At 68.1% G+C, this 54,895-nt stretch carries 57 protein-coding genes and 1 pseudogene (1 of these 58 running past the window's edge); 34 read left to right on the top strand and 24 right to left on the bottom strand.

Annotated features, from left to right (window positions below):
• Positions 1-136: 136 nt before the first annotated feature.
• Positions 137-1,342 carry an MFS transporter gene (locus ACFWO8_RS23385; RefSeq protein ID WP_378957477.1) on the top strand — a complete coding sequence of 402 codons (1,206 nt, stop codon included), beginning with the start codon at positions 137-139 and terminating at the stop codon, positions 1,340-1,342.
• Between the two features lie 6 nt (positions 1,343-1,348).
• Here ACFWO8_RS23385 and ACFWO8_RS23380 read toward each other — a convergent pair whose 3' ends face one another.
• Complete coding sequence (locus tag ACFWO8_RS23380) at positions 1,349-1,927, bottom strand: TIGR03086 family metal-binding protein (protein ID WP_378957476.1); 579 nt, start codon at positions 1,925-1,927, stop codon at positions 1,349-1,351.
• 61 nt (positions 1,928-1,988) lie between these two features.
• On the opposite strand from ACFWO8_RS23380, the gene ACFWO8_RS23375 reads away from it, so the two are divergent.
• Together ACFWO8_RS23375 and ACFWO8_RS23370 are read left to right on the top strand one after the other, a co-directional pair.
• Positions 1,989-2,747, top strand: a complete 759-nt coding sequence (locus ACFWO8_RS23375; protein ID WP_378957475.1) for a DUF6597 domain-containing transcriptional factor — start codon at positions 1,989-1,991, stop codon at positions 2,745-2,747.
• A gap of 75 nt (positions 2,748-2,822) precedes the next feature.
• Positions 2,823-3,968: an alpha/beta fold hydrolase gene (locus ACFWO8_RS23370; RefSeq protein WP_378957474.1), complete on the top strand. Its 1,146-nt coding sequence runs from the start codon at positions 2,823-2,825 to the stop codon at positions 3,966-3,968.
• Here ACFWO8_RS23370 and ACFWO8_RS23365 read toward each other — a convergent pair whose 3' ends face one another.
• Positions 3,969-4,553, bottom strand: coding sequence for a TetR/AcrR family transcriptional regulator C-terminal domain-containing protein (locus ACFWO8_RS23365; protein ID WP_378957473.1), 585 nt, complete (start codon positions 4,551-4,553; stop codon positions 3,969-3,971). It abuts the gene before it with no gap.
• A gap of 150 nt (positions 4,554-4,703) precedes the next feature.
• Here ACFWO8_RS23365 and bioB point away from each other — a divergent pair, with 150 nt between their 5' ends.
• The 6 genes from bioB to ACFWO8_RS23335 all read left to right on the top strand — a co-directional run bounded on the left by bioB (position 4,704) and on the right by ACFWO8_RS23335 (position 8,760).
• Positions 4,704-5,717 (top strand): biotin synthase BioB, encoded by a 1,014-nt coding sequence (gene bioB, locus ACFWO8_RS23360; RefSeq protein ID WP_378957472.1) that lies wholly within the window; start codon positions 4,704-4,706, stop codon positions 5,715-5,717.
• A gap of 108 nt (positions 5,718-5,825) precedes the next feature.
• On the top strand, positions 5,826-6,050 hold the full coding sequence (locus ACFWO8_RS23355) for a hypothetical protein (protein WP_378957535.1): 225 nt from the start codon (positions 5,826-5,828) through the stop codon (positions 6,048-6,050).
• Between the two features lie 26 nt (positions 6,051-6,076).
• Positions 6,077-6,700, top strand: coding sequence for a DUF2567 domain-containing protein (locus tag ACFWO8_RS23350; RefSeq protein WP_378957471.1), 624 nt, complete (start codon positions 6,077-6,079; stop codon positions 6,698-6,700).
• A 60-nt stretch (positions 6,701-6,760) separates the two neighbouring features.
• A complete protein-coding gene (locus ACFWO8_RS23345; RefSeq protein ID WP_378957470.1) occupies positions 6,761-7,294 on the top strand; it encodes a DUF1353 domain-containing protein in 534 nt (177 codons plus the stop codon).
• A gap of 61 nt (positions 7,295-7,355) precedes the next feature.
• Complete coding sequence (locus ACFWO8_RS23340) at positions 7,356-8,495, top strand: AI-2E family transporter (protein ID WP_378957469.1); 1,140 nt, start codon at positions 7,356-7,358, stop codon at positions 8,493-8,495.
• Between the two features lie 97 nt (positions 8,496-8,592).
• On the top strand, positions 8,593-8,760 hold the full coding sequence (locus ACFWO8_RS23335) for a hypothetical protein (RefSeq protein ID WP_378957468.1): 168 nt from the start codon (positions 8,593-8,595) through the stop codon (positions 8,758-8,760).
• 11 nt (positions 8,761-8,771) lie between these two features.
• Here the strand turns inward: ACFWO8_RS23335 and ACFWO8_RS23330 are convergent, their stop codons facing one another.
• From ACFWO8_RS23330 to nadA, 4 genes are all read right to left on the bottom strand, one after another.
• Positions 8,772-9,266: a nitroreductase/quinone reductase family protein gene (locus ACFWO8_RS23330; RefSeq protein ID WP_378957467.1), complete on the bottom strand. Its 495-nt coding sequence runs from the start codon at positions 9,264-9,266 to the stop codon at positions 8,772-8,774.
• A 54-nt stretch (positions 9,267-9,320) separates the two neighbouring features.
• Positions 9,321-10,181: a carboxylating nicotinate-nucleotide diphosphorylase gene (gene nadC, locus ACFWO8_RS23325; RefSeq protein ID WP_378957466.1), complete on the bottom strand. Its 861-nt coding sequence runs from the start codon at positions 10,179-10,181 to the stop codon at positions 9,321-9,323.
• Positions 10,182-10,296: 115 nt separating this feature from the next.
• Complete coding sequence (locus ACFWO8_RS23320; protein WP_378957465.1) at positions 10,297-11,910, bottom strand: L-aspartate oxidase; 1,614 nt, start codon at positions 11,908-11,910, stop codon at positions 10,297-10,299.
• Between the two features lie 31 nt (positions 11,911-11,941).
• On the bottom strand, positions 11,942-12,979 hold the full coding sequence (gene nadA / locus ACFWO8_RS23315) for a quinolinate synthase NadA (RefSeq protein ID WP_378957464.1): 1,038 nt from the start codon (positions 12,977-12,979) through the stop codon (positions 11,942-11,944).
• Positions 12,980-13,057: 78 nt separating this feature from the next.
• Here nadA and ACFWO8_RS23310 point away from each other — a divergent pair, with 78 nt between their 5' ends.
• The gene (locus ACFWO8_RS23310; protein ID WP_378957463.1) at positions 13,058-13,774 is read left to right on the top strand and encodes an NUDIX domain-containing protein; all 717 of its coding nucleotides are present in this window, start codon (positions 13,058-13,060) and stop codon (positions 13,772-13,774) included.
• Between the two features lie 71 nt (positions 13,775-13,845).
• Here the strand turns inward: ACFWO8_RS23310 and ACFWO8_RS23305 are convergent, their stop codons facing one another.
• The 4 genes from ACFWO8_RS23305 to ACFWO8_RS23290 form a co-directional block, all read right to left on the bottom strand.
• Entirely contained in the window at positions 13,846-14,256 is a 411-nt protein-coding gene (locus ACFWO8_RS23305) for an arsenate reductase ArsC (RefSeq protein WP_378957462.1), read from the bottom strand.
• Positions 14,257-14,271: 15 nt separating this feature from the next.
• The gene (gene arsB, locus ACFWO8_RS23300; protein ID WP_378957461.1) at positions 14,272-15,351 is read right to left on the bottom strand and encodes an ACR3 family arsenite efflux transporter; all 1,080 of its coding nucleotides are present in this window, start codon (positions 15,349-15,351) and stop codon (positions 14,272-14,274) included.
• Positions 15,348-15,719: an ArsR/SmtB family transcription factor gene (locus tag ACFWO8_RS23295; RefSeq protein WP_378957460.1), complete on the bottom strand. Its 372-nt coding sequence runs from the start codon at positions 15,717-15,719 to the stop codon at positions 15,348-15,350. Before ACFWO8_RS23295 ends, arsB begins: the two co-directional genes overlap by 4 nt.
• A 70-nt stretch (positions 15,720-15,789) precedes the next feature.
• Positions 15,790-16,308, bottom strand: coding sequence for an ArsI/CadI family heavy metal resistance metalloenzyme (locus tag ACFWO8_RS23290; RefSeq protein ID WP_378957459.1), 519 nt, complete (start codon positions 16,306-16,308; stop codon positions 15,790-15,792).
• A 99-nt stretch (positions 16,309-16,407) separates the two neighbouring features.
• Between ACFWO8_RS23290 and ACFWO8_RS23285 the strand changes: the two genes are divergently transcribed.
• Positions 16,408-16,767 (top strand): Rv2640c family ArsR-like transcriptional regulator, encoded by a 360-nt coding sequence (locus ACFWO8_RS23285; RefSeq protein WP_378957533.1) that lies wholly within the window; start codon positions 16,408-16,410, stop codon positions 16,765-16,767.
• 33 nt (positions 16,768-16,800) lie between these two features.
• Here ACFWO8_RS23285 and ACFWO8_RS23280 read toward each other — a convergent pair whose 3' ends face one another.
• Positions 16,801-17,979: a winged helix DNA-binding domain-containing protein gene (locus ACFWO8_RS23280; RefSeq protein ID WP_378957458.1), complete on the bottom strand. Its 1,179-nt coding sequence runs from the start codon at positions 17,977-17,979 to the stop codon at positions 16,801-16,803.
• Between the two features lie 233 nt (positions 17,980-18,212).
• Here ACFWO8_RS23280 and ACFWO8_RS23275 point away from each other — a divergent pair, with 233 nt between their 5' ends.
• The 7 genes from ACFWO8_RS23275 to ACFWO8_RS23245 all read left to right on the top strand — a co-directional run bounded on the left by ACFWO8_RS23275 (position 18,213) and on the right by ACFWO8_RS23245 (position 29,157).
• Complete coding sequence (locus ACFWO8_RS23275) at positions 18,213-20,405, top strand: TRAP transporter permease (protein WP_378957457.1); 2,193 nt, start codon at positions 18,213-18,215, stop codon at positions 20,403-20,405.
• Positions 20,406-20,452: 47 nt separating this feature from the next.
• Complete coding sequence (locus tag ACFWO8_RS23270; protein WP_378957456.1) at positions 20,453-21,433, top strand: TAXI family TRAP transporter solute-binding subunit; 981 nt, start codon at positions 20,453-20,455, stop codon at positions 21,431-21,433.
• A 140-nt stretch (positions 21,434-21,573) separates the two neighbouring features.
• A complete protein-coding gene (locus ACFWO8_RS23265) occupies positions 21,574-22,566 on the top strand; it encodes an alpha/beta hydrolase family protein (RefSeq protein WP_378957455.1) in 993 nt (330 codons plus the stop codon).
• A 65-nt stretch (positions 22,567-22,631) separates the two neighbouring features.
• Complete coding sequence (locus ACFWO8_RS23260; protein ID WP_378957454.1) at positions 22,632-23,492, top strand: arylamine N-acetyltransferase; 861 nt, start codon at positions 22,632-22,634, stop codon at positions 23,490-23,492.
• A 35-nt stretch (positions 23,493-23,527) separates the two neighbouring features.
• A complete protein-coding gene (locus ACFWO8_RS23255; RefSeq protein WP_378957453.1) occupies positions 23,528-25,660 on the top strand; it encodes an acyltransferase family protein in 2,133 nt (710 codons plus the stop codon).
• A 67-nt stretch (positions 25,661-25,727) separates the two neighbouring features.
• On the top strand, positions 25,728-27,470 hold the full coding sequence (locus tag ACFWO8_RS23250) for a penicillin-binding transpeptidase domain-containing protein (RefSeq protein WP_378957452.1): 1,743 nt from the start codon (positions 25,728-25,730) through the stop codon (positions 27,468-27,470).
• 112 nt (positions 27,471-27,582) lie between these two features.
• A complete protein-coding gene (locus ACFWO8_RS23245; RefSeq protein WP_378957531.1) occupies positions 27,583-29,157 on the top strand; it encodes a protein kinase in 1,575 nt (524 codons plus the stop codon).
• Positions 29,158-29,177: 20 nt separating this feature from the next.
• On the opposite strand, the gene ACFWO8_RS23240 is transcribed toward ACFWO8_RS23245, so the two are convergent.
• Positions 29,178-30,029, bottom strand: a complete 852-nt coding sequence (locus tag ACFWO8_RS23240) for a helix-turn-helix transcriptional regulator (RefSeq protein WP_378957451.1) — start codon at positions 30,027-30,029, stop codon at positions 29,178-29,180.
• 101 nt (positions 30,030-30,130) lie between these two features.
• Here ACFWO8_RS23240 and ACFWO8_RS23235 point away from each other — a divergent pair, with 101 nt between their 5' ends.
• From ACFWO8_RS23235 to hisH, 8 genes and pseudogenes are all read left to right on the top strand, one after another.
• Positions 30,131-31,183 (top strand): aldo/keto reductase, encoded by a 1,053-nt coding sequence (locus ACFWO8_RS23235; protein WP_378957450.1) that lies wholly within the window; start codon positions 30,131-30,133, stop codon positions 31,181-31,183.
• A complete protein-coding gene (locus ACFWO8_RS23230; RefSeq protein ID WP_378957448.1) occupies positions 31,180-31,467 on the top strand; it encodes a putative quinol monooxygenase in 288 nt (95 codons plus the stop codon). The genes ACFWO8_RS23235 and ACFWO8_RS23230 overlap by 4 nt, the downstream gene beginning before the upstream one ends.
• A gap of 184 nt (positions 31,468-31,651) precedes the next feature.
• Positions 31,652-32,989 carry a histidinol dehydrogenase gene (gene hisD / locus ACFWO8_RS23225; protein WP_378957444.1) on the top strand — a complete coding sequence of 446 codons (1,338 nt, stop codon included), beginning with the start codon at positions 31,652-31,654 and terminating at the stop codon, positions 32,987-32,989.
• The gene (locus ACFWO8_RS23220) at positions 32,986-34,113 is read left to right on the top strand and encodes a histidinol-phosphate transaminase (RefSeq protein WP_378957439.1); all 1,128 of its coding nucleotides are present in this window, start codon (positions 32,986-32,988) and stop codon (positions 34,111-34,113) included. The genes hisD and ACFWO8_RS23220 overlap by 4 nt, the downstream gene beginning before the upstream one ends.
• 34 nt (positions 34,114-34,147) lie before the next feature.
• Positions 34,148-34,330 (top strand): annotated as a pseudogene (locus tag ACFWO8_RS23215) (hypothetical protein); the annotation flags it as partial.
• 155 nt (positions 34,331-34,485) lie between these two features.
• A complete protein-coding gene (locus tag ACFWO8_RS23210; protein WP_378957434.1) occupies positions 34,486-35,739 on the top strand; it encodes a zinc ribbon domain-containing protein in 1,254 nt (417 codons plus the stop codon).
• A 20-nt stretch (positions 35,740-35,759) separates the two neighbouring features.
• Complete coding sequence (gene hisB, locus ACFWO8_RS23205) at positions 35,760-36,374, top strand: imidazoleglycerol-phosphate dehydratase HisB (RefSeq protein ID WP_378957430.1); 615 nt, start codon at positions 35,760-35,762, stop codon at positions 36,372-36,374.
• Positions 36,371-37,000 carry an imidazole glycerol phosphate synthase subunit HisH gene (gene hisH / locus ACFWO8_RS23200; RefSeq protein WP_378957425.1) on the top strand — a complete coding sequence of 210 codons (630 nt, stop codon included), beginning with the start codon at positions 36,371-36,373 and terminating at the stop codon, positions 36,998-37,000. The genes hisB and hisH overlap by 4 nt, the downstream gene beginning before the upstream one ends.
• Before the next feature lie 39 nt (positions 37,001-37,039).
• Here the strand turns inward: hisH and ACFWO8_RS23195 are convergent, their stop codons facing one another.
• The 3 genes from ACFWO8_RS23195 to ACFWO8_RS23185 are packed head-to-tail and all read right to left on the bottom strand — an operon-like array spanning position 37,040 to position 40,140.
• On the bottom strand, positions 37,040-38,014 hold the full coding sequence (locus tag ACFWO8_RS23195) for an alpha/beta fold hydrolase (RefSeq protein WP_378957419.1): 975 nt from the start codon (positions 38,012-38,014) through the stop codon (positions 37,040-37,042).
• 52 nt (positions 38,015-38,066) lie between these two features.
• Positions 38,067-38,849 carry a helix-turn-helix domain-containing protein gene (locus ACFWO8_RS23190; RefSeq protein WP_378957414.1) on the bottom strand — a complete coding sequence of 261 codons (783 nt, stop codon included), beginning with the start codon at positions 38,847-38,849 and terminating at the stop codon, positions 38,067-38,069.
• Between the two features lie 49 nt (positions 38,850-38,898).
• Complete coding sequence (locus ACFWO8_RS23185) at positions 38,899-40,140, bottom strand: DUF2786 domain-containing protein (RefSeq protein WP_378957410.1); 1,242 nt, start codon at positions 40,138-40,140, stop codon at positions 38,899-38,901.
• Positions 40,141-40,371: 231 nt separating this feature from the next.
• On the opposite strand from ACFWO8_RS23185, the gene ACFWO8_RS23180 reads away from it, so the two are divergent.
• Positions 40,372-40,974, top strand: coding sequence for a maleylpyruvate isomerase family mycothiol-dependent enzyme (locus ACFWO8_RS23180; RefSeq protein ID WP_378957408.1), 603 nt, complete (start codon positions 40,372-40,374; stop codon positions 40,972-40,974).
• Positions 40,975-40,999: 25 nt separating this feature from the next.
• On the opposite strand, the gene ACFWO8_RS23175 is transcribed toward ACFWO8_RS23180, so the two are convergent.
• Entirely contained in the window at positions 41,000-41,905 is a 906-nt protein-coding gene (locus ACFWO8_RS23175) for an RNA polymerase sigma-70 factor (protein WP_378957407.1), read from the bottom strand.
• A 169-nt stretch (positions 41,906-42,074) separates the two neighbouring features.
• On the opposite strand from ACFWO8_RS23175, the gene ACFWO8_RS23170 reads away from it, so the two are divergent.
• From ACFWO8_RS23170 to ACFWO8_RS23150, 5 genes are all read left to right on the top strand, one after another.
• Positions 42,075-42,560: a carboxymuconolactone decarboxylase family protein gene (locus tag ACFWO8_RS23170; protein ID WP_378957405.1), complete on the top strand. Its 486-nt coding sequence runs from the start codon at positions 42,075-42,077 to the stop codon at positions 42,558-42,560.
• A gap of 83 nt (positions 42,561-42,643) precedes the next feature.
• Entirely contained in the window at positions 42,644-43,375 is a 732-nt protein-coding gene (gene priA / locus ACFWO8_RS23165) for a bifunctional 1-(5-phosphoribosyl)-5-((5-phosphoribosylamino)methylideneamino)imidazole-4-carboxamide isomerase/phosphoribosylanthranilate isomerase PriA (RefSeq protein WP_378957403.1), read from the top strand.
• Between the two features lie 8 nt (positions 43,376-43,383).
• Complete coding sequence (locus ACFWO8_RS23160; protein WP_378957395.1) at positions 43,384-44,205, top strand: inositol monophosphatase family protein; 822 nt, start codon at positions 43,384-43,386, stop codon at positions 44,203-44,205.
• A gap of 5 nt (positions 44,206-44,210) precedes the next feature.
• On the top strand, positions 44,211-45,026 hold the full coding sequence (gene hisF, locus ACFWO8_RS23155; protein ID WP_378957392.1) for an imidazole glycerol phosphate synthase subunit HisF: 816 nt from the start codon (positions 44,211-44,213) through the stop codon (positions 45,024-45,026).
• Positions 45,027-45,171: 145 nt separating this feature from the next.
• Positions 45,172-46,110 (top strand): TIGR03564 family F420-dependent LLM class oxidoreductase, encoded by a 939-nt coding sequence (locus ACFWO8_RS23150; RefSeq protein WP_378957378.1) that lies wholly within the window; start codon positions 45,172-45,174, stop codon positions 46,108-46,110.
• A 7-nt stretch (positions 46,111-46,117) separates the two neighbouring features.
• Here the strand turns inward: ACFWO8_RS23150 and ACFWO8_RS23145 are convergent, their stop codons facing one another.
• The 7 genes from ACFWO8_RS23145 to ACFWO8_RS23115 form a co-directional block, all read right to left on the bottom strand.
• Entirely contained in the window at positions 46,118-47,275 is a 1,158-nt protein-coding gene (locus ACFWO8_RS23145; RefSeq protein ID WP_378957370.1) for an acyl-CoA dehydrogenase family protein, read from the bottom strand.
• Positions 47,276-47,359: 84 nt separating this feature from the next.
• Positions 47,360-48,106, bottom strand: coding sequence for a hypothetical protein (locus ACFWO8_RS23140; RefSeq protein ID WP_378957367.1), 747 nt, complete (start codon positions 48,104-48,106; stop codon positions 47,360-47,362).
• A 76-nt stretch (positions 48,107-48,182) separates the two neighbouring features.
• On the bottom strand, positions 48,183-49,439 hold the full coding sequence (locus tag ACFWO8_RS23135; protein ID WP_378957366.1) for an ABC transporter substrate-binding protein: 1,257 nt from the start codon (positions 49,437-49,439) through the stop codon (positions 48,183-48,185).
• The gene (locus ACFWO8_RS23130; protein ID WP_378957362.1) at positions 49,429-50,469 is read right to left on the bottom strand and encodes a branched-chain amino acid ABC transporter permease; all 1,041 of its coding nucleotides are present in this window, start codon (positions 50,467-50,469) and stop codon (positions 49,429-49,431) included. Before ACFWO8_RS23130 ends, ACFWO8_RS23135 begins: the two co-directional genes overlap by 11 nt.
• Complete coding sequence (locus tag ACFWO8_RS23125; RefSeq protein ID WP_378957356.1) at positions 50,466-51,344, bottom strand: branched-chain amino acid ABC transporter permease; 879 nt, start codon at positions 51,342-51,344, stop codon at positions 50,466-50,468. The genes ACFWO8_RS23130 and ACFWO8_RS23125 overlap by 4 nt, the downstream gene beginning before the upstream one ends.
• Positions 51,341-52,093, bottom strand: coding sequence for an ABC transporter ATP-binding protein (locus ACFWO8_RS23120; protein WP_378957352.1), 753 nt, complete (start codon positions 52,091-52,093; stop codon positions 51,341-51,343). The genes ACFWO8_RS23125 and ACFWO8_RS23120 overlap by 4 nt, the downstream gene beginning before the upstream one ends.
• Positions 52,090-52,848, bottom strand: coding sequence for an ABC transporter ATP-binding protein (locus ACFWO8_RS23115; protein WP_378957347.1), 759 nt, complete (start codon positions 52,846-52,848; stop codon positions 52,090-52,092). Before ACFWO8_RS23115 ends, ACFWO8_RS23120 begins: the two co-directional genes overlap by 4 nt.
• A gap of 132 nt (positions 52,849-52,980) precedes the next feature.
• On the opposite strand from ACFWO8_RS23115, the gene ACFWO8_RS23110 reads away from it, so the two are divergent.
• Positions 52,981-54,279, top strand: coding sequence for a PucR family transcriptional regulator (locus ACFWO8_RS23110; RefSeq protein WP_378957340.1), 1,299 nt, complete (start codon positions 52,981-52,983; stop codon positions 54,277-54,279).
• The gene (hisI, locus tag ACFWO8_RS23105) at positions 54,276-54,620 is read left to right on the top strand and encodes a phosphoribosyl-AMP cyclohydrolase (protein WP_378957334.1); all 345 of its coding nucleotides are present in this window, start codon (positions 54,276-54,278) and stop codon (positions 54,618-54,620) included. The genes ACFWO8_RS23110 and hisI overlap by 4 nt, the downstream gene beginning before the upstream one ends.
• Here the strand turns inward: hisI and ACFWO8_RS23100 are convergent.
• Positions 54,617-54,895: the 3' portion of a MarR family winged helix-turn-helix transcriptional regulator gene (locus tag ACFWO8_RS23100; RefSeq protein ID WP_378957331.1), read on the bottom strand. The gene runs 189 nt beyond the window's last position; the window shows 279 of its 468 coding nt (coding positions 190-468); the start codon falls outside the window, past its right edge — the gene reads right to left on this strand; its stop codon occupies positions 54,617-54,619. The genes hisI and ACFWO8_RS23100 overlap by 4 nt on opposite strands.

The following is a 54,895-nucleotide window of genomic DNA, read 5'->3' as shown; positions in this document are numbered from 1 at the left end:
CGATGACGGCATCGGCGCGATCACGACGTGGCCGGGGACCTGCGGTGGCCCGCCGGTCGGCGGCGACCCGGTGAACGTGACCGCGCGGTCCGATCTGACGAACGATGTGGGCGGACCGCCGACCCGGTTACGGTCCATGGCACTGGCGGTGTTCGTGCCGTCGGCGGTGTACGGAATCGGTTCGGGCGCGGCGGCTCCCATGCTGCCGCTGCACGCGCTCGAACTCGGCGCATCGGTCGGAACCGCGGGTGTGGTGGTCGCGATGATGGGCTTCGGGCTCATTCTCGGTGATCTGCCCGCGGGGTGGCTGGTGGCGCGCACCGGTGAGCGCAAGGCGATCGCACTCGGCTCGTTGACCTGCGCACTGGGCCTGCTCGTGGCCATTCTCGCGCCGAATATCGCCGTGTTCGCGGTCGGGCTGCTGATCAACGGTGCTTCGGGTGCGGTGTGGGGCCTGGCCAGACAGACCTACATCGTGGCCGTGGTGCCGAGCGTCGATCGGGGACGGGCCTTTTCGGCGCTGGCCGGGTGGATGCGGTTCGGGTTCTTCGCCGGACCCTTCCTCGGCGCCGGTGCGGTGCACTGGCTCGGCCCGGTCGGCGGGCTGTGGATCCAGCTCGTCGCCATGCTCGTCGCGGGCACGCTGGTGTTCGCCATGCCGGAGACCGATGGGTCGCCGACGGTGGTCAGCGACAACACCATTCGCGCCGTGGTGGTCGAGCATCGCAAGCTGCTCAGCACGCTCGGACTCGGCGCCCTGCTCATGGGAGCGGCACGGGCGGCACGGCAATCGCTGCTGCCGTTGTGGGCGGTGCACATCGGTGCCGACGCGGCGACCACCAGCATCGTGTTCGGTATCGCGGGCGCTGTCGACGTGCTGATGTCGTATCCGGCCGGAATCTGGCTGGATCGCTACGGCCGCAGGGCGATCGGCGTTCCCGCGATGATCGCTTTCGCCGCGGGGTACGCCGCGTTGCCGTTCGCGGGGTCGGTGGTCGGGCTGACCACGGTCGCCGTGCTGCTCGGCTTCGCCAACGGGTTGAGCAACGGCGTGATCATGACCGTCGGCGCCGATGTGGCGCCACCCGGTCAGCGCGCGGAATTCCTCGGCGCCTGGCGGCTCACCCACGACATCGGGATGTTCGCGGGCCCGATCGCGGTCGGCGCGATCAGCGCGGTGACGGTGCTCGGCGCGGCGGCGGGCGCGCTCGCGGTGGCGGGTCTTGGCGGCGCGGCCGCGATGTATCGCTGGTTCCCCGGGCTCCCGGTGGCCCCGGTCACGGTGCCCGAACCGAAGGCCGCGGATCTTCGCGAGCCCCGGGAGTCGGTGGACAGCAACTGACCGGGCCTACGACCAGGCGGGGTCGCGTCCGGTGAGGCCGAGGATGCGGTCAAGGAGAGGAGCGGTGGCCGCGACGGGCACTTCGGGGCCGTAGATGCCCATCTGGCGCCCCTGTTCGGCGGTGGCGGCCGTCTCGTTGTAGGTCTCGCGCAGCAGGTCGTCGTCCCAGTGCGGCGTGGTACCGAGGGCGCGAGCGAGGTCCCAGCCGTGGACGATCAGTTCGCCGACCACCATCCCGCCGACCAGCGGTGCGGGGAGTTCCATGGGTCCGCCCATGTGGGTCACTCCCTGCCACGCGGCGGGGTCACGCCAGGCGGTGGTGAGCGCGTCGAGGTGCGCGTCGAGGGCCGCGACCCAATCGCCCGCGCTGAGGTCGACATCGGATTCGGCGGTCGCCGGGGGTGCGACGGCTTCCTTGTGCGCGGCGCCGACCAGCGACGGGCCCCAGAAGAGCAGGTGGTTGATCAGGGCCCGGACATCGAACTCGGCGCAGGGAGTCGGGTCGGACAGCCGAGCGGGATCGACCGTGCGGATGAGCTTCGACAGTGGTGTCGCGGCGCGAGCCACGCGTTCGTTTTCGGACATGTACCGAGGTAACCACCGCGACGCGGCGGTGTCTTGAACAAACGCGACATAGACTCGCCGGGTGGAACGCGACCCGCGTGAACTGGGCGGTGCCTGGCAGATGTCGCAGCGCCACAGATTCATCGCACCGTCGGCTGACCTGGCGCGATACGTCGATCGGTATTGGGTCGTCACCTGGGATTACGAGCGGCCGTATCGGCAGTTGGTCGTGCCGCTGCCGAACGTGCACCTGACTTTCCGTGACGGTCGCGCCGAACTGCACGGCCCCTCGTCCTCGCATGTCTACCGCGAGCTCACCGGCTCGGGTTCGGTGTTCGGTGTTGCCTTCCGGCCCGGCGTGTTCCGTCCGTTCCTGGACGGTCCGGTGGCCGACCTGCGGGATCGAATGGTCGACGCGGCAACAGTTTTCGGCCCGGAGTTGCCCGATCCGGTGGATGTCGGGTCGGTCGAGGGCCATCTCCGCGCGCACCTGCCCGTCGCCGACCCGGAGGCCGAGCGTGCCGGGCGGATGGTGGCGATGATCGCCGACGACACGGGCATCACCACCGTCGAGGCACTCGCGACGCGCTGCGGGATGAGTGTCCGTCGAGTGCAGCGGTTGTTCGCCGAGTACGTCGGCATCGGGCCGAAGTGGGTGATCCGCCGCTACCGCCTGCACGAGATCACCGAGCGGCTCGCCGACGGCATCGACATCGACTGGGCGGCGCTCGCCGCCGACCTCGGGTACGCGGACCAGCCACACCTCAGCCGCGACTTCCGCAAGATCTTCGGCGAACCGCCGACCAGCTACGCGCAGCGGTACGGGTCGTTCGAGAAGTAGCCGACGACCCGTCCTGTCGCCGCTTCTCAGTTCGTGTAGATCGGGGCACGCCGAGGGCGCCCCTACATTGGAGGGATGTCGTCATTCGATCGGCATCCGTCTACCGTCGCGGACTTCGACGAAGCGCGGCGGCGGGAACGGCTGCGCGAAACCCGGCTCGGACACGGTTGGCGTCGCTGGCGCCGGGCCAGGCTGGTGGGGCTGCGAATCATCGGGGTGCTGGTGGTCGCGATGATCGTGTTCGGTCAGTATTGGGTCCACGATGTCGTCCCCGAGCGTGAGCGCCTGGCGCAGACCGCGCCGGAACTACTGCCCGTCCATCTGCCCGCTGACGCGCGGGATTGGGATACCGCGGTGGTCGATATGGTCGGGCTGGGGGGAGTCAACGCGGTACCGACCGCCATGGCACTTCCCGTGCTGAGTCGCCTCGGGGTGGTGTGGGCCGTGCGCTACGACAACGCGGGTATCGACACCAAGGTCATCGCCGAGATGATCGTGCGGGCCGCGCGGTACGGCAATGTGCGCAACATCGTGCTGGTCGGTCACAGCATGGGCGGGATCATCGCGCTGGAAGTGGCGCGGCATATCCACCTGGGCAGCGATCGGCGATTGGTGGCCGTTGTGCTGGACTGCACACCGATGGACCTGGACGCGGTTCGACCCGAGAATCGGAGTCGCGGTGCCGATCTGGTGCGGTGGGTGGGCTGGTTGCCCGGCGCGAGGGAGAGCAGGCTGCTGCGCTTCGCGGTTGAGATGTCGGCTCGGCGTGAACGTTTCGCGCAGCGTGACGGGCTGTTCTTCGACATCGACTTCACTGCCGCGCGCGAGGTGTCCGCAGAGGTGTTGCGCGACAAGATCTTCTCTCGCGATGCTGCCAGCAACGGGTTGATCGAAGCGCAGTTCCTGGCGATCGTCGCGGGCGGTGGCGCCGCGGATCTACGGGCGCTCGGCAAGCCGAATCCGGACAAGCGAAACCCGGCGATCGTGTTCATCCGGCCCCGCGACGGGTCGCGCGATGACGTGGTGGACGTGGAGTATTCGCACAAGGTGCTGATCGAGCATTCCGGCGGTGTCGACGGCACCCTATCGGTGGTGCGGCCGACTCGGATCGAGCATGCGAATCCGATTCAGCGGCCCCGCGAATACAACGAGGTCATCGAAGCGCAGGTACTGCCGTTCGTGCGCCGCTATCAGGAAGCCAATCGCCACGATCCGCCCTGATCAGCGCACCCGGGCCCCGAGAATGGTGCGCACGCCCGCGATGAACAGCTGCAAGCCGAAGTCGAATCGTGCGGTGGGGTCGGGAGTGTCGAGCAAAGGTGTGTTGTCCTCGGGCAGCGCGCCGACGGAGTCCATCTGCATGCGCGACTGCTCGTCGACGGTCTGGCCGAGCACGTAGTAGAGCAGGGTGTAGGCCGTGAGATCGGCTTCCTCCCTGGTCATTCCGGCCCGAATGACGATGCCCGCCAGGCGTTCACGCGCCTTGCTCGTGGTCAGGCGCGAGGCGTAGGTGGCCGAGACCAGCTCGGCGCCGTCGCGATAGGCGAGCAGGCAGTCGCGCAGGCGATGCGCTAGTTCGGTGAGCTGCGCGGGCCATTCGGTGGCCGTGATCGGCTCGTCCATCGGCGCGAGGATCCGGTCGGCCACCGCGCCGAGCAGGGTCTGCTTGTCCTTGACGTGCCAGTACAGCGCACCCGGCTGTACCTGTAGCGAGCCTGCGAGCCGGCGCATCGTCAGGTCGGCGAGCCCGTACTGATCGAGAATCGCGACGGCGGCATCGACCACATCCGTCTTCCGCAGTTGCACGCGCGTCCTTCCGTCCGAATGTCCGACCCGAGTGTCGTGACTCACTCGTAGCCGCTACCCTATCCTGAACACCGTTCAAGTTGCACGGCCACGCCGGGTGGATCACACCCACGGCTCGTGCGCACACCCCCGTCGAAGGGACATCACGTCGTGACGCAGGCACCCGTCCAGACCGATATTCTGGCTATCGCCCGTGAGCAGGTGCTCGAGCGCGGCGAGGGCCTCACCGAGCAGCAGGCCGTCGAGGTACTGCGCCTGGGTGATGACCGCCTGGAAGCACTGCTCGAGCTCGCCCACGATGTGCGGATGAAGTGGTGCGGTCCCGAGGTCGAGGTCGAGGGCATCATCAGCCTCAAGACCGGCGGTTGCCCCGAGGACTGCCACTTCTGCTCGCAGTCGGGCCTGTTCCAGTCGCCCGTGCGCGCGGCCTGGCTCGACATTCCCAGCCTGGTCGAGGCGGCCAAGCAGACCGCCAAGACCGGCGCCACCGAGTTCTGCATCGTCGCCGCGGTGCGCGGTCCCGACGAGCGCCTGATGGCCCAGGTCGCCGCCGGTGTCGAGGCCATCCGCAACGAGGTGGACATCCAGGTCGCCTGCTCGCTCGGCATGCTCAACCAGGAGCAGGTCGACCAGCTCGCCGCGATGGGCGTGCACCGCTACAACCACAATCTCGAGACCGCCAAGTCGCACTTCCCGAAGGTGGTCACCACCCACTCCTACGAGGAGCGCTTCGAGACCCTGCGGATGGTGCGCGAAGCGGGCATGGAGGTGTGCTGTGGCGGCATCCTCGGCATGGGCGAAACCATCGAGCAGCGCGCCGAGTTCGCCGCGCAGCTGGCGTCGCTGAACCCCGACGAGGTCCCGCTGAACTTCCTCAACCCGCGGCCCGGCACCCCGTTCGGTGACCTGGAGGTGCTGCCCGCGGCCGACGCGCTGCGCGCCATCGCCACGTTCCGGCTCGCGATGCCGCGCACCATCCTGCGTTTCGCCGGTGGTCGCGAGATCACCCTCGGCGACCTGGGTGCCAAGCAGGGCATGCTCGGCGGGATCAACGCCGTCATCGTCGGCAATTACCTCACCACCCTCGGCCGTCCCGCCGAGTCCGATCTCGATCTGCTCGGTGAGCTGAGCATGCCGATCAAGGCGTTCAACGAAACGCTCTGAAACGCTGTGTACGATCGAGTATCGACCCAGGTCGCGGCCGTCGAGTCGCACTTCGCAGAGGCGGTAACAGCATTGGACGAGCGCGACAACCCGGTGCAGCGTGAGCCGATCGCGCCCGGACTCGACAGCGAGCGCTACAACCCGTTCACGGGTAAGCGGATCGTGGCCGGGCTCGCCGACGCGATGCCCGCGTCGGCGGCGCTCGGTCTGGAACCGCCGCGATTCTGCGAGCAGTGTGGTCGCCGGATGATCGTGCAGATCAGCCCGGATGGCTGGTGGGCCAAGTGCTCGCGGCACGGTGTCATCGAATCGGCACAGCTGGAACGCCGCTAGTGCTCGGCCGCGGGGAGCGTCCGGAGGTGTTGCGTCGCGAGGTGATCGGCGTCGGCGTCGTCATCGCGGTGGTGCTGGTGGCGAGTGCGGTGGCCGGGGTGGTGTGGGGTCTGCTCGCACCGACCGAGCGGTTGCGGGTGACCCAGCCCGGTCGCGCCGCGGTACTCACCGGCGAGAGTCTGCACCTGTTCGACGCGGTCGGGATGTTCCTGTGCATCGGCGCGGTGGTCGCGGTAGTGAGCGCGGCCGGTGCCTGGCGGATTCGGATCACGCGCGGGCCCGCTCTCGTGCTCGGCATGCTGTTCGCCTCGGGGCTGGGCGCCGCGCTGATGATGTGGATCGGGGAATGGGTTGCGGGCGTGCGTCATCCGCGTCCCGACGATCCGGCGATCGGCCAGATCGTCGCGCTGCCAGCGGAAGTCGGGACCGATCTCGCCCTGCTGATCCAGCCGTTCCTTGCTGCCCTTGTGCTGTTGTTCCTCGCCGCATTACACCCGGCTGTCGATCTCAATTCCGGCGCTGCCGGACTGCTCGGAGACCTGCGCCCAGCCGATTTCGGTGACGAGTCCGACGACTACCGGCTGCCGTACGGTGCCGAACAGTATCGGCCCAGCAGCGATTTCGATCCGAGTTCGCAACCACGCGGCTGAGCCACCTCCGCGCGATACCATTTCTGCATAACAGCAGGTAGTGGTGCGAGAGGAACGGTCGTGGCATTCATCGGTGGTGGTCCGGTCGTCGAGGAACTGGACGCGAAATTCTGGCGGCTCACCGAACCGCTCACCTATCAGGGCGCGGTCGAAACCTTCACGGTGCCTGCAGGATTCCGCACCGACTTCGCCTCGGTGCCGCGCGCCTTGGTGTGGCTGATCCCGCGTTACGGCGCCTACACCAGGGGCGCGATCCTGCACGACTATCTCTGCCGCACAGCCGAAGTCGGGCCCGCCGATGCCGACGGGATATTCCGGCGCAGCCTGCACGAGGCCGGGGTATCAGTGCCCCGGCGCTGGATGATGTGGGCGGCGGTTCGCCTCGGCAGCCGGTTACGCGGGGCGCGTGCGGTCGATGTGCTCGGCTGGTTGCTGATCGCGGTGCCTTCCCTGGTGTTTCTCGCGGTCCCCGTGCTGGTGGTGACCGCGGCGCTGCTGGTGTTCTGGGTGGTCGAGCTGGGGTTCTGGGCCCTGGGCCGGGTCACGCGCCGCACCGCGGCGCCGCCGCCGAAGCCGCAGATGAAGACGGCCTGAGCTCGGATCTCACCCGGAATGGGGGAGGTGGCGCCACCTTCGCGTGGCTACCGTTCGGCGCATGTCCGAGCCGAGCACTGACACCGCAACCCCGGCCCCGCCCGCCGAATGGTCGATTCCGCGCGGCCTGATCGTGCTGCTCTCGCTCGGGGCGGCGGTGGTCACCATCGCGGGTCTGAAGGCCTTCTCCGGCATCGTCGGACCGGTATTCCTCGCCCTCATGCTGACCATCGCGGTGCAGCCGGTCCAGAGTTGGGCGCGGCGCAAAGGCTGGCCTGCCTGGCTCGGCATGGCCGCGGCGCTGACGGCGGTGGTCGCGATTCTGTTCGGCATCGGTGGCGCGCTGGCACTGTCGGCGATACAGCTGGCCTCGCTGCTGCCCGACTACGCCGACAAACTCAACGACCTGCTCGACCATGTGCGCGGCTGGCTGTCGGATCTCGGGGTGAGTTCCGATCAGATCCACAAGGCGCTCAGTGGGATCGATGTGGGCAAGGCCGCCGGTTGGATCGAGCAGGTGCTCGGCGGCGTGCTCGGGGTCTTCTCGAATCTGTTCTTCGTGCTGGCGCTGCTGCTGTTCATGGCCGTCGACGGGATGACGATGGACCGCCGGCTGGCGATGGTGGCCCGGGAGCGGCCCGCGATCGCGCAGGCGCTGGGCAGTTTCGTCGCCGGGACACGCAAATACCTCATCGTGTCCACGGTGTTCGGCGCCATCGTGGCCGTGATCGATGGCGGGGCGCTGTGGTTGATGGGGGTGCCGCTGCCGATCCTGTGGGCGTTGCTGTCGTTCATCACCAACTACATCCCGAATGTGGGGTTCGTCGTCGGTGTCATCCCACCTGCGCTGCTCGCCCTGCTCGACAGCGGGCCGGTGCTGATGATCTGGGTGATCGTGGTCTATTCGGCGATCAACTTCGTGATCCAGTCGATCATTCAGCCCAAGTTCGTCGGTGATGCCGTCGGTCTCGGGGTGACCATCACCTTCCTGTCGCTGGTGTTCTGGGCGTGGGTGCTCGGTGCGCTCGGTGCGCTGCTGGCGATTCCGCTGACGTTGCTGGTGAAGGCGCTGCTGCTCGATATCGACCCGACGACGCGGTGGGCGGATGTGTTGATCGGTGCACCGATGGACAAAAAGGCTGCGCCGCAGCGGGAACCGGTTAGGTCCGCCGGTGCCGACGCAGTGGGGGACAGGGAATAGCGACCGCCGTGCATCGGTTCACCGGAAAACCGGTGGAATGTGGTCGTACCCGCTCCCTATCCTGGCAGCATCGTTATTTTCGGGGGAGGACCTTGACATGAGAACCGCAGCCGAGCAGGCCACTGCGCAGCCCACCGAGCGACCCGATCTGGTCGCCTGGCGCCGCCGCCATGCCCTGCGCAGTTCGTCGGCCGCCACCGCGGTACCCAGCGGACGCACCTATCGGCGCTCGTCGAAGCATCGCGATCGCCGCCACGACTCCTGAACGGGGCCGGGCTATTCCGGTTCCGTCCGAGTCAGCACCACCAGCGGCAACGGCTTGTCGACCTTGGCCTGATACTCGGCCAGCAGGGAATTCTCCGCCAGCGCCCACGTCGCGAACTCGTCGTATCGCGCGCCGGTGAGAACGTCGGCCATCGCCGTGAACTTCTCCCCACCCAACTCGATCGTCACCCGCGGATCAGCCTTGGCGTTGTGATACCAGGCCGGATACCGATCCTCGATGAACGAGCTCACATACATCACGTCGCCGCGATACAGCGCCCCCAACGGAACCACATGCGGTTTACCGCTTTTGGCGCCCGTCGTCGTCAGCAACAACAGCGTGGCACCCGCGTAGTCGCCCCCGACCTGCCCGCTGTTCTCCCGGAATTCCCGAACCACGCCGTCGTTCCAACCGGCCATCTCGTCGGCCGAGTACTCCCGGTTCCACGGTGCGTCCGGGTCGTCGTACGAGGTGATCTCTTTCGCGTCCACTGGGTTGTTGTCCATGCAGGCAGTGTGACACCGGGCACCGACAACTTCGGCCGTCAGCGCGGTTCGCGCTCACATATCGAGCCCGAGATCGAGCACGCGCACGGAGTGCGTGAGGGCGCCGATGGCGAGGTAGTCGACACCCGTGCCCGCGTAGTCGGCGGCTTGTTCGAGCGAAAGCCCACCGGAGGACTCGAGTTTCGTGTCGGGCGCTGTGGTGTTGCGGCGCTGGACGGCGGCCTGCGTCTGCCAGAGCGGGAAGTTGTCCAGCAGCACCAGTTCGACGTTCTCGGCGAGCACCGCCTCGAGTTGTTCGAGGCTGTCGACCTCGACCTCGCAGGCGATATCGGGTGCCAATGCGCGGACTGCGCGCAGGGCGTTGACGACCGAACCCGCGGCCACCACGTGGTTGTCCTTGATCAGCGCGGCATCGCCGAGCCCCATCCGATGATTGACGCCACCGCCGACGCGGACCGCGTACTTCTGCAGGGCGCGCAGGCCGGGCAACGTTTTTCGGCTGTCGCGGATCTTGCACTCGGTGCCGTCGACGGCGTCGACCCAGGCGGCGGTCGCGGAGGCGATACCGGACAGGTGGCAGACCAGGTTGAGCATGGTCCGTTCGGCGGTGAGCAGGCCGCGGGTGGGCGCGACGATGCTCAGCACCGACGTGCCCGGCTCCACCCGGGTGCCGTCGGGGACACGCGCGGTGATCTCGTAGGCGCCCGCGCCGAGGACCTCGTCGAGCACGAGCAGCCCGACGTCGATGCCCGCGACGGTGCCGTGCTGGCGCGACACCACCGAGGCCTTGCTCACGGCGTCTTCGGCAACGGTGGCGACCGTGGTGACGTCGGGCCCGTAGCGCAGGTCCTCGTCGAGAGCGGTACGGATCAGCGTGAGCAGCTCGTCACGGTCCAGGGTGGCGTCCAGAGCCATCACTGCACTCCTGTTCTCGGGCGACTGTGCGCCGCGCCGATCGATCGGGCGGGCGACCTTCGCTCCGCCGGAATTGCTTGAACAACAGAACCGGGCCACCGGATGGCGGCGATTGTTACCGCATCCCTGCCGGCACGGGCTCGAAAGCGACTGCCGCAGTGGATAGCTCCAGTCCGCCGTGCTCGTCGAGGCGGACTTCGGTGCTGTGCCGCTGTTGGTCGACGGTCCCCGGATACTCCGAGCGTGTGTGGCAGCCGCGACTCTCCTGACGGGCTGCCGCCGCGAGCAGCAGCGCCCGCGCCGTCACGGTGAGCGCCGCGTCCTCGATACGTCGTAGGTGCGGCGCGGCGGTCACCGAATCCTCGACACTGTCGAGCATCGGCACCGTCGAAGTCGCCGCATCGATTCGACCCAGTGCCTCGGTGAGTCCGACGCCGTCACGCACGACGGAAGCATGCTCGGTCATCGCCTGTTGCACTACCGAACGATCGGCGAATTCCAGTGTCCACGACGAGATCTCATCGACCCGAGCGCGCACCCCGGCGCGCTCGACCGCCGCCGCGCCTGCCCGCTCGCCCACCACGAGCCCTTCGAGCAAACTGTTGGAGGCCAGTCGATTCGCGCCGTGCAGCCCGGTCCTGGCGACTTCGCCCGCGGCGTAGAGCCCCGCGACACCGGTCCGTCCGTGCGTATCGGTGAGAACGCCGCCGCACTGGTAGTGCGCGGCGGGCGCGACCGGAATCAGTTGCGCCGCAGGGTCGATTCCCGCCGCCAGGCACGAGGCGGTGATCGTCGGGAACCGCTGGGCGAACCCCTCGACGGCACGCGCATCGAGGAAGACATGGTCGGTGCCCAACGCCCGCATGCGCTCCGCGATCGCCCGCGACACCACGTCCCTCGGCGCCAGGTCGCCACGCGGATGCACGCCGGTGGTCACCGAATTGCCCTGGGAGTCGACGAGTATCGCGCCTTCTCCACGAACCGCCTCGCTGATCAACGGCCGCCTGCCCACCCCGCCCGGCGTGTAGAGCACGGTCGGATGGAACTGCACGAACTCGAGATCGGCCACCGCCGCCCCGGCCCACAATGCCAGCGCCACACCGTCGCCGGTCGCCCCCGGCGGATTGGTGCTCAGCGCGTAGAGGTGCCCGAGCCCGCCGGTGGCCAGCAGCACAGCGGGCGTGTGCACGACGCCGAATCCGTTGTCCGACACCGCGATAACGCCCCGCACGCCGTCGGGGCCGGTCACCACACGCAGCGCGGCGGCACCGAACAGCACCGGCAGCCCGGCCGCATTGAGCGCGCGCTGTACCTCGGCGCCGGTAGCGTCGCCACCGGCGTGGATGATCCGACGCGTGCTGTGCCCGCCCTCGCGGGTCCGCGAGATCTGTCCGTCACGACCGAGGTCGAATACCGCACCGAGGTCGGTCAGCGCGGCGACCGCGGCCTGCCCGCCCTCGACGATCGAACGCACCGCGTCGACCTCGCACAGCCCGGCACCGGCCTCGACCGTGTCACGCACGTGCGAGTCCACCGAATCACCGAGCGGTGCGACGACCGCGATGCCGCCTTGCGCGTACTGGGTCGACGTGTCGGTCGGACCGCCCTTGCTGAGGATGAGCACCCGCAGCCCACGCAACGACGCCGTGCGCGCCGCGGTGAGACCGGCGACGCCACCGCCGATGACGACCAGGTCGACCTCGGCTTCCCAGGAAACCGGAATCGTCATGGTCGTTACCGGCTCGACCCCGCGGTGGCGGTCATTCGCCACCGCCGGAGTTGCCGATGGCGATCATCCGCTGCACCGAGGCGCGACCGGCCTCGGCCATCGCCAGGTCCACCTGCACCTCGTCGGCACCCTCGACCAGGCAGCGCAGCAACGCGGCCGGGGTGATCATCTTCATGTACTTGCAGGACGCGCGATCGTTGACCGCCTGGAAGTCGATCCCGGGCGCCGCCTTGCGCAGCTGGTGCAGCATGCCGATCTCGGTCGCCACCAGCACCTGGTTGGAGCGCGACGCCTTCGCCGCGTCGATCATGCCGCCGGTCGACAGGATGTGCACCCGCTCGGCCGGGAACGCGCCCTCACCGGCCAGATACAGCGCCGAGGTGGCGCAACCGCACTCCGGGTGCACGAACAGCTCGGCATCGGGGTGGGTGCGGGCCTGCTCGGTGAGCTCGTCGCCGTTGATGCCCGCGTGCACGTGGCACTCGCCCGCCCAGATGTGCATGTTCTCGCGCCCGGTCTCGCGCTTGACGTGCGCGCCGAGGAACTGGTCGGGCAGGAACAGCACCTCACGGTCGGGGTCGATCGAGTCGACCACGTCGACGGCGTTGGAGGAGGTGCAGCAGATGTCGGTGAGCGCCTTCACCTCGGCGGTGGTGTTCACATACGACACCACCATCGCGTCGGGGTGCTCGGCTTTCCACGCGCGCAGTTCCTCGGCGGAGATCGAGTCGGCCAGCGAGCAGCCCGCGCGCTGGTCGGGGATGAGCACCGTCTTGGCCGGGCTGAGGATCTTGGCCGTCTCGGCCATGAAGTGCACGCCGCAGAACACGATGGTGCCCTCTTCGGCCTCGGCCGCGATGCGCGAGAGCGCCAGCGAGTCGCCGACGTGGTCGGCCACGTCCTGGATCTCGGGCAGCTGGTAGTTGTGCGCGAGGATGGTCGCATTGCGTTCGCGCGCCAGGCGGCGCACCTCCTGCGCCCATTCCGGCGTCGCCTCGACACCCGCGTAGCCCGTGGGTCCATCGAAGACCGAATCCATCAGCGTCCGCTGCGCAGTCGTCGTCGCCATGGTGGCTCCCTTCATCATGCGAGCGGCTCCATCGCCGCGATTCGCACCAAACCAGGTTTTCGACTTATAATCGAAAACGTGCCCCATAGTAACACCATCCACGAATCGCTCACCGCGGTGTTCCAGGTTCGCCGCTTTCCCCCGGGTATTTCCGCAGGTAGAGGTGCCAAGCATCCCGAGCTGGCGGTTCTGCTGTGGGAACGCGCGCTCGATCCGCAGAAGGGCACCTGGTCGCTGCCGGGCGGGCGGCTACGCGACGACGAGGACCTCGACACTTCCGCTCGGCGCCAGCTCGCCGAAAAGGTCGACGTGCGAGAACTGGCCCATCTCGAGCAGTTGTCGGTGTTCAGCAACCCCGACCGAGTCCCCGCTCCCCGCCGCATCGCGTCGGCCTACCTCGGCCTGGTTCCCCTCGCCACCGAACCCGAACTTCCGTCCGACACCACCTGGCACCCGGTCTCGAATCTGCCCGACATGTCCTTCGACCACGGCACCGTCGTCGACCACGCCCGCACCCGCCTGGCCGCCAAGCTCTCCTATACCAACATCGCCTACGCGCTGGCCCCGGACCTGTTCACCATGTCGACGCTGCGCGAGATCTATTGCGCCGCACTCGGCTACGACGTCGACACCACCAACCTCCAACGAGTACTGACCCGCCGCAAGGTGATCACCCCCACCGGTGTCACCGCGCCCTCCGGTCGAGCGGGAGGGCGCCCGGCGGCTCTCTACCGCTTCACCGACTCCGGCCTGCGCGTCACCGACGAATTCGCCGCGCTACGCCCACCGACCTGAGCGCGAGCCGCTCGCCATCGAGGCCTCGCATCCGGCAGGTCGGCTGCGAGGCTCCGGGGCGAATGGGAGTTTCAGGCTCGGGTCGGCAGCAATTCGGCGACAAGGGCTTCGACGCGGGACTTGATCTCGTCGCGGATCGGGCGCACCGACTCCACGCCTTTGCCCGCGGGATCTTCCAGGACCCAGTCGCGGTAGCTCACGCCGGGGAAGACGGGGCAGGTGTCGCCGCAGCCCATGGTGATGACGACGTCGGAGGTTTCCACGGCGTCGTAGGTGAGGATCTTCGGGGCCTGGTCGGCGATGTCGATGCCGAGTTCGGCCATCGCCGCGACCGCGGACGGGTTGACGGTTTCGGCGGGGGCGCTGCCCGCGGAGCGGACCTCGATGGCGTCGCCGGCGAGGTGAGCAAGGAATCCGGCGGCCATCTGAGATCGTCCGGCGTTGTGGACGCAGACGAATAACACGCTGGGCTTGGTGGTCATGTGGGGCAATGCCTTTCAGATGGCAGACGAAGTGGGGACGTTGTTGAACCGTTTGCGTAGCGCCAGGGAGACATAGACCAGCCCGACGAGGACGGGGACCTCGATGAGGGGGCCGACGACACCGGCGAGGGCTTGGCCGGAGGTGGCGCCGTAGGTGGCGATCGCTACGGCGATGGCGAGTTCGAAGTTATTGCCCGCGGCGGTGAAGGCGAGGGTGGTGGTGCGTTCATAGCCGAGGCCGATGGCCGCGCCCATGGCGTAGCCGCCGCCCCACATGATCGCGAAGTAGGCCAGCAGCGGGATCGCGATGCGGACCACGTCGAGCGGGCGGGCGGTGATCTGGTCGCCTTGCAGGGCGAACAGGATCACGATGGTGAACAGCAGCCCGTAGAGCGCCCACGGACCGATCGCCGGCAGGAACTTCGCGTCGAACCATTCGCGGCCCTTGGCGCGTTCGCCGAGGCGGCGGGTCAAGAACCCCGCCAGCAGGGGAATGCCGAGGAAGATCAGGACCGATTTCGCGATCTGCCACGGTGACACGTCGATGGTGGTTTGTTCGAGGCCGAGCCAGCCGGGCAGGACCGAGAGGTAGAACCAGCCGAGGGCGGCGAACATGAAGACCTGGAACACCGAGTTCAACGCGACGAGTACCGCGGCGGCTTCGCGGTCGCCGCAGGCCAGGTCGTTCCAGATGATGACCATGGCGATGCAGCGAGCCAAACCGACGATGATCAGACCGGTCCGGTACTCGGGCAGGTCGGGCAGGAACAGCCAGGCCAGGGCGAACATCAGTGCGGGTCCGAGCACCCAGTTCAACACCAGGGAGCTGACCAGGAGCTTGCGGTCGCCGGTGACGGAGTCGAGGCGGTCGTAGCGGACCTTGGCCAGCACCGGGTACATCATGATCAGCAGCCCGACCGCGATCGGGAGCGAGATGCCGTCGATCTCCACGGCGGACAGCGCATCGCCGAGGCCGGGAATCATCCGTCCGAGCAGCAGTCCGGCTGCCATCGCGACGCCGATCCAGACCGGCAGGAAACGGTCGAGCGTCGACAGTTTGCCCACGACAGCGGGATGGTCGGTCGTGGTGCTCATACGGTCACCGCTCCTGCCTCGGTCGCGAGCACATCCGAGAGCTGTCGCAGCGCATGCGGGACGACCCGGTAGTACACCCAGGACGCGCGGCGTTCGCTGGTCAGCAAACCGGCTTCACGCAGCACCTTCAGGTGGTGGGAGATGGTCGGCTGGGTGACGTCGATACCTGTCGACAGGTCGCATACGCATGCCTCGCCGTCGGCGCGGGACGCGATCGCTGAGAGCAGCCGCAACCGGACCGGGTCGGCGAGCGCCTTGAACAGCACGGCCAGCTCGGTGGCGGTCTCGCCGGTCATCGGTGCGCGGGTGCGGGGTGTGGCCTCACACGGGGGTGAGGCCACACTCAGCGGCAGATCCTGATTCGACATATGTCGATATTGATCGATGTCTAATCAGGAAGGCAAGCGAACATCGGGTGAACTCGCTCACTCACGAGGGTCAGCCGCAGCAGCTCGCGCCGGAATCGACGGCCTGCGTCTTGGCCGCGGTACCGCAGCAGGCGCCCTCGGCCTCGGCTTCGGCGGCGGTGCCGCAGCACACGTCGACGGATTCGGCGTCGGTGAGGCCGAGTTCGGGTGCGGTGCCGAAGGTTTCGCTGTCGGCCAGCACCGTGTAGACCTCCCACCGTTCGGCACCTGGTCCGGTCACCCACACCTTGTCCTGGGTGGCGAAGCAACACGTGGTCGCGATCTGCTCCTCGGTGAACAGGCCCGCGTCGGAGAGGCGGGCGATCTCCCCGTGTACCTGCTCGGAGGATTCGACCTCGACCCCGAGGTGGTTGATGGAGCCGCCCTGGCCCGCGTTCTCGATCAGTACGAGCTTGAGCGGGGGCTCGGCGATCGCGAAGTTGGCGTAGCCGGGCTTGCGCTTGGCTGGTTCGGTAGCGAACAGGGTGGAGTAGAACCGCACGGCGGTGTCGAGGTCGTCGACGTTGAGGGCGAGCTGGATACGAGACATGATCGAACCTCCACTTGTGTGACATATATCGAAGAACTTGTGGTGCCGATTCTGCTCACCTTTTCGACATATGTCAATACCGCGGGTAAGGTTGATTTCATGCCCAAGGCGCTACCCATGATCGACATGTCAGCCCCCGTCTGCTGCGCCCCCGTCGCGGCGGGGCCCGTCGACGACGCCGCCGCGCTGGAGGTGGCGTTGCGGCTCAAGGCGATCGCCGACCCGGCCAGGGTCAAATTGCTGTCACTGCTGCTGACCAGTCCGCTCGGCGAGGAGAACGGTGGCGACCTCGCCGCCGCGGTCGGTCTGAGCGAGTCCACGGTCTCTCATCATCTCGGCCAGTTACGCAAGGCGGGTCTGGTCGACTCCGAGCGGCGCGGGATGAACACGATCCACCGCGCCCGCCGCGACGCACTCTCCGCGTTGTGCACGGTGCTGGATCCCAACTGCTGCACGTGATCGTCTGCGTTGTCGCCAGGTGCGCTCCGCTCCTCAGGCGGTGAGTTCGCGCTGCAACGGGGTGCGGAAGCGGGGGATGGCGCGGACTTCGCCGAACCAGGTTGCGGTGCGGGATATTTCGGCATCGATGAGTTTTTCGGTGTCGGTGCCGACGTCTTCCAGTAGGCGGGTTACCACTTCGCCGTCGGGGCGTTGGGCCCAGCCGCCGACTATGCGGCCGTCGGCCCAGATGGAAGGGCCGATATTGCCGTTGGTGTCGAAGAGGGCGGACGTATGGGGGCCGAGGAACCAGTCTCGGGATTGCCAGCCCATGGGAGTGGGATCGAGGGCGGGGAGCAGGGCCGCCCAGGGTTCGGGGATGGGGACGGGGGCGAGGTCGTCGGCGAGGACTATGCCGGGGGTGCCGTCGAGGTCCACTTCGACTGTGTCGAGTTCCGCCAAGGCTTTTCGGACTTCGCCCAGTGTCCAGCCGGTCCACCATTTCAGATCGGTGATCGGTGCCGGGCCGAAGGCACGCAACCACTGACGCACCAGTTCGACACGCGCCTGTGCGGCGGGCAATGGTGAAAACCCTTCGGGTAGCCAGGTTTCCACTGGCGCCCAGGTGTACTGGCTGCTGGTCCAGCTGCCGTTCGGGCGGCCGCGCACAATGCGACCCTCGGCGCCGAGCACCACCAGCACCCAGGTGGTGATGCTGGTCGGTTTGGAATAGGGCTTGCCGGGGGCAGTGTCGATCTGGGTGCGCAGGCGTGGCACATCTTTGCTCAGCTGGATGCCGGTCGCCGCGCCGCGGGTCAGCAGCGCCGCGTGGGTCTCGGCTTCGACATCGGCCAGCCATGCCGAGATGTCGCCGTCGACCGCGCCCGCCTGTTCGATATAGCGGCCGTAGGTGCGGCGTTGCTTGTGGGCCAGCGCATCGCAGGTGGACGCCTGGAGCACCGGTAGCAACTCGGTCGGTGCGACGAACATCGTGCGGCGCATGGCCAGCATGCGAATCAGAGCACGGTCGTCGTACAGCGCCTTCTCGACATCGGCCGGGGTGAGGTCGACGCCCCGAGCGCCGACCGAAAGGAACACCGTCGCCGGATCGGTGGCGTGCAGAACCACCATCGAACGCGCGATGTCGACAGGGTCGTCCGAACGGGCCGACGGCGCGAGGCGATGCCTGGTTGCCAGGCGGGCGCGACGCTGCGCGATATCGATCGAGAGCATGAGCGGATGGTATGCGCGGGCACCGACAACCCACGCGCACTTGTGGCGCGAGCCCGGCCGACTGGGCTGCTGGCGAGGGCGAGCTACCTGCCACCGCCGAGACGTGGCAGCCTCGCGATGTAAGCCCAACCGGCGCAGCAGGGGTGAATGGTCGTGCGTAGTGTCCATTTTGTACAGAGTGTGCGGTTGTCGATTCTGTCACCGGGGGTGAATCTCGTTGCTATCGTCCGCTCATGAGCGCAGCGCCACCGGTTGTTACTGCGGCTGAGCTGGGGGTGGACGATGAGGAGCGGCCCGCGCGGGTGCTCTCCGGATTCCCCGGTCGGCTGGTCGGTGTTGTCGCGCTAGGGCTCGCGCTGTTGTCGGTGTGGCAGGTGTTCCGGCCGTTGGCGCAGGGCAGTCAGTACTACCTGGTCATTTTCCTGGCGGTCGCGCTACCGCTGGTGTATCTGAGCTATCGATCGTGGTGGGGTCCGCTCGATCGGGCTGATGGGCCCTCGGTGCTCGACTGGGTGCTGGCCGGGGTCACGCTGGTGGTGTGTCTGTATCCGGTGCTGCCGATCGGAATCGGTGACGCGGGTGGGGGATACGACGCGTTTCTCGACCGGCAGGGGATGCTGGCGCCGCTCGATGTCGTCATGGGTGGGTTGTTGCTGGTCCTCGTGCTCGAGGCATGTCGGCGTACCACCGGGGTGATCTTGCCGGTGGTGTGTCTGGTGTTCCTCGGGTACGGGTACTACGGCGGTCTGCTGCCGCAGGATTGGTCGATCGCGCACGCGGGGCTCGATATCGATCAGATCGTCGACGCGCTGTACAACTCCGGCAGCGGCTTCTACGGCACCCCGCTCGATGTGGCCGCCAGTTACATCGTGTTGTTCACGCTCTACGGGGCGGTACTCGAATTCTCCGGTGCGGCACGGTTCTTCGTGGATCTGTCGGTATCGTTGTTCCGTCGCTCGAAGAGTGCGGCGGGGCGGACGGCGGTGGCGTCGGGATTTCTGCTCGGGACGGTCTCGGGGTCGGGCACCGCGACCGCGGTGAGCACCGGCGCGGTGACCTGGCCGATTCTGCGCAAGGCCGGCTACCGGCCCGAACAGGCGGGCGGGATGCTCGCCGCGGCGGGAGTCGGTGCGATTCTGTCGCCGCCGACGCTGGGTGTCGCGGCGTTCATCGTCGCCGAATATCTCGACGTGTCGTATGTGACGGTGCTCGGATGGGCGCTGATCCCGACGTTGCTGTACTACCTCGGCATCCTGCTCTCGGTCGAGATCGACGCGCGCCGCTTCCACGCGGACGGGCGCGCACCCGCGGATCCGGCCGATGGTCCGCTGCCGACGCCGTGGTGGAAACTGCTGGGGCGCTTCGGGTATCACTTCTCGTCGCTGATCGTGATCGTCGTGCTACTGCTCGTCGGGATGAGCGCGACGCGCGCGGTCGTCTACGCCACGGCGCTCGCGCTGCTGCTCGCGATCCCGGACCGGATGCTGCGCAGTACCTCGGCGACCGACGAGGGTAAGAGTCACTCGCCTGTGGGTGCCGACCTCACGAAAACGTCGGCTGGGCAGGGTATTACGGAGTCAACTGGCAATACGAATGCTGACCGTGGCTCCGCATCGAAGGCGGACGGGCCCCGCTGGTCACGAAAGAGCGTGGGGCAGTTCGTGATCGAGGCATTGCGCTCGCTGTCGTATGGAATGCGCTCGGCGCTACCGGTAGTCGCGGTATGCGCGGCGGCGGGTGTGATCACCGCGATGACCACCAAGACCGGCCTCGGTGCGCAACTGGCCTCGCTACTGGTCAAGGCCGGATCGGTACTGTCCGACGATCCCGCCGTCGTCCTGGCGACCACCGCGGTGCTGGCGGCGATCGCGTTGTCGCTGCTCGGCCTGGCGGTGCCGGTGACGGCGTCGTTCGTCATCGGCTGGGTGATCATCGGGCCCGCGCTGCTCGACCTGCACGTCGCCGCCCCCGCCGCCGCCATGTTCGTCTTCTACTTCTCGGTGCTCTCGGAGGTGACGCCGCCGACCGCGCTGGCCGCCGTCGGTGCGGCCGCGGTGACCGGCGCGAAGGCCATGCCGACGATGTGGCACGCACTGCGGTACGCGCTGCCCGCCTTCCTGGTGCCACTGATGTTCGTGCTCACCGATTCCGGGCAGCATCTGCTCGGCCGCGGTGCGGTGCTCGACGTGCTCTGGGTCAGCGCGGCCGCCTGCGTCGGTGTCGCGGCGCTGGCGGCGGCGACGGGCGGATGGTTGTTCGGAATCGGCGCGATCGGCCCGATCGCGCGCGTGATCGCCGCCGCGGCGGGGCTGACGCTGCTGTACCCGAATCCGGTCGCCACCGGGATCGGGCTCGGACTGCTGGTCGTCGCCGCGGTGGCGGGTCTGGTCGAACGGGCGAACAGAACATCCACGGACACACCGTGATCCGCGGGAATCGGCAGGCGGCCCGGCCGTCGACGGAAGGGAACCTCATGGTCAGAACAATTGTCGCCGTGGTCGCGGCCGCCGCGTTACTCACCGGCTGCGGTGGTCGGCAGGACACCCCGACGGCCGACGCCGGTGGTGAGGTGACCTGTGAAGTGAAGCAGGACACCAGGATCGGCATCGCCACCGGCAACGCCACCGGCGTGTACTTCGCGCTGGGCAACGCCTACGCCGAGCAGATCTCCGCCGCCACCGGTGGCACCGTGAAGGCGACCGCGGCCGAGACCGGCGCCTCGGTGCAGAACATCGGGCAGGTTGTCGGCGGCACCTATCAGGTCGGCTTCTCGCTCGCCGACTCCGCGGCCGACGCGGTCGCGGGCAAGGGCAGCTTCACCAGCTCGCAGCCGATTCGCGCACTGGCCCGGCTCTACGACAACTACACCCAGGTCATCGTGCGCACCGACGCCGGTATCAACTCCCTCGCCGACCTGCGCGGCAAACGGGTCTCCACCGGCTCGCCCAAATCGGGCACCGAGGTGATCGCCCAGCGCGTCCTGCAAGCCGCGGGCCTCAACCCCGACAGCGACGTCGCCGCGCAGCGCCTCGACCTGACCAAGACCGTCGACGGGCTCAAGGAAGGATCCATCGACGCCATGTTCTGGTCCGGTGGCCTGCCGACGCCGGGCATCACCGACCTGTTCACCACCGCCAAGGACAAGGTCCGCTTCCTCGACATCACCGGGGTGCTGCCGAAACTGAAGGAGATCAACCCGGTCTACGAGACGGGGTCGATCCCGGCCGCCACCTACGGCCTGACCGCCGACGCGCCGACCATCGTGGTGCCCAACCTGCTCATCGTGCGTGAGGACCTCGACGCGAATCTGGCCTGCGTGCTCACCGAGACGCTGTTGGATCGCAAACCCCAACTGGAACAGGCGAATCCGGCCGCCAAGGGGATCAACGCCGACACCGCGAGCAAAACGGCGCCGGTGCAGCTGCATCGCGGGTCGGAGGTCGCGCTGCGCTGACGCCTCGGACGGACCCGCGCCGGCACGTGGGTTCCTCGCGACCCCTGCGACGGTAGGGGCTGCGAGGACCGTGTCATGTGGGCGATGGAACGCGCGAGGATGTGCTGGACCCCTGCCCATGGTGCGGGGACAATCGCGACATGAAACGGGTCGGGTTCGTCGTGGCGGTGTGCGCGTTGCTGTTCGCCGTGCCGGCCGGGGTCGGGCCCGGCTCGCGTGCGCAACCGGTGTGCACCGCGGGTGTCGACCTGCGCCAGGTCGCGATCACGGTGGACGGCGAGCGGGCGACCGGGCGCGTGTACGAGCCGTATCACTGTGTCCCGGGCGATATCTCGGCGACGAAGTTGGTGGTCGCCGTGCACGGGCACGGTGGGTCGTCGGCCGATTTCGCGCCGTACATGACCTCGCTCGCGGCGACGGGCGGATCGCCGATTCTGCTCATGGACCTGCGCGACGCCGACGGACCGTGGCGCACCGGTGACTGGAATCTGTGGGCGGGCTGGCACGACCTGGTGGCGGCGACACAGTGGTATCGCGGCGAGCATCCCGGTATCGCGTCCACCGTCCTGTGGGGATGGAGCCAGGGCGGCATCACCAGCGGGCTCGCGGTGGCACACGGGCCGCCCGGACTGTTCGACTACTGGGTCGACAACTACGGTCCCGCCGACGATTTCACCATGTGGGCGGCCAGTGGGTCGGTGAATCCGGCACTGCCGCGCCAGATCGAACGTGACGCGGGCGGCTGTACGCCGATGATTTGCCCGCTCGCCTACATCGAACGCTCGCCCGCGCTGCTCGCCGACCGGATGAGCATGCGCAGGGCCTTCCTGATCCACGGCACCGCCGATGCCGTCGTGCCCTTCGCCACCAGCGTGGAATTGCGTGCGGCGCTGACCGCGGCGGGCAAACCGTTCTCTTTCTACACCGTGGTCAGCGGGCGCGACCTCACCGGCGCGATCGTCCACGGCGATCACTCGGTCGGGCCCGCGCTGTTCGAGGGCGGGTGCGTGGTGTTGCGGCTGCTCGCGGGGACCGAGCCGCTCGCGCCGCAGGTCAGTGACTATGTCGTCGATGTCGGGCACGGCCTGGTGACGGCGCCCCCGGCGCCCGCGGGCGCGAAGTGCGCGGCCTGAGGGCGTGGGAACAACGTTTGCCGAACGGGGGTTGTGCGAGGGACACCGACCGGAACGAGGATGCGATGACCGACGTAGTGCCCGACGATCACGGCTGGCAGGGTGGCGAGCTCGATCTGGACGCCTATCTGGCGCGGATCGGCTATGACGGGCCGCGCACCGCCTCGGTCGACACCCTGCGCGCACTGGTGCGTGCCCATACCACCACGATCCCGTTCGAGAATCTCGAGATCATCCTCGGCCGTGGCATCCCGCTGGACCTGAATTCCTTGCAGGACAAGATGATCGGTCACCGTCGCGGTGGCTACTGCTACGAGAATGTCGGAGTCTTCGCCGCCGCGCTCGAACGGTTCGGGTTCGGTGTCACCGGACTCAGCGGCCGGGTCACCTACGGTGTGGCCGACACCGGCGCGCTGCGGCCCGCGACCCATGCCCTGCTTCGCGTGCGCACTCCTGACGACGATCGCGTCTGGATCTGCGATGTCGGTTTCGGTTTCGGACCACTGGAGCCGTTCGAATTGGTGGACAGCGGCGGCGAATTCACGCTCGGCGACTGGCGCTACCGGCTGGAGCACCGGGCAGGTGATCTGTGGGTGCTGTTCCAGTTCGGCCGCGACGGCTGGATCGACCGCTACACCTTCACCGAGAACCCACAGTTCCGCATCGACTACGCGGTCGGCAACCACTACGTGTCGACATCGCCACGCTCGCCGTTCACCACTCGACCGTTTCTCCAGCGATTCCTGCCCGAGGTCCACCACGTCCTCGACGACCTGACGCTCAGCTCGGAATATCCCGACGGCACCGCCACTTCGCGTGACATCGATCCCACCGAGCTGACCAAGGTGGTGGCCGAAGTGTTCGATATCGACCTGGCCGAAACCGACGCCACCACCCTCGCGACCATGCCCTGGCGAACGGGATAGCACCCGCACCCACGGCACGGCGGTTTGCTTCCTGGATGTCCCTACGGCAAATTGATGGTTACTTGCCGGGAAACAATTCCTTTGTGGGGGCCGATTCTGTGGGGTCGTTGGTGCCGAATGTTCGGACCGCATCGCCGGTTGTACCGGGTGCGGCGGTCCGTGGCACCGCCGAACGGCGGCAGGATCTGGACGGGCTGCGTGGGGTAGCGATCGCGCTCGTGGTGGCGTTCCACGTGTGGGCGGGCCGCGTATCCGGCGGTGTCGACGTTTTTCTGGTGCTGTCGGGGTTCTTCTTCACCGGCGCTGTGGTGCGCGGGGTGGAGCGCAGTGGCGCGGTGTCGACGAGGGAGACGGCGCGACGGACCGTACGCAGGTTGATGCCGTCGTTGGTCGTGGTGTTAGCGGCAGTTCTGCTGGCCACAGTGGTGTTGCGGCCGTATACCCAGCTGGGCGAGGCCGCCGCGCAGACGTTGGCCTCGATGTTCTACGGCCAGAACTGGTATCTGGCCACCGCCGAACTCGACTATCTCTCACCCGATCCGTCGGTGAGCCCGTTGCAGCATCTGTGGTCGATGTCGGTGCAGGGGCAGTTCTACCTGGTGATCTTCGCGCTCCTGGCGGGGTGGGCCTGGTTGCGCAGGCGCGGAACGGCGGGGCGCCGCACCTTGGTGATCGTGCTGGCCGGACTGGCGTCGCTGTCGTTCTGGTACGCGGCATCGGGCAGCGCGCAGCACCAGGCGTGGACCTATTACGACAGTGTCGCGCGCGGCTGGGAGTTGCTGGCCGGTGCGATTCTGGCCGTCGCGGCACCCTGGTTGCGGATGCCGAACCGGCTGCGTGGGCTCGCGGCCGCGCTCGGGCTGGCCATGGTTGCCTCGTGCGGGCCGCTGTTCGACGGCGCGAATCAGTTTCCCGGTGTCGCGGCACTGTGGCCGGTGGCGGCCGCCTGCCTGGTGATCGCCTCGGGGTTCGCGGCTGCGACGCAGGCGTGGCCGAACCGGCTGCTGGCCGGACGGTTCTGCACCGAACTGGGCGCGCTGGCCTATCCGCTGTACCTGTGGCACTGGCCGATCCTGATCTTCTATCTGGGCGAGACCGGGCGTGCGAATGCCGGGGTCGTCGACGGGCTGGTGGTGATCGGCGTCTCGCTGGTCCTGGCGTATGCGACCGCCCGCCTGATCGAGACGCCCCTGCGGATGCCGCCTCGCGGTCAGCGAGCGGAAAACCGCAAGGTGACCGGCACTCTGGTCACCGCCACGGCGGTCGCGGTGCTGATCGCCTCGCTGGGGTGGCAAGTGGTGCTGGTGGCGAACCCGGCGGCGCCGCCGCGGGCACTGGACAACCACCGCTATCCGGGCGCCGCGGCCCTGTTCTCCGGTGCCGAATACTCACCGGAACCCATGCGCCCCACGATCTTCGAAGGACACGCCGACACCCCACCGCCGACCACCGACGGCTGCATCACGCCCAACCGCGAAGTGCGCGTCTGTACCTACGGCGACCCCACCGCCACCCGCTCGATCGCACTGGTCGGCGGCTCGCACTCCGAGCACTGGCTGCCCGCGCTGGAACCGCTCGCCGTCGAACACGGGTTCCGGGTGGTCTCCTATCTCAAGGAAGGCTGTCCGGTCGTGCTCGCCGATCAGCCGTCCTACGCGGAGTGGCCGTTCCCCGAATGCCACGAATGGTCCGTCGAGGTGCTCGACCGGCTGTCCGCCGAGCCACCGAACTGGGTGCTGACCCTGTCCACCCGCTACCGCATGAACGGTCTGGGCGACGAGGTGCCCGCCGAATACCTCGAGGTGTGGACGGCGATGCAGGACCGGGGGTTCAATGTGCTCGCGCTGCGTGACACACCACGGCTGCGCCGCGACGGTGTCCTCTACCGCGCCACCGATTGCCTCGCCCATCGCGGCGACCCCGACAGCTGCGGACTCGATCGCGCCGACGTCCTCGACCCGCAAGATCCCGCCCGGGAACCGGCCGCCGGCTACCCGAATGTGCATCCGCTCGACCTGTCCGACGCCGTCTGCCGACCACAGCGCTGCCGGGTGGTCGAGGGCAATGTGCTCATCTATCGCGACGAGCACCACCTGACTGCCAGCTACGCTCGCTCGCTCGCTCCCGAACTCGGCCGCCAGATCGGGGCGATCACCGGGTGGTGGTAGCGGACGGGCTCGTCACAGCAGAAACGATAACCCCACCGGCACCACGGATCGAGCTAGTCTCGGACCCGTGCGCACACCACGGAAGGCATCGGTCCTGCTCGTCGCGCTCGCTGCGCTGCCGCTGGCCTGCTCGTCCGGACCCGACCAACCGCAGACCGTCGCCGAGTCCTTCGCCGCCGCGCTGACCAGCGGAGACGCGTCCGCCGCCGCCGCACTCACCGACGCACCGGAGCAAGCCCGCCCGGTTCTGACCGCGCTGTTCGACAACCTCGGCAAGAACGACACGGTCCGGGTGTCGTCCACCGACGACAAGTCCTTCACGCTGGAATCCACCTGGAAATTCGGCCCCGACGGCCGCAACGCGTGGACCTACTCGAGTGCCGGAACCACCACCGGCGACGATGAGTGGAAGATCGCCTGGCAGCCGACCACAGTCGCGCCCGGCCTCGACCTCGGCGCGCTCAGCTACAGCCCGGTCGCCGCGAAACCGGCCAGAGTGCTCGATGCCTCCGGTGGTGACCTGATGACCCAGCAGGTGGTCACGCTGGTGAACGTCGCCCCCGATGCCGACCTGTCCGCCGTCGCCGCGCTGCTCGCGCCGCAGGGCATCACCGAGGCCACCCTGCGTACGGATCTGGCTGCGGCACAGGGTAAACCGATCACCGCCATCGCCCTGCGCGATGCCGACATCGCGCCCGTGCAGCAGGCGCTGACCGGCGTGCGCGGGGTGACGCTCGCGCCACAGACCCGGCTGCTCACCGTCGACAAAACCCTCGCCGGACCCACGATCGGGGGCCTTGCCGAGATCTGGCAGGAGCAGGCCGACGCCGCCGCGGGCTGGGCGATCCGCGCACAGACCGCCGAAGGCACCCAGCGCATCGCCGGACCCGCTGCGTTGCCGACCACTGACATCGCCAGCACCATCGACATCGACCTACAGCACGCCGCGGAGGACGCGCTCACCCCGATCGCCACCCCGTCCGCCATCGTCGCACTGCGCCCCTCGACCGGCGAGGTGCTGGCCGTGGCGCAGAACGCGCCCGCCGATGCCCAGGGCCCGATCGCGCTGACCGGGCTCTACCCGCCGGGATCCACGTTCAAGACCGTCACGGTCTCGGCGGCACTGCAAGCGGGCGGCGTCACGCCGGACACCGTGCTGCCCTGCCCCGGCCGCGCCACCATCGAGGGCCGCACGATTCCCAACGACAACGGCTTCGACCTGGGTATGGTGCCCCTGCACACCGCGTTCGCGCGCTCGTGCAACACCACGATGGCCGAGTTGGGAGTGAAGTTGCCCGCCGATGGATTGACCGCGGCCGCCCAACAGCTGGGTCTCGGGGTGGACTATGTGACACCCGGCTTGACGACTGTCACAGGGAAAGTTCCATCCGCTGAAAATCCCGCGCAACGGGTCGAATCGAGCATCGGACAGGGCACGGTGACCGCCTCGCCGTTCGGGATGGCGCTCGTCGCGGCCTCCCTCGCGCACGGTTCCGCGCCCGCGCCGAGCGTTATCCGGGGCCGTCCCGGCACCCCGGATCGGCCGTCGGCGCCGGTGCCCGCGACGGTGACGTCGCAGCTAGAGACCATGATGGGGGAGACCGTGAGTGCGGGCACAGCCACCGCGCTACGCGATATCCCCGGTCTGCTCGGCAAGACCGGTACCGCCGAGTACCTCGACGACACCCACGCCCACGGGTGGTTCGTCGGCATCAAGGACGACCTGGCGTTCGCGGTGTTCGTCGCGGACGCCGGCAGCTCCGGACCGGCGGTCGAGGCAGCGGGACGGATGCTACGTGTGACACCATGAGTCGTCTTTCCCCCCGCAGGCGAGCAATCCCCCCGCTGCCGCACGCGGTCATCACCCAGCCAGCTACACTCGGCGGCGGACCATACCCATGGTCAATACGCGGGATGTCACAATTTCGAGAAGGTTCGGAGTAGGCGCCATCGATACCGGTCAGAAGATCGCGGAGCATTACCGCCTGGTCGAGCGTATTGGTAGCGGCGGCACAGGCGTTGTATGGCGTGCTGTCGACGAACGCCTCCAACGCTCCGTGGCAGTGAAGCAGATCCACATCAAACCCAGCTTGCCCGAGGGCGAGCGGGATGTGTTGCGCCAGCGCGCGATTCGGGAAGCCCGTAACGCGGCACGCTTCCAGCATCCCAACGCCATCGTGGTATTCGACATCACCGAGCACAACGGTGATCCGTGCCTGGTGATGGAGTACCTCAAGTCGGTCAGCCTCGCGGGCGAGCTGGGCCAGAAGGGCCCGCTGCCGCTGCTCGAGGTCGCCCGCATCGGCGAGAAGGTGGCCTCCTCCCTGATCGCCGCCCACCAGGCCGGCCTGGTGCACCGCGACGTGAAACCGGGCAATATCCTGCTCGGCGACCACGGTGAGGTGAAGATCACCGACTTCGGCATCTCCCGCGCGGCAGGCGACGTGACGCTCACCGAGACCGGCCTGATCTGCGGTACCGCCGCCTACCTGGCACCCGAGGTGGCGCGCGGCTCCGATCCGACGCCCGCCGCCGACGTATTCGCCCTCGGCGCAACGCTTTTCCACGCGCTGGAAGGTGAACCGCCCTACGGCGCCAACGCCAACCCCCTAGCGGTGCTCTACGCCGCCGCCAACGGGCAGGTGCGCGAGCCCCACAACGCGGGCCCGGCCACCGACTTCCTGCTCGACCTGCTCAGCCCGGACCCCCTCGACCGTCCGACGATGACCGAGGCCCGCGACGCGCTGGCCGCCTTCGCCGACGACGAGAACGCGGTCCCCGCCGGATTCGTGCCTGCCAGTGAGGCTTTCAATCGCCGCAACTCCGCGGCGACCACCCAGGTGATCCGGCAGTCCGGTCGCCGGGCCTCGCATGCGGGCGCGTCCACGGCCACCACCCGCCAGATCCGCTCGAACCCGCGTCCACAGGTCCGTCAGGACACGGCCGCGCACCCGCGCACCCAGGCCCAGCCCATGCCCGCCCCGCGCAAGCAGGCAGGCAAGGGACGCGCGGTGCTGATCGGGTCCGGTGTCGGCGCGGTAGTGGCGGCGATCGCCGTCGCCGTCAGCGCGCTGAGCACCTCCGACTCGGACTCGCCGAAGGTGCAGGCCGGTCCGCAGACTTCGGTGCAGGCCTCGGCGGCTCCCAAGCCGAGCGCGGCTGTTCCCCCGCTCGGGCAGGCCAGCAATGTCGGCACCGTCGATATCGGATCGGCCGGTCTGCTGGTCGAGGACTTCTTCAGTAACCCGGCCGGCTCGTGGTCGCTGCTCACCCCCGCCGCACAGCAGGTCTACGGCAGTGAATCCGCGTTCCGTGAGTACTGGAACGCCCGCACCGTCGACACCTTCGCCAGCATCACCGCGGTGAGCGGCAACAATGCCGACGGTTCCACGAATATGCGCCTGGCCAGCATCACCATCAACGGCTCGACCAAGGCCATGGTCATGCGCGTGGTGAGCTCGGGCGGCAGTCTGCGCATCGACGGGGATACCCGCTAGTGGGAGGCGGGCGAGCCCGGTCAGCGGCTCGCCCGGCTACCCGCCGCCCAGGTCGCCAGTAGTCGCAGGGCAGTGGTGGTGGGGGAGCCCGGTTCCGCCGTGTGCGCGATGAGCGCCTGATCGGGGTCGTCGGGCAGGCGCAGCGTCTCATAGCCGAGATCGAGGCGCCCGACCACCGGGTGCAGGTACACGTAGCGTCCGTGGGTCTTGTCGCGCAGTTCGTGCCGAGCCCACAGCTCGCCGAATTCGGGTGAGGCAGTGGCGAGTTCGTCGATGAGCGCGGCGATCCCGGCATCACCGGGATTGCGGGCGGCATCCAGACGCAAGTACGCCACGACATCATCGGCCTTGGCCTGCCAGTCCTCGTAGAGCTCGCGCATGCCCTCGTCGAGGAACACCAGCCTGGCCAGATTGCGCTGTGAGGGTGCGAGCGCGGAGAAGTCGGTGATCAGTGCGGCGGCCAGCGCGTTCCACGCCAGCACATCGGTGCCGCGGCCGACGATGTAAGCCGGAACATCGGACGCCGAGTCGAGCAGGCGGCGCAGGCCGGGACGAACATGTTGCGTCGGCTGCGGTTCGGGACCCGACCACGGTCTGGCGAGGCGATACAGGTGATCTCGTTCGAGTGGGTTCAGGCGCAGCGCCTGGGCGACCGCGTCCAGAACGGACTCCGAGAAATGCAATGTGCGGCCTTGCTCCAGGCGCACATAGTGGTCGACGCTCACCCCGGCGACCATCGCCAGCTCCTCACGGCGCAAACCGGGCACGCGCCTGTGCCCGCCGAAATCGGTCAGGCCGACTTCTGTCGGGTTGAGTCTGGCCCTGCGGGAGCGCAGAAATTCGCCGAGTTCGGCGCGTCGATCCAAGGTCACCTGTCCAGTATCGCCGGGCTCGGCGGGGCGAGGGTGGGCACGCCGTGCCCAGGCATCGCGCGCACTGTCGCCGATTGCCGCGGCGACGAAAAGTAGTGGTCATGACAAACACCACTCGCCCCTTCGGCGACACCGGTATGGACCTCACTCCGCTCGGCTTCGGCACCTGGGTGATCTCCGGCCTCGGCTGGCAGTACTCCTGGGGTGCGACCGACGACGCGGACTCGGTCGCTGCCATCGAACATGCCGTCACGGGCGGCCTGAACTGGATCGACACCGCCCCCGCCTATGGGCACGGGCATGCCGAGGAACTGGTCGGTCGCGCGCTGGCCGGGTTGCCTGCCGCTGATCGACCGTATCTGTTCACCAAGGTGGGTCTGATCTGGGAAGAAGGCGACGATCCGACGGGGCCGCCGCGTCGGATCATGCGCCCGGAGAGCGTGCGCAAGGAGTTGGAGGGATCGCTGCGGCGACTGAATGTCGACCACGTCGATCTGTACCAGGTGCATTGGCCGGACACCGGCGCCGCGTTCGTCTACGGCGAGCAGGGCGAGGCGACCGATGCCGCGACCCCGCTAGCCGAGTACTGGCAGGTGATGGCCGACTTGAAGAAGGAAGGGAAGGTCAGGTCGATCGGGTTGTCCAACCACGACGTGGCTCAGCTCGCCGAAGCCGAGCAGGTCGCCCATGTCGACGCCATCCAGCCGCCGTTCTCGGCGATCAACCGTTCGGCCGCGCCCGAGATCGCCTGGGCGCATGCCAACGGCTCCGGCGTGATCACGTTCTCGCCGCTGCAGTCGGGGCTGCTGACCGGTGCATTCACCGCCGAACGTGCGGCGGCGCTCGGGGCTGACGACTGGCGCTCGAGCAGTGCCGACTTCACCACCGGATTGACCGCCAACCTGGCTCTCGTCGCGGCGCTGCGGCCGATCGCGGCCCGCCGCGGTATGTCGGTCGCAGAGGTCGCGCTGGCGTGGAACATCGCCTGGCCGGGCGTCACCGGTGCCATCGTCGGTGCGCGCACTCCCGCGCAGATCGATGGCTGGATCGGCGCCGGTGCGCGCGTGCTGACCGACGAGGATCTCGTTGATATCGCCGCCGCGATTGTCGCGACCGGTGCGGGCGTCGGTCCTGCGCGGGTGCTGTCGGCATGACGCTGCATGTGATCGCTCGGCTGCGCGCGGAATCGGGCCGGGAAGACCGGCTGCGTACGGCGCTCGAGGCGATGATCGAGCCGAGTCTGGCCGAGTCGGGGTGCCTGTCCTACCAGCCCTTCGCCGATCCCAACGACGCCGCGACCATGGTGGTGATCGAACAGTGGACCGGACCCGACGCGCTCGACGCGCACTTCGCGACACCGCACTTCCGTCACGTGTCGGCGGTACTCGAGCTGGTGCTCGCCGAACCCATGGTGATCGATCGGCTCGTCGCGGGATGAGCCACCTGGCGGCGGACTCGGTGATCATGCCGAGTCCGCTGCCTGCGTGTGGGGCTGGGTCGGTGACCGACGCGCAGGAGACCGCAAGACGGGGCGGGGGAGGAGCGCTGGAAAACCGATGGCAGGCGACCATTAGGCTGGTACCTGACCTGAGCCCCAGCACAGAACAGGACCGTACCCCGATATGACTTCCCGCATCGAGCTCGCCCGCGTCGATCTGCGCGGTCGTACTCCTTCCGCTGCCGAGCTGCGCACCGCGCTGCCGCGCGGAGGAGTCGACGTGGACTCGGTGCTGCATCATGTGCGGCCGGTCGTCGAGGACATTCGTGACCGCGGTGCCGAGGCGGCGCTGGATTACAGCGAGAAGTTCGACGGTGTTCGTCCCGCCGTCGTGCGGGTGCCCGTTGCCGAGCTGACCAAGGCGCTCGCCGAGCTGGACCCGGCCGTGCGCGCCGCGCTCGAGGTGGCGATCGAGCGGACCAGGAAGGTGCACGCCGATCAGCGGCGCACCGACACGGTGACCGAGGTCGTGCCGGGCGGCACCGTGACCGAGAAGTGGCTGCCGGTCGAGCGGGTCGGGCTGTATGTGCCCGGTGGCAATGCCGTGTATCCGTCCTCGGTCGTGATGAATGTGGTCCCGGCGCAGGCCGCGGGTGTCGAGTCGCTGGTGGTGGCCTCGCCGCCGCAGGCGCAGTTCGGTGGGCTGCCGCACCCGACGATCATGGCGGCCGCCGCGATGCTCGGTGTCGACGAGGTGTGGGCTGTCGGTGGCGCGCAGGCGGTGGCGCTGCTGTCCTATGGCGGTACCGATACCGACGGCGGCGCGCTCGAGCCTGTCGACCTGATCACCGGGCCGGGCAATATCTATGTCACCGCGGCCAAGCGGTTGTGCCGTGGGCTGGTCGGCATCGATGCCGAGGCGGGCCCGACCGAGATCGCGGTGCTGGCCGATGCCACGGCCGATCCGGGGCATGTGGCCGCTGATCTGATCAGCCAGGCCGAGCACGATGTGCTCGCCGCCAGTGTGCTGGTCACCGATTCCGTCGCGCTGGCCGATGCGGTCGACGCTGCGCTGAACGCGCAACTCGCCGTGGTCAAGCACCACGATCGAGTGCGGGAAGCATTGAGCGGCAAGCAGTCCGGGATCGTGCTCGTCGACGACATCGCGCAGGGCCTGCGTGTCGTCGACGCCTATGCCGCCGAGCACCTCGAGATCCAGACCGTCGACGCCGCCGCGGTGGCCGCGCGCGTACGCAGTGCGGGTGCGATCTTCGTCGGGCCGTGGGCGCCGGTCAGCCTGGGTGACTACTGCGCGGGCTCCAATCACGTGCTGCCGACCGCGGGTTGCGCGCGGCACTCCTCGGGGCTGAGCGTGCAGACGTTCCTGCGTGGCATCCACATCGTGGAGTACACCGAGGCGGCGTTGAAGGATGTCGCCGGACACGTTGTCGCCCTTGCCAATGCGGAGGATCTGCCCGCACACGGGCAGGCTGTGCAGGCGCGTTTCGAGGCGCTGTCATGAGAACACCCACCGTGCCCGGCGCCTCGGCGACCCTGGACCAACTTCCCCTGCGCGATAACCTGCGGGGCAAATCACCGTATGGCGCACCGCAATTGACGGTGCCGGTGCAGCTCAACACCAACGAGAACCCGCACCCGCCGAGCAAGGCACTGATCGACGACGTCGCCGAATCGGTGCGTGCCGCCGCCGCGGACCTGCACCGGTACCCGGATCGCGATGCCGTCGCACTGCGTCACGACCTGGCCGAGTACCTGACCCGCCAGACCGGTGTCGCTGTCGACACCGCGAATGTGTGGGCGGCCAACGGCTCCAACGAGATTCTGCAGCAGCTGTTGCAGGCGTTCGGCGGGCCCGGCCGCAGCGCACTGGGTTTCGTGCCGTCGTACTCGATGCACCCGATCATTTCCGAGGGCATCGATACCGAGTGGGTCGAGGCCAAGCGCAGCGGTGACTTCTCGCTCGATATCGACTACGCGGTGGCGCAGATCGCCGAACGTCGCCCCGATGTGGTGTTCGTGACGAGTCCGAACAACCCGACCGGGCACAGCATCCCGATCGACGAGCTCGAGCGGATTCTCGATGTCGCGCCCGGCATCGTCGTCGTGGACGAGGCGTACGGCGAGTTCTCGGCGGCCCCGAGTGCGATCGCCTTGATCGACCGGTTCCCGACCAAGCTCGTGGTCACCCGGACCATGAGCAAGGCGTTCGCCTTCGCGGGTGGGCGCCTGGGTTACCTGGCAGCCTCGCCCGCGGTGATCGACGCGATTCTGTTGGTGCGGTTGCCGTACCACCTGTCGGTCGTCACCCAGGCCGCCGCGCGTGCGGCGCTGCGCCATGCTGACGAAACCCTCGGCAGCGTCGCGGAATTGGCGGCCCAGCGTGATCGGGTCGCCGCCGCGCTGTCCTCGCTCGGCTTCGATGTGATCCCCAGCGACGCCAACTTCGTGCTGTTCGGCCGGTTCACCGATGCGGGCGCCGCGTGGCAGCACTACCTCGACGCGGGCGTGCTGATCCGCGACGTCGGCATCCCCGGTTACCTGCGCGCCACCATCGGCCTCGCCGCCGAGAACGACGAATTCCTGCGCGTGAGCCGCGACATCGCGGGCACCGACCTTACTCACTGAATCTACCCGTGGAGGCGAGGTCTAGTGGCTCTACCTGGCCCACGTAACCGAGAAGAACGGCTGCACCACCGTAGTGGCGAACCAGGAATCGTTGTCGCCGCAGGCAGAGATGGTCGAGGACCTTCTCGCGATCGTGCACACCTTTTCCTGTCGTCTATCCGGTCTGCGCCGCTACGAGGAGGCGTTGAAGATCGAGCTGACCGGCGGCGGCGCGTGAAGGTCACCCGAATCGCGTACAGCAGCCACCTCAACGACGGAAAGTATGGGCAGCTTCAAGAGCAGGCCCGGCGTCTTGGTGTGGTGCGGTCGCTGGTGTGGCGGCAGTTCGGTTCGATCCAGGGTCTGGCGTGGTCGGATCGGCAGATTCGCGATGTGTGGATCGTCGACGGCACCGCGCAATCCTTCGACGTGCTGGCCAACGCCTGGAAAGAGACAGTGCGCGACGCGGTCGCCGATATCACCGCGAACCGCGAGGCTGCAAAAGTCAACGTACGCCGGGCGATCAACCGGCGCACCGACAACGAGACCGAGCGCAAGCGCCTGTACACCGCCCTGAAGCGCGACACCTGGGTCAGAGACCCGTACCTGTCCAGGCTCATGCGTCGGCACTGGCGGCGCGGCCGGAACAGGACGACGAATCAGATCGTGGTCCGCGCCGATCACTACAAAACGTTCACCCTCGCTGAGGGCGGCAACCTCTGGCTGGCCGTGCCAGGTTTGGAACGCCGAGAGCTCGTGCGTATCCCGCTGAACACCACCGTAGCGCCCACCGGCACGCTGCGGCTGATCCTGCGCAGCAACCGGGTCGAAGTGCATTACCAGGTCGACGCCGAGGCGATGAAGTCTTCGAATCGGCCGGTCGGCGACCGCACGGTCGGCGTCGACAAGGGATACACCGAAGTCCTCACCGACTCCGACGGCGAGCATCACGGACCCGAGTTGGGTGATCTGCTGACAGCCGAGTCCGACCATCGCAAAACCAACAACGCCCGGCGCGCCAAGCTCCGCAGCGTCGCGGAGAAGGCCGAGCAACGCGGCGACCTGGCGAAGGCCCAGCGTATCCGTGGTAACAACCTCGGTACCCGCAAGCGTGAGCGGCGTTCGAACGCCTGGCAGTGCCGGGTCCGCGACATCACCTTCCAAGCCGTCCACAAAGTCGCCGACAAAGCAGCGGTGATCGTGGCCGAAGACCTCACCAAGACTTTCGCCGGCCGCAAGAAGCTGGGGAAGAACACGAACCGAAGGCTTGCCGCGTGGACCAAGGGTGTCACCGCGGAAGCACTTCAGGCCGTGTCGGACCGCAGAGGTTCTGCGGTGCGGCTGGTCAACGCTGCCTATACCTCTCAGGTCGTTCCCTTCACGAATATCCTTGGTGTTCGCAAAGGGGACCGGCTTCACTGCACCGAGTGCAGGGCGGTATGGCAAGCAGACCACGCCGCAGCGATCAACATCCAGGAGCGAGACGGCGATCCCGACATCTCCCTGCACACCAAGCACACGCTGGTGAAGCAGATCCTCCAGGATCGGACCGATCGCCATCGGACCAGACTGCCGGTCCAGGGCTCCAGCACGTCACTGTGTGCGTGCGGAGAGCGAAATATCCGAATGCTCGACTCTGAGCGCTGAGTAGGAAGCAGGAACACATCATGAGCAGAACAGCGCGGGTGGAACGCGTCACCAAAGAGTCCTCGATTCTGGTGGAGCTGAACCTCGACGGCACCGGGCAGACCGAGATCTCCACCGGGGTGCCGTTCTACGACCACATGCTGACCGCACTCGGCGCGCACGCCGGATTCGACCTGGTCGTGCGGGCCGAGGGCGATATCGAGATCGAAGCGCACCACACGGTCGAGGACACCGCCATCGTGCTGGGCCAGGCACTCGGGCAGGCGCTGGGCGACAAGAAGGGCATCCGCCGCTTCGGCGACGCGTTCATCCCGATGGACGAAACCCTCGCGCACGCCGCCGTCGACGTGTCCGGCCGGCCGTACTGCGTGTTCACCGGCGAGCCGGAACACCTGATGCACACCATCATTCCCAGCGCGGGCCCCGGCGCCTCGTACTCGACCGTGCTCAACAAGCACGTCTTCGAGTCGATCGCGCAGAACGCCCGCATCGCCCTGCACGTGCGGGTGCTCTACGGCCGCGACCAGCACCACATCACCGAGGCCGAATTCAAGGCTGTCGCACGGGCTTTGCGCGCCGCCGTCGAAATCGACCCCCGGGTCAGTGGTGTGCCGTCCACGAAGGGTGTGCTGTGAAATCCGTCGTTCTGCTCGACTACGGTTCCGGCAACCTGCACTCCGCCGAGCGCGCGCTGGTGCGTGCCGGTGCGCAGGTGGAGGTCACCGCCGATCCCGAGGCCGCGCTGGCCGCTGACGGACTTGTCGTCCCCGGTGTCGGCGCGTTCGCCGCATGCATGGCGGGCCTGCGCGAGGTGCGCGGTGAACGCATCATCGGGCAGCGCCTCGCAGGTGGTCGTCCCGTGCTCGGCATCTGCGTCGGCATGCAGATCATGTTCGACCGCGGCGTCGAGTTCGGTATCGAGACCGAAGGCTGCGGAGAATGGCCCGGCACGGTCGCAGGCCTGGACGCGCCCGTCCTGCCGCACATGGGCTGGAACACGGTCAAGGCGCCTGCCGACAGCACCCTGTTCGCCGGCATGGACGCCGACACCCGCTTCTACTTCGTCCACTCCTACGCGGCCCAGCAGTGGGAGCTGCCCGCGAACGAGCACATCGCACCCCCGAAGCTCACCTGGGCCGAGCACGGTGTGCCGTTCCTGGCCGCCGTCGAGAACGGGCCGTTGTCGGCGACTCAGTTCCACCCGGAGAAGTCCGGGGACGCGGGTGCGCAGTTGCTGCGCAACTGGATCGGATCGCTGTAGTTCAGGCGGTGCGCGGGTTCTTCGGTGTCGAGGCCGTGACTACGTCCGGTGGTTCCGCTCCTCCGTCGTGGAGCGGACCGGTTCGGCGGCCAGGAAGTCGCGGACCAGGGCCGCGCAGCGAGGTGCGTCGTCGAACCACGGGTTGTGGCCGCCGGGTACGACGGCGAGATGCGCGCCGGGGATCTTCGTTACGGACGGTCGTGCCTGGTCGGGTGAGCTGAATACGTCGTGCTCACCCCAGACGAACAGGGTCGGGGTGCTGATCCGTGCGAGCTCGTCGTCGGTCAGGACGTTCTCCGGGCGTGGAGTGCGGCCCTGCATCAGTCGGCACAGGAGGGCCCGGTAGGACGCGGCTTGTCCTGGTAGGCGCAGTGGCAGGCGGTGCAGGTCGAGAAGGTCGTCCGACATCGCGCGCGTCGCATTCACTCCGAGTGCCTCCGTGAGGGCGAAACGCGCGACGAACCGAGGCGACGGTAGTTGCATGAGGCTCTGGTCGAGCCTTCCCCGGATCGGGGACGTCAAGGATTCCATCTCGGCGATGCCTCGCGATCCCGGTAGGGCTGTGGCGGGGGTGCCGACAAGCGCTGCTCGCGACACTCGGTCGGGTGCGTCGAGCATCGCCCAGAGCGTGAGCAAGCCGCCGAGGGAGCTGCAGGCAAACGCGGCCCGGTCGAATTCGAGTGCGTCGAGAGTTCCGGTAAGTACGCCGACCGCCAGCTCGCGGACGGTCCGCTCCTGCCACCTATACGGCGGCGCGAGGCTGTGGCCGGGCAGGTCGATCAGGATATGGCGGAAGCCGGGCAACCCGGCGATCAGCGGTGCCATGCCCATGGCAGGCGCGGAGATGCCGTTGATGTGGACCAGCGGCTCACCCTCGCCTGCTGTCAGAACGCGCACCTGCACCGAAGGAGCGCTCAATGTGAGTGTGTGTTCGGTGATCGTCAGCCCGTAGGTGTCGGCCACGCGTTGTTCGGCCGCGCGGATCCGCAGCTCGAGTCCCTGGGAATTGCTCATGCAACCACTGTCGGGTGTGGGTGCCGTCGCAGTCTTGGACGAATGTTCGGCGTCAGGGCGCCGTGAGTGCGCCCGGCGTGATTCCGGCGAAGGCCGACATATCGCGGTGGAGGTGCGATTGGTCCGAATAGCCGCATGTCACAGCGACTTCGGCGGCGGAGCGGCCTGCCGTCAGCAGGTCGAACGCGCATCGGAATCGGACCACCATCGCTGCTCGTTTGGGTGTCACGCCGACCTGAGCGGTGAACTTCGACCACAGGCGCTGACGACTCCACCCGGTGAGGTCGGCCAGCTCCCACACCCGCACGGCGCCTTTGTCCGCGACGATTCGCTCCCAGCACGCGGCGACCTCGGGATCTGCCGTCCTCTTCGGCGTTTCCCGTGCGGTGAGAAATTTCGCTGTCACCGCGAATCTGTCCGCCCACGTTGCTGTTTCGGACAGCTGCTCGCGCAGCAATGGTGCCGCCGAACCCCAGATATCGTCCAGCCCGATCATCGTGCCGTTCAGGTCGGCCGGTGCGACACCGAGCAGGCCGAACGCGGCGATGGGCGACATCCGCAATTCGACACATTCGACCCGCGCGGCCTGAACATGGCGAATTCCCGGGGTGAGGCCGGCGACCAGGCCATCGAACGTGGAACCCTCCACAGTCAACCGGCTATCCCCGAATTGGATCACCACAGTGACCTCAGGCCGAGCGAAGATTCGCATATCGCACCCCGTCGCGGCGCGATCGCGAAACCCCGCCAGCACGACGCCCGCCATGGCCGATCCGGTCGACCGCGCCAGGTCCCAGCCGACATCCAGCTCCCGTTCGGACATGATCGGCCGCATCTGCTGAGCGTACGAGTGTTGTTGTCGGCCTGGCAACGGGACGATCGGGTCAGGGGTTGTCGACGTCGGCTCGGTCGGCGGCTTCGGTGCCCGCGGTCCAGCCTTCGGCGGAGCGGATGGTGATACCTCGGGTGCGGACGGTGGGGAAGTAGGTGTCGAAGGCTTTGTCTACGCGTTGCTGGTGGCTGGCCAGGACCGGGAGTAAGTGGGCGGGGTCGGGGGAGTCGGCGATCGTCGCTTCGGCGGCCGCGGCGAGGCGTTCGCCGATTCTCGAGGCGTAGGCGGTGAGGAAGGCCTTGCGGTAGTGGCGGGAGCGGGATTCCTCGGTGGTGGCGTTGTCGATCATGGTGCGGGTGGCTTGGACCAGGAGTGAGGTGGACAGGATTTCCACGGCGTCGAGGTCGGGGTCGTCGCCGACGATCGTGACGAAACCCCAGTCGGCGACGAAGATCGCGCGGGAGCGATTGGCTCGGGTGACCATGTCGATGAGCAGGGCTTTGGCGTCGGTGTAGGGGGTTTCGAGCCAGATTCGGCGGGCGGCGGGGAGATCGCGGTCGGTGCGCTCGGCATCGATCAGGGCGCGGTCGATCGCGTACTTGGTCATGAGTTCCTGCGCCTTGGCGGACAGGGTCTCGGCTTCCTCGGCGAAGGACGTCGACTCGGCCTTGGCGAGGAGGCCGCGGACTCGGCCGAGGGTCTTCTCGTCGACGTGATGGTGGGTGGCGGTCTGTCCGCGGGTGCCAGGGAGCGGCACGATCTGCTCGAGTTTCGGGAGTTGGATGAGCAGGGCGAGGGCGGTGAGGGCCGCGGTGAGGGCCTGTTCGTCGGTGAGTAGCGCGCGGTCGGCCCACTGCTCGAGGTGCGGCCGATCGGATGTCCACCACACCGTGGCGCCCAGTTCGTTCAGTTGCGTCTGCCAGATCTCGTCGACGGATTCGGGTGCGAAGCCGGCGCGGTGGCCGGCGATCAGGTCGGTCAGATACCCGATCGCGAATTCGTCCAACCGCCTGCGCGCGGCCTCGTGTATGTCGCTCGGCAACCAGCCGAACTCGAAGGCGCGGGCGATGATTCGCGCAGCGGCGAGCGCAACCCCCGCACCCGGCTCCGCTGCCGCTACCTGTTCGGCGAACCGCTCGATCGCGTTCTTGTCGCCCTGTGCGGCGAGGAAGGCGACGGTCGCGATCGCATCGGCGACCTGCGACGGGTCACCGGAGAGCGCGTCGTCGACCGGAAGTCCGGGCGCGGCCGACGGCTTGCGACCTGTCCGGCGCCGACGATTCTGCTTGGCCAAGGTGTGCGCCGATCCTGTCCGTGGAGGCGCTGCCCGCGATGAGGTGGGCAGCAGCGAGAAGTTCGCGGCGTCCATTGTCGCAGCGGGCCCGCACGGTCGTGCGATCGAGTTCGAAGCCTCCGCGCAGGTCAGCCGGCCCGGGAGGATCGCGCAATCGTAATCGTCGCTCGCTCACGGGAATCCGACCGTGAAAGGATTTCGCACGGCGGTCGGTGCGACTAGGGTGGCGGTATGAGTTATCGGGGGATGTTGCTCGACGAACGGGCCGAACTTGTCGAACTGCTGCGGGGTTTGAGTGAGCAGGAGTGGGAGACACCGTCGCTGTGTGTGGGGTGGCGGGTGCGCGATGTGGTGGGGCACCTGCTGCAGGACACACTGAGTCCACTGAGCTACGCGGCGGTCGTGGTGAAGAGTCGCGGCTCGGTGGAGCGCACCAATAACGCACTCGCGCAGTCGTTCTCGGGGCTGACGACCGAGCAGCTCGTGGACAAACTCGACAAGGAGTCGGGTCGTCTGTCGAAGTACTCGCCCCGGCTCATGCTCTCCGACCTCGTAGTCCACCACCAGGACATCCGACGCCCGCTCGCCCGCCTGCGGACGATCCCCGCCGACCGTCTCACCGCGGTCCTCGACTACCCCGACCCGTTCGCCTTACCCGGCAGGTTCACCAAGGGCCTGCGTTTCGTCGCCACCGATATCGACTGGTCCTCGGGCGACGGCCCGGAAGTTCGCGGCCCGGGCGAGGCCATCGCCCTGGCCGTGGTCGGCCGCACCGTCGCGCTCGACGACCTCACCGGTGGCGGACTCCCCGAACTCCGCCGCCGCATGTCCTGACATCGGGAGGGAACGTCGATCGGGCTCAGCGCCGTAGCGCGGTCTCCGTCTCCGTTCGCGACAGCTTGTCGGGATTGCGCACGGAGTAGAGCCCGGTGATGAGTCCGTCGTCGATGCGCACCGCGACTACGGTGTCGATCGTGCCGTCGAGGCGCAGAATCAGTGCCGGGTGGCCGTTGAGCTGGGCCGGTTCGACGGTCATCTCGGCGCCGATTCTGGGCAGCCCGGCTGTCAGCAACGCGGCGACCAGGCCGGCTCCGGTGATGGGGGACAGGGCGGCCTGCTTGATTCCGCCGCCGTCGCCGAGGAAGACGACATCAGGGGCCAGTAGGTCGAGCAAATGCTGTAGGTCGCCGGTTTCGATCGCCCGCTGGAAGGCGGCGAGCGCGTCGCGGGACTCGTTCGGGGACACGATTCCGCGTGGTCGGCGGGCTGCGACGTGGGCACGAGCTCGGTAGGCCAGTTGGCGGACGGCGGCTGGGGTTTTGTCGACGGCGTCGGCGATTTCGTCGTAGTCCAGGTCGAATACTTCGCGGAGTACGAACACCGCTCGCTCGATCGGGGTGAGTGTTTCCAAGACCAGCAGCATCGCCATCGAGACGCTCTCGGCCAGTTCGACGTCCTCGGCCACGTCCGGGGTGGTCAGCAGCGGTTCGGGTAGCCAGGGGCCGACATAGGATTCCCTGCGCCGACCGAGCGTGCGCAGCCGGTCCAGCGACTGACGGGTCGTGATTCTGACCAGGTAGGCGCGCGGGTCCAGCACCGTGTCGAGGTCGACGCGTACCCATCGCAGCCATGTTTCCTGCAGGACGTCCTCGGCGTCGGCGGCCGAGCCGAGCATCTCGTAGGCGACGGTGAACAGCAGATTGCGATGGGCGACGAACATCTCGGTTGCTTGTGCCTTGCCGTCGGGCGTGGTCTGCGCCGCCATGGGTAGCTCCTGTTTCCGCTCGGATGTGTCGCACACCAGACGCCGGTCGGCGCCGTTGCGTAACACCGGTGCGCAGTGGCGTGGATCACGTCGACGAGGGTGTTACGGATATCCGGTCGCGTTCGTCTCATGGTCGTTCGATTCAGCAACTACCAGTGAGGAACACGTCATGGAACCCCGATTCAACCTGTTCGATACCGAGGTCGGCGCCAAGTTCGGCAAGCGGTTCGGCAACGCCAGCCTGGCGCTGATGCAGTCGTCCCTGCCGAAAGCTACCCAGGACCTGGTGATGTTGCGCGTCAGTCAGATCAATGGCTGCGCCTACTGCACCGACGCGCACAGCAAGGACCTCGCCCACGCCGGAGAGTCCGCGACACGGATCAATCTTGTTGCCGCGTGGCGTGAGTCGACCGTGTTCACCGAACCGGAACGCGCGGCGCTCGCACTGGCCGAGGAAGGTACCCGCGTCGCCGATGCCGCTCATGGCGTGTCCGACGCGACCTGGGCCCAGGCGCGCGAGCACTACGACGACGAGCAGCTCGCTGCCCTGGTTGCCGTGGTGGCCCAGATCAACGCGGCCAACCGACTCGGCGTCATCCTGCGTCAGCAGGGCGGTGCCTACGAGCCCGGCATGTTCGAGGCCGTGGCCAACTGACCCCACGGCGGGTTCGCGTGACACGGGCCTCACCGCCGCGGACCGTTGCGGGAACGCGGACACAGACCTACTAGTCTGAATGCGTGAGTCTTGTGCTGTTGCCCGCTGTCGATGTCGCCAATGGTGAGGCCGTGCGCCTTGTGCAAGGGGAGGCCGGTAGCGAAACGAGCTATGGGTCGCCTCGGGACGCGGCGTTGGCGTGGCAGCAAGCGGGGGCCGAGTGGGTGCATCTGGTCGATCTGGACGCGGCCTTCGGCAAGGGGAGCAATCGGGAACTGATCGCCCAGGTCGTCGGCGAGCTCGACGTCAAGGTCGAACTGTCCGGTGGTATTCGTGACGACGATTCGCTGAAGGCGGCGCTGGCCACCGGGTGCGCGCGGGTCAACATCGGCACCGCGGCGATCGAGAACCCGCAGTGGTGTGCCCGGGTGCTCGGCGAGTACGGCGACCGGATCGCGGTCGGGCTCGACGTGAAGCAGATCGACGGGCAGTGGCGGCTGCGCGGCCGGGGCTGGGTGACCGACGGCGGCGACCTGTGGGAGGTGCTCGAACGCCTCGAGCGCGACGGGTGCGCACGCTATGTCGTCACCGACGTCTCCAAGGACGGCACGCTGACCGGCCCCAACCTCGAGCTGCTGAGCGAGGTCGCCAACGCCGCCGAGGCACCGGTGGTCGCCTCCGGCGGTATCTCGGTGCTCGACGACCTCGTCGCGATCGCGGGCCTGGCCGAAGACGGTGTGGAGGGCGCGATCATCGGCAAGGCGTTGTACGCCGGCCGGTTCACGCTGCCCGAAGCCCTGGCCGCGGTGCGCTGACACCGCCGATGACCGCCACGCCGAGCACCGCCGAACTGACCGACCTGCTGACCGTCGCCACCCAGACCCTGGACGGCGTGGTCGGGCGTTTCGTCGAAGGCCTCGGCGCGCCGAGCGCGGTGACCAAGGGCCGCAACGACTTCGCCACCGAGCTCGATCTCGAGCTGGAACGCACCATCTCCGCCGAGCTCCAGCAGCGCACCGGCATCGCGGTGCACGGTGAGGAATTCGGCGGGCCCGCGCTCACCTCGGGCACGGCCTGGGTGCTCGATCCGATCGACGGCACCTTCAACTACTCCTCCGGCCATCCCATGTCGGGCACCCTGCTGGCGCTGGTGCACGAAGGCGAACCGGTGATCGGCCTGACCTGGCTGCCCACGCTCGGCCACCGCTACGCCGCGGTGACCGGTGGGCCGCTGTACCTCGACGGTGTCGCGATGCCGCCGCTGGAACCGGGCAAACTCGCCAACTCGATGATCGGGTTCGGCGCCTTCAACCTCGACTCGGCAGGCCGCATCCCCGGTCAGTTCCGGTTCGACCTGCTCGGTGCCTTGAGCCGGTTGTCCTCGCGGGTGCGGATGCACGGCGCCACCGGCATCGACCTGGCGTTCACCGCGTCCGGGGTGCTCGGCGGCGCGGTGGTCTTCGGGCATCATCCGTGGGACAACGCGGCCGGGGTCGCGCTGGTGCGCGCCGCGGGTGGCGTGGTCACCGACCTCGCGGGCGCGCCGTGGACGATCACCTCCGGCTCGGTGCTGGCCGCCGCGCCGGGCGTGCACGAAGAGCTGCTGGAAATGATTTGTACCGTCAGCGAAGAAGAACGAGGGTGAACCCCATGACACCGCGCACCGACGAACGAGCGAGCACCACGGTGCCGAGCACCCTGGCGGTCCGCGTGATCCCGTGCCTGGACGTCGACGCGGGTCGGGTGGTCAAGGGCGTCAACTTCCAGAACCTGCGCGACGCGGGCGACCCGGTGGAACTGGCCGCGACCTACGACGCCCAGGGCGCCGACGAGCTGACCTTCCTCGACGTGACCGCCTCCACCGGCGACCGCGGCACCATGCTCGACGTGGTGACCCGCACCGCCGAACAGATCTTCATCCCGCTCACCGTCGGCGGCGGCGTGCGCACGGTCGACGACGTCGACCGGCTGCTGCGCGCGGGCGCCGACAAGGTGTCGGTGAACACCGCCGCTATCGCACGCCCCGAAGTGCTGTTCGAGATGTCGCAGCGCTTCGGTGCCCAGTGCATCGTGCTCTCGGTCGACGCCCGCACCGTGCCCGACGGTGAGCCCGACACCCCGTCCGGCTGGGAGGTCACCACCCACGGCGGCAAGCGCGGCACCGGCATCGACGCCGTCGAATGGGCCATCCGCGGCGCCGAACTCGGCGTGGGCGAGATCCTGTTGAACTCGATGGACGCCGACGGCACCAAAGCCGGTTTCGATCTGCCGATGATCACCGCGGTGCGCGCCGCGGTGCGCGTACCGGTGATAGCCAGCGGCGGCGCGGGCGCGGTCGAACACTTCCCACCCGCCGTGCACGCCGGTGCCGACGCGGTACTGGCCGCGAGCGTGTTCCACTTCGGCGATCTCACCATCGGCCAGGTGAAGAACGCGATGCGCGCGGACGGCATCACCGTCCGCTGACCCACTCTCAGGCTGCGGCTTCGGCCGAATTCGCCTTACGCCGAACTCTTCGGTGTCCGCGCACCACGATCCGCCGGTACGCGGACGATGGAATCACCGTGCGCCGATCGCGATGAATTCCGGTGTCGCCGGTGTTGACAGCGGAATGAGCATCGGAATCGCGTTGTCCCCGTTCGCCCTCGATCACTCCGCCAACGCCGTGGACGCGGCCGTCGACCTGGGCCGGGTGGCCGCCGATGTCGGGCTGAGCTCGGTCTGGTTGGGGCAGACCTTCAGCACTGACTCGATCGTGTTGGCGGCGTTGATCGGTCGGGCGGTGCCGGGGATCGAAGTGGGTACTTCGGTCGTCCCGGTGCCGGGCAGGCATCCGTTGCTGGTGGCGAGTCAGGCGCAGACCGCGCAGGCGGCGAGCGGCGGACGGTTCGTGCTCGGGTTGGGGCTCGGCGCTCGGTCGCTGTCCGAACGCGCGTTCGGCGGGCCGTTCGACCGTCCTGCCGTCCGGTTGCGTGAATTCCTCACGGCGCTGCGGTCGATTCTCGATACCGGTGAGGTCGACTTCCGCGGGGAGACAGTGACCGCAGCCAGTCCGATGCCCGCGGCTGTCGCGGGTGCCGACCCGACGGTGCCGGTGCTGGTAGCGGCGATGGGGCCGCAGGCGTTGCGGGCCACCGGTGAACTGGCCGACGGCACGTTGCCCTTCCTGGTCGGCCCCGAGGCGCTGGCCGAGCACATCGTCGCGCCATTGACCGCCGCCGCGGCGGCTGCGGGCAGGCCGCGTCCCCGCGTCGTCGTGATGGTCCCCGGCGTCGTGACTGCCGACGTCGCCGGGGCGCGGAGCATCGCAGCGGCGAAAACCGCCTTCTACGACACGATTCCGTCGTATCAGCGAGTGGTGGAGCTCTCGGGTGCCCAGCGGGCAGCTGAACTGGTGGTGATCGGCGACGAGGAGACAGTGGCCGCGCGAGTGGCCGACTATTTCGCCGCGGGCGCCACCGATGTGGTGTTCTCCCAGACTGATCTGACCACGCCCGAAGACCAGCAGCGCACCTGGCGGCTGCTCGGTGAGCTGAACCGCGCCCGCTGACCCGCCGTCACAGCCCCATCTCGGCCGCGATGACAGTGCGAAGGACATCGCTGGTGCCGCCCATGATGCGGTCGACCCGGTGGTCGGCGTAGAGGCGGGCGATCGGGGAGTCGGCGAGATAGCCGATGCCGCCGTGTAATTGGAGGCAGCGGTCGATCACCCGGCCCGCCGACTCGGTGCAGAACAGTTTGGCCGAGGCGGCGTCGGCGGGGGTCAGGTCGCCGCGGTCGTTGGCGGCCAGCGCACGGTCGACGACCGCCTCGACGGCATCGACCTCGGCGCGGCAGGCGGCCAGCTCGAATGTGGTGTTCTGGAAGCTCGCCGCCGGGTGCGCGAACGCGGTGCGCTCGGTGGTGAAGCGGTACGCGAAACGGACCGCGGCCTTGGCGTGCGCGTGGGCGCCGATGGCGATGGTCAGACGTTCGCGCGGCAGCTGCGCGGCGAGATGGGACTGGGCGCGGTGGGCGTCGCCGAGTCGATCGGCCACCGGCACCCGCACATCGGTGAAGGTGAGTTCGGCTGTGTCGGAGACCTTTCGACCGAGGGTGTCGAGTGCGCGACCGACCCGGTAGCCGGGGGCGGCGGCATCGACCACCAGCAGGGAAAGGCCGTAGGTCGGGTCGTCGGCGTTCGGGGGTGCGGTGCGCGCGCACACGATGACGCGGTCGGCGTGTACACCGCCGGTGACGAAGGTCTTCGAACCGTTGAGCAGGTACTCGGTGCCGTCCAGCGACATCGGCGCGGTGGTCCGCATGCCGGCGGGCTCCGTTCCGGTGCCCGGTTCGGCGACCGCGAGCGCGAACATCGTTTCGCCGGTGGCGAATCCGGGCAGCCAGCGCTGCTGCTGTTCGGCTGTCGCCAGGTCGGTGATCAGTGGCAGGCAGCGGGACACGTGGGCGCTGGAGCCGCCGAAAGACACTGCGGCGCGGGCGATCTCCTCGGCGAGCACCGCGCGGTACCGGAACGACTCGAGGCCGGAGCCCCCGTGCTCGACGGGCACCTCCATGCCGAGCACCCCGAGTTCGCCCAGCCGGTAATAGAATTCGCGCGGCACCAGTCCGTCGTCGTACCACTTGCCGAAACTCGGCACGACTTCCGCGTCGATGAACGCGCGTATCGTCGCCCGGAAGGCGCGGTGCTCGGCATCGAAAACTGTTCTGCGCATGGGGATTCCTTACCGGCCGCGAACGGCCACGAGCCGGCCCGCCCGAGGAGTTGATCGGGCGGACCGGCGAGACGGCGGGGGAGACTACTTGGGCGGGGTGGGAACCGCGGGGTCCTTGCAGTAGGCACCGAGCTCGGCCGGGCACGGCGCGAGAATGGTCGAGAAGTACTGGTAGGCGGAGAAGAGCGCCAGCGGACCACCGACGGTGACCAGGCCGAGCATCGTTCCTGCCGCACCGAGCGTGGCCGCGCCGAGCACACAACCGGCCACGGTGGCACCGACCCACGGCACGAGCAGCACGATCACCGGGCTGGCGATGGCCGCACCGGCGGCACCGCCGACCAGGCAGCCGATACCGCCGCCGACCACCGCGCCGACGATGGCGGCCACGGCGCTACCCACGCCGAGGCGCTGGCTGAGCACGCCGAGCGCGGCTTGATCACGCGGGGTGAAGGACTCGGCGATCTGCTGCGCCGCCACGTCCTGGGTGATCACGTTCGTGGCCGCGGCCACCGGGGCGCCGCCCTCCCGCGACGGCGTCAGGGTCGCGGTGCCGCCGTCGATGGTGGCGGCGATCGGGAACACCTTGTCGTCCATGCGGTAGGTCAGCGGCAGTGCGGCGACCGGGGTGTCGGCGCCGGTGGTGAGCACGAGCTGGCCATCGACGACCTGCAGTTTGCCGTCGGTGGACAGCACCGCGGAGTCACCCTGCCTGCTCACCTCGTAGCGCACCTCGGTCTGCGGTGCCGGATCGGCGTTGCCGGTCCCGGTACTGACGCACAGGGCCAGCGCGGTCATGGCCGCCGTGGCCAGGGTGGTTGACATCTTCATGGTGAACCTCATCGATCGGGGTGTATTGGGACAGGCCGCGCACGCTGGGATGCGCTGCGCAACGTTGAGGGAGCGACTACTTGCCGCTGGTGTCGATCAGGCCGCCGTCGGACAGCGACCAGTGCTCGCCGACGAAGGTCTGGATGCCGACGGACTCGAGTGGATAGCCGTCGCCCGCACCGGTTTTCATCGCGATGCCGGGCAGCATGAGGTCGGTGGAGACGTTGTCGAGCGAGCGCATCGCGTCCCGCAGGCCCTCGCGGGTCGGGCATTTCGCCGCTTCCATGGTCTTGCGGAAGCTCTCTGCCATCGTCCAGCCGGCCATGGCGTGCTGGTTCGTCGGGTCGGCGCCGGGTGCGTACTGCGCCATCTTGGCCTTGTATGTCTGCATGCCCGCGTCGGTGGCCCAGCGCGGGTCGGCGGGTTCCTTGAGGAACGCCGCGGTCACCGTGCCCTGGACGTTGGCCAGCCCGACCGGGCGCAGGGTCGCCATGGTGTTGGAGACCACGGCGAGCATGTGCAACGGATTCCAGTCGGTATTGCGGACATCGGCGGCCAGCGCCTGCGAGGCGAACTTCGGCGTCGAGAAGTTCAGCAGCACATCGGCTTTGGCATTGGCCAGGTTGCGGACCTGGGCGTCGACGGTGGGGTCGGTGACCTCGAAGCTCTGCTCGGCGATCACCTTCACCCCGCTGCCCGCGACGCCCTCGGTGAACGCCGCGAGCAGGTCCTTGCCGAAGTCGTCGTTCTGGTAGAGCACCGCCACGGTCGCGTTCGGCCGCTGCGCCTTCACGTACTGCGCGTACGCCAGACCCTCGGTGCGGTAGCTGGGCTGCCAGCCGATGGTCCACTGGTTCTCGGTGCTGGAACCGAATTTGTTCGCCCCGGTGGCGACGAAGACCTGGGGCACCTTGCGCTGGTTGAGATAGTCGGTGACCGCCGAAGAGGTCGCCGTGCCGAGGGTTTGGAAGACCGCGAACACCTGGTCCTGTTCGACCAGGCGACGGGTCTCTTCGACTGTCTTCGGCGGCTGGTAACCGTCGTCGCGTACTACATACTCGACTGTGCGTCCGTCGATGCCACCCTGCTCGGCGTTGATGTAGTCGAAGTAGGCCTTGGCGCCCTTGGGTACCTCGCCGTAGGCCGAGGCCGGACCCGACAGCGGGTACGCCCCGCCGAGTTTGATGGTGCTGTCGGTGATACCGATCGTCTGCTGACCCTTGCAGTCGCCTTGACCGACGGAGCCGGTCTCCTCGCCACGACCACCACACGCGGTGAGGGTCGCGAGTAGCGCGGCCGTCACACCGATGGAGCGGATTGCCCTAGTGCGCATGAGTTTTCCCTTTCCGGACACGATGTCCGAGCCATTGCGTCCACTGGGTGGCCAGGCCGGCCAAACCCTTCGGCGCGAGGTACATGACCGCGATGATCAGCAGTCCGAAGATGACGCCGGGTGCGGCTTGATTCACGTCCTGGGCGAAACTGGGCACGAACATCACGAACAGTCCGCCCAGCAGGGGGCCCCAGGTGGTGCCGAGCCCACCGACGACCAGCCCGGCCAGCAGCGTGATCGACAGCGTCAGCGCGAAGGAATCGGGTGAGACGAACGCGATCACCCAGGTGTAGACACAGCCCGCGATGCCTGCCAGCAGCGCGCTCCAGGCGAAGGCGAGTGTTTTGTAGTGCGCCAGATTCACCCCGAGCACCTCGGCGGCGATCTCGTTGTCGCGCACCGCGTGCAGCGCGCGCCCGACCCGGGAGCGCAGCATCCCGGCGACCAGGACGAAGCTCACCACGGTGGTGGCCAGCGCCAGGAAGTACAGCCACTGGTCCTCGGCCAGCCCGGTCCACGCCGGCGCGACGGGCTTGGTGACGGTGAGTCCCATGGAACCGCCGGTGATTCCGTCGAACCGCTTGAGCAGCGGCACCAGGAAGATCGCGATGGCCAGGGTGACCAGTGCCAGATACAGCCCGCGCAGCCGCAGCGCCGGGACACCGAGGGCGAAGCCGAGGACGAAGGTGACGGCCGCGGCGATCGGGATGGTCGCGAAATACGGTGTGTCCCAGTGCTCCATCGCGATCGCGGCGGTGTAGGCGCCGATGGCGAAGAAGGCGCCGTGGCCGAGCGAGATCTGGCCGGTGTGGCCGACCAGCAGGTTCAGCCCGAGCAGGGTGACCGCGTAGATCATCGCCATGGCCAGTTGGAAAGTGCGGAAGGGCACCAACTGGAAAGGTGCGACGCAGGCCAGCAGGACAAGCGCGGCCGTCGCGACGATCGGCCAGCGCAGCGTATTCAGCCGGTGCAGTATCGGTTTCGCGACTGGTGTGGCCGAAGGCCGTGTCGCAATGTTCACTTCGCTCATACTCGTTCCACCGCCGCGTGTCCGAACAGACCTTGGGGGCGCAGCAACAGCACGCCCAGGATGATCACCAGCGGCACACCGATCTTGAGTTCGGTGCCGATCGCGTCGACGTAAGCGCCGGTGAGGGTTTCGGCGACGCCGACGATCAGACCGCCTGCCACCGCGCCGCCGGGGGAGTCGAACCCGCCCAGCGTCGCCGCCGCGAAGGCGTAGATGAGGACCCCGCCCATCATGTTCGGTTCGAGGAACAGCAGCGGCGCCGACAGCACGCCCGAGACCGACCCGACCAGCGCGGCCAGACCCCAGCCGAGCGCGAGCACTGTGCCGACCCGGATGCCGACGAGCTTGGCCGACTGTGGGTTACACGCCACCGCCCGCATCGCGAGCCCGATCCTGGTGTAGCGGAACAGCAGATACAGCAGCGTCATGACCACGGCGACGACGAGCAGAATGCCGAGACTGCCGTAGCCGACACTCAGGCCGCCACCACGTAAAGCCCCCTCGGGAAAGGGATTCGGGAACGACTTGGTCTGATACGACCAGATCCAGCCCGCGGTGGCGTTGATGGTGAAAAAGAGTCCGACGGTGACGATCACCAGGGTGATCTCGGGTGCGCCCTCGACCGGACGGATCACCACTCGTTCGATCAGCATGCCGCCGGCGAAGGAGAGGACAAGGGTGAGCGGCAGTGCCGCCCAGAACGGCATGAGCTGGCTCAGCTGCCAGGCCAGAAACGCCGAGAACATGGCCAGCTCGCCCTGGGCGAAGTTGACGATCCCGGTGAATCGGTAGATGAGCACCAGGGCCAGCGCGAGGCCCGCGTAGATGGCGCCCGCGGACAGTCCCTCGACGAGCTGCTGCAGGAATTCGATCACGGCCGCACCCGATATCCCAGGTAGGAGCGGGTGACCTGCTCATCGGCCCTGATCTGCTCTGCGGTGCCCGACAAGACGATGCGCCCGGTTTCCAGGACGTGCGCCTGCTGGGCGACCTCGAGCGCGAGGTGGGCGTTTTGTTCGACGACGATCACCGTGGTGCGTTCCTCTTCGTTGATGGTGGCGACGATCCCGAACAACTCCTGGGTGACCAGCGGTGAGAGGCCGAGCGAGGGTTCGTCGAGCAGCAGCAGGCGTGGCCGGAGCATCAGGGCCCGGCCGATGGCGAGCATCTGCTGCTGGCCGCCGGACAGGCCGCCCGCGGCGTCGCGCTGCTTGTCGCGCAGGATCGGGAAGTAGTCGTAGACGCGGCGCAGGTCGGTGTCGACGGCGGCGCGGTCACGGCGGGGATAGGCGCCCAGGCGCAGGTTTTCTTCGACGGTGAGTGGGGCGAAGGTGCCGCGTCCCTCCGGAACATGGGCGACACCGAGGCGCGCCATCGATTCCGGTGCGCGACCGGATACTTCGTCACCGTCGAGGAGCAGACTGCCGCGAACCTTGATCATCCCGCACAGGGCGCGCAGCAGGGTGGTCTTGCCCGCGCCGTTGGGGCCGAGGATCGCGCACACGGTGCCCCGCTCGACCGAAAAGCTCACGCCATGAAGGACTTTCGCCGCACCGTACCCGGCATGCAGGTCGGTGATCGTCAAGAAATCGCTCGTGCCTGCCGTCGGCCAGTGCTCGCTCATGCCGAAGCTCCCAAGTAGGCGCGGATGACGGCCGGATCCTGCTGTACCGCTTCGGGTTTGCCCTCGGCGATCACCTGGCCGAACTCGAGGCAGATCACCCGATCGCAGGTGCCCATCACGAAACCCATGTGGTGTTCGACGACGATCACGGTCAGTGCGAGGTCGGCCTGCAGGGCGCGCAGCCGCTCGGCGAATTCGTCCACTTCCCCGTGGCTCAGGCCGTTCACCGGTTCGTCGAGCAGCAGCAGTCGCGGCCGCACCGCCAGCGCTCGGGCGAGTTCGATGCGTTTGAGGGTGCCGAAGGGCAGGCCGGCGGCCGGGTGGTCGGCGACCGCGGTCAAGTCGAGGCGTTCGAGCAGCTCGTCGGCTTCGGCGCGCAGCAGCTTTTCCTCCTTGCGCACCTTCGGCAACCGCAGTCCGGCTGAGACGAAGCCCGCGCATGCCCGGTGATGCGCGCCGACGAGGACGTTCTCGCGCACCGAGAGACGGGGGAACAGGCCGAGGTTCTGGAAGGTGCGGGCGATGCCGAGCCCGGCCAGGGCGTCGGGCCGCACCGTCGACAGGTCGGTGTCGAGGTAACGCATGGAGCCCGACGTGAGCCGGTTGCGCCGCGTCATGCAGTTGAACAGGGTGGTCTTGCCTGCGCCGTTGGGTCCGATCAGACCGACCATCTCGCCGGGAGCGACCGTGAACCCGACGTCCTGCAGAGCGGTGATGCCGCCGAAGCGCACCGTCAGGTTGGTTATCTCGAGCATGCGACGAACACTAAGACCGCAGGTCGGAGCCCACATCGGACGTTGCGGACCAAGAACTCGCCCGGTGCTCGTCCGCTGCGGACAGTGTGACGTGGTTGACACTGTGCTCCGCCCCATGCACACTCCCCGAACATGTCAGCTGGATCACGTTTAGCCGTTTCGACCGAATCCGATCAGGTCCAGGCCGAGCGTCAGCGGATCGCGAGCTGCGCCTACGACCACGCCGACGAGATCGCCGACGACGTGATGGCCAAGATCCGCGCCCAGCTGCCCGGCTACGCCACCGCGGACCCCGGTGTTCTCGACGATGTGCACGATCAGCTCGCCCGGCTGAGCCGCACCGGACTCGGTGCGCTGCTCGAGCACCGCCGCGTCTGCCCGGCCGATGTCGCCTACGCCCGGCAGGCGGCGGCGCGGCGGGCCCGCACCGGCTTGCCGCTGGTCGACTACATCGCCGCGTTCCGGCTCGGCCAGCGCGCCATCTGGAAAACACTGCTCGCGCACGCGGGCGATTCCGAGGCCGGGAAGGCGGCGGTGCTGTCGTTGGCGGGGCCGCTGGCTCGCTACACCGATCTGATCAGTACCCAGGCCACCGACGCGTATCTGGAATTCCAGCAGTACGTGGCCGATGAATCCGGGCGGGACTCGCAGGCCCTGATGGACGCGCTGCTCGACGGCACGCTGCCCGCGAGCGGTCCGCACCTGTCGGTGGCCACCGCGCACGGCATCGGGGCCGAACGCACCGTGCCGGTGGTCGTGGTCACCGCGGTGGTGCTCGATCGAGCGGAGCGTAGCGAGGACTCGTCCGAAAGCCTGGTTCAGGCAAGGCAATTGGTGTCCGCGGCGATGGCGCGGTGCACGGTCAACGGATTGCGGACGCTGTCGGCGGTGCGCGGCTCCGAGATCGTCGCGGTGCCCGCGCTCGCGAGCGCGGGCGCGGCCGACGGACTGTGCGAACGGCTGCGCGCGATGCAGGACGAACTGGGTGCCGAGGGCATCACGCTCGCCATCGGGGTGAGCACCGCGGTGACCGAGGTCGCCCAGATTCCGCGTGCCCACCGGCAGGCGCAGGCCGCGCTCGCGCTCCTGCCCGAAGGGGGTGGGGTGCTCGCGTTACCGCAGCTCACCCCGTTCAAGTACCTGCTCTTGCGGGCCGATGACACCACCCGTCAGCTGGTCGATCCGCGCATCGGCAGCGCACTGGCCGAGGACCGTGTTCGTGGCGGGACGTTGGCCGAGACGATCCGCGCGTTCGCCGCCGCCGACATGAATCTGCGCGAAGCCGCCGACGCCCTGCACATCCACCTCAATACGGCCAAGTATCGGCTGGGCCGGATCCAGGAGCTCACCGGCCGAAATGTGCGCAGCGTGAACGACCTCGTCGAACTGCTGGTGGCCATCGAACTGGCTGCTGTTATAAACGAGGCATGAGCCTGGACCCCGCCATCGCCGCCCGCCTCAAGCGCACCGAGGACGGATTGATCGCCGCGGTCGCGCAGGAAAAGGCGACCGGGGACGTGCTGATGATGGCGTGGATGGACGATGAGGCGCTGGCCCGAACGCTGGAAACCCGTCAGGCGACCTACTATTCGCGCTCGCGTCAGCAGTACTGGGTCAAGGGCGAGACCTCCGGGCACACGCAGTACGTGCACGAGGTGCGCCTGGATTGCGACGGCGACACGCTGCTGCTGATCGTCGATCAGGAAGGCGCGGCCTGCCACACCGGCACCCACACCTGCTTCGACGCCGACGTGCTGCTCGCCGCGGACTAGTCGCCGTCTTCGACGAGGATCCGATTCAGCCGGTCGGACAGCGTTTCCCCGAGCACCGCGAGCTGCGCGGTCTGCTGATCGGTGAGACCGTCCAGGACGAGCCTGCGTACGGCATCCACATAGCCGGGGGCGGCTTCGATCACCTTCTCGAAACCCGCGTCGGTGAGTACCGCGTACACCCCGCGTCTGCCCGCGGTGGTGTCGCGTCGCGCCCAGCCGAGACGTTCGAGCTTCGACACCACATGTGACAGTCGCGATAGCGACGCATTTGCCTT

It is taken from the genome of Nocardia sp. NPDC058480 (assembly GCF_042720495.1).
GTDB lineage: Bacteria > Actinomycetota > Actinomycetes > Mycobacteriales > Mycobacteriaceae > Nocardia.
The sequence above is the reverse complement of the archived record's forward strand: the minus strand, read 5'-3'. Positions and strand labels throughout refer to the sequence as shown.

What these genes read in the sequence shown, in the direction of transcription:
- ACFWO8_RS23385 (WP_378957477.1), top strand. Translation starts at nt 137, where the DNA reads ATGGCACTGGCGGTGTTCGTGCCGTCGGCGGTGTACGGAATCGGTTCG.
- ACFWO8_RS23380 (WP_378957476.1), bottom strand. Translation starts at nt 1,927, where the DNA reads ATGTCCGAAAACGAACGCGTGGCTCGCGCCGCGACACCACTGTCGAAG.
- ACFWO8_RS23370 (WP_378957474.1), top strand. Translation starts at nt 2,823, where the DNA reads ATGTCGTCATTCGATCGGCATCCGTCTACCGTCGCGGACTTCGACGAA.
- ACFWO8_RS23340 (WP_378957469.1), top strand. Translation starts at nt 7,356, where the DNA reads ATGTCCGAGCCGAGCACTGACACCGCAACCCCGGCCCCGCCCGCCGAA.
- ACFWO8_RS23335 (WP_378957468.1), top strand. Translation starts at nt 8,593, where the DNA reads ATGAGAACCGCAGCCGAGCAGGCCACTGCGCAGCCCACCGAGCGACCC.
- ACFWO8_RS23330 (WP_378957467.1), bottom strand. Translation starts at nt 9,266, where the DNA reads ATGGACAACAACCCAGTGGACGCGAAAGAGATCACCTCGTACGACGAC.
- nadC (WP_378957466.1), bottom strand. Translation starts at nt 10,181, where the DNA reads ATGGCTCTGGACGCCACCCTGGACCGTGACGAGCTGCTCACGCTGATC.
- ACFWO8_RS23320 (WP_378957465.1), bottom strand. Translation starts at nt 11,910, where the DNA reads ATGACGATTCCGGTTTCCTGGGAAGCCGAGGTCGACCTGGTCGTCATC.
- nadA (WP_378957464.1), bottom strand. Translation starts at nt 12,979, where the DNA reads ATGGCGACGACGACTGCGCAGCGGACGCTGATGGATTCGGTCTTCGAT.
- ACFWO8_RS23305 (WP_378957462.1), bottom strand. Translation starts at nt 14,256, where the DNA reads ATGACCACCAAGCCCAGCGTGTTATTCGTCTGCGTCCACAACGCCGGA.
- arsB (WP_378957461.1), bottom strand. Translation starts at nt 15,351, where the DNA reads ATGAGCACCACGACCGACCATCCCGCTGTCGTGGGCAAACTGTCGACG.
- ACFWO8_RS23295 (WP_378957460.1), bottom strand. Translation starts at nt 15,719, where the DNA reads ATGTCGAATCAGGATCTGCCGCTGAGTGTGGCCTCACCCCCGTGTGAG.
- ACFWO8_RS23290 (WP_378957459.1), bottom strand. Translation starts at nt 16,308, where the DNA reads ATGTCTCGTATCCAGCTCGCCCTCAACGTCGACGACCTCGACACCGCC.
- ACFWO8_RS23285 (WP_378957533.1), top strand. Translation starts at nt 16,408, where the DNA reads ATGCCCAAGGCGCTACCCATGATCGACATGTCAGCCCCCGTCTGCTGC.
- ACFWO8_RS23280 (WP_378957458.1), bottom strand. Translation starts at nt 17,979, where the DNA reads ATGCTCTCGATCGATATCGCGCAGCGTCGCGCCCGCCTGGCAACCAGG.
- ACFWO8_RS23275 (WP_378957457.1), top strand. Translation starts at nt 18,213, where the DNA reads ATGAGCGCAGCGCCACCGGTTGTTACTGCGGCTGAGCTGGGGGTGGAC.
- ACFWO8_RS23270 (WP_378957456.1), top strand. Translation starts at nt 20,453, where the DNA reads ATGGTCAGAACAATTGTCGCCGTGGTCGCGGCCGCCGCGTTACTCACC.
- ACFWO8_RS23265 (WP_378957455.1), top strand. Translation starts at nt 21,574, where the DNA reads ATGAAACGGGTCGGGTTCGTCGTGGCGGTGTGCGCGTTGCTGTTCGCC.
- ACFWO8_RS23260 (WP_378957454.1), top strand. Translation starts at nt 22,632, where the DNA reads ATGACCGACGTAGTGCCCGACGATCACGGCTGGCAGGGTGGCGAGCTC.
- ACFWO8_RS23255 (WP_378957453.1), top strand. Translation starts at nt 23,528, where the DNA reads ATGTCCCTACGGCAAATTGATGGTTACTTGCCGGGAAACAATTCCTTT.
- ACFWO8_RS23235 (WP_378957450.1), top strand. Translation starts at nt 30,131, where the DNA reads ATGACAAACACCACTCGCCCCTTCGGCGACACCGGTATGGACCTCACT.
- ACFWO8_RS23230 (WP_378957448.1), top strand. Translation starts at nt 31,180, where the DNA reads ATGACGCTGCATGTGATCGCTCGGCTGCGCGCGGAATCGGGCCGGGAA.
- hisD (WP_378957444.1), top strand. Translation starts at nt 31,652, where the DNA reads ATGACTTCCCGCATCGAGCTCGCCCGCGTCGATCTGCGCGGTCGTACT.
- ACFWO8_RS23220 (WP_378957439.1), top strand. Translation starts at nt 32,986, where the DNA reads ATGAGAACACCCACCGTGCCCGGCGCCTCGGCGACCCTGGACCAACTT.
- hisB (WP_378957430.1), top strand. Translation starts at nt 35,760, where the DNA reads ATGAGCAGAACAGCGCGGGTGGAACGCGTCACCAAAGAGTCCTCGATT.
- ACFWO8_RS23195 (WP_378957419.1), bottom strand. Translation starts at nt 38,014, where the DNA reads ATGAGCAATTCCCAGGGACTCGAGCTGCGGATCCGCGCGGCCGAACAA.
- ACFWO8_RS23190 (WP_378957414.1), bottom strand. Translation starts at nt 38,849, where the DNA reads ATGCGGCCGATCATGTCCGAACGGGAGCTGGATGTCGGCTGGGACCTG.
- ACFWO8_RS23180 (WP_378957408.1), top strand. Translation starts at nt 40,372, where the DNA reads ATGAGTTATCGGGGGATGTTGCTCGACGAACGGGCCGAACTTGTCGAA.
- ACFWO8_RS23175 (WP_378957407.1), bottom strand. Translation starts at nt 41,905, where the DNA reads ATGGCGGCGCAGACCACGCCCGACGGCAAGGCACAAGCAACCGAGATG.
- ACFWO8_RS23170 (WP_378957405.1), top strand. Translation starts at nt 42,075, where the DNA reads ATGGAACCCCGATTCAACCTGTTCGATACCGAGGTCGGCGCCAAGTTC.
- ACFWO8_RS23160 (WP_378957395.1), top strand. Translation starts at nt 43,384, where the DNA reads ATGACCGCCACGCCGAGCACCGCCGAACTGACCGACCTGCTGACCGTC.
- hisF (WP_378957392.1), top strand. Translation starts at nt 44,211, where the DNA reads ATGACACCGCGCACCGACGAACGAGCGAGCACCACGGTGCCGAGCACC.
- ACFWO8_RS23150 (WP_378957378.1), top strand. Translation starts at nt 45,172, where the DNA reads ATGAGCATCGGAATCGCGTTGTCCCCGTTCGCCCTCGATCACTCCGCC.
- ACFWO8_RS23145 (WP_378957370.1), bottom strand. Translation starts at nt 47,275, where the DNA reads ATGCGCAGAACAGTTTTCGATGCCGAGCACCGCGCCTTCCGGGCGACG.
- ACFWO8_RS23140 (WP_378957367.1), bottom strand. Translation starts at nt 48,106, where the DNA reads ATGAAGATGTCAACCACCCTGGCCACGGCGGCCATGACCGCGCTGGCC.
- ACFWO8_RS23135 (WP_378957366.1), bottom strand. Translation starts at nt 49,439, where the DNA reads ATGCGCACTAGGGCAATCCGCTCCATCGGTGTGACGGCCGCGCTACTC.
- ACFWO8_RS23130 (WP_378957362.1), bottom strand. Translation starts at nt 50,469, where the DNA reads ATGAGCGAAGTGAACATTGCGACACGGCCTTCGGCCACACCAGTCGCG.
- ACFWO8_RS23120 (WP_378957352.1), bottom strand. Translation starts at nt 52,093, where the DNA reads ATGAGCGAGCACTGGCCGACGGCAGGCACGAGCGATTTCTTGACGATC.
- ACFWO8_RS23115 (WP_378957347.1), bottom strand. Translation starts at nt 52,848, where the DNA reads ATGCTCGAGATAACCAACCTGACGGTGCGCTTCGGCGGCATCACCGCT.
- ACFWO8_RS23110 (WP_378957340.1), top strand. Translation starts at nt 52,981, where the DNA reads ATGTCAGCTGGATCACGTTTAGCCGTTTCGACCGAATCCGATCAGGTC.
- hisI (WP_378957334.1), top strand. Translation starts at nt 54,276, where the DNA reads ATGAGCCTGGACCCCGCCATCGCCGCCCGCCTCAAGCGCACCGAGGAC.